The sequence below is a fragment of the Pseudomonas sp. H3_E07 genome (assembly GCF_054668895.1).
This window is the reverse complement of the sequence record NZ_CP162795.1, coordinates 1,744,353-1,799,022: the sequence shown is the minus strand read 5'-3', so window position 1 is coordinate 1,799,022 and position 54,670 is coordinate 1,744,353. Positions and strand designations below refer to the sequence as shown.

Sequence of the window (54,670 nt, the reverse complement as noted above, 5' to 3'; positions counted from 1 at the left end):
ACTGGGCTGCCGGTGATCGTCGCCGAAGACCCGCTGACTTGCGTTGCCCGTGGCGGTGGTCGTGCACTGGAAATGATGGATAAACACACCATGGACCTGCTCTCCAGCGAATAAGTCATTGCTGGTCAGCCCATGTTTCGCCCGCAGGCAGCACTTTGCAGTGCTGCCTGTTGGCGTTTATCTTCTTCAATCTGCATCCAGGCCGGTTAGATGCCGTATGAATAAAGAGAACATTTGCCTGGGAGGAGCGGCTTATTAAACCGCTTTTCGCCAAAGGCCCCTCATTGGGCGTGCGCCTGTTGGTGCTGGTCGTGCTTTCGGTCGCGCTGATGGTGGTCGATGCCCGCTTTGCACTGCTCAAACCCGTGCGCAGCCAGATGTCGCTGGTGTTGATGCAGACTTACTGGATCACCGACCTGCCGCAACGTCTGTACCAGGGCGTGGCCAGCCAATTCGGCAGCCGCACCGAGCTGGTCGCCGAGAACGAAAAACTCAAGACCGAAAACCTGCTGTTGCAGGGGCGCATGCAGAAGCTCGCGGCCCTCACCGAGCAGAACGTTCGGCTGCGCGAGTTGCTCAATTCCTCCGCACTGGTCAACGAAAAGGTCGAAGTGGCTGAGTTGATCGGCATGGACCCCAACCCCTTCACCCATCGCATCATCATCAACAAGGGTGAGCGCGACGGTGTGGTCCTCGGCCAGCCCGTGCTCGACGCCCGTGGCCTGATGGGCCAGGTGGTTGAGCTGATGCCCTACACCTCGCGGGTATTGCTGCTGACGGACACTACCCACAGCATTCCGGTGCAGGTCAACCGCAATGGCCTGCGCGCGATTGCCAGCGGCACCGGTAATCCGGAGCGTCTGGAATTGCGCCATGTGGCTGACACCGCTGACATCAAGGAAGGCGATCTGCTGGTCAGCTCCGGCCTGGGCCAGCGTTTCCCGGCGGGTTACCCGGTGGCGACGGTCAAGGAAGTAATCCACGATTCCGGTCAGCCGTTCGCCATTGTGCGTGCCGTGCCGACTGCCGCCCTGAACCGCAGCCGTTACCTGCTGCTGGTGTTCAGCGATAACCGTACGCCGGAAGAGCGCGCCAACGACGCTGCGCAGGCCCAGGAAGCGGAAGACAAGCAAAACGGTACAGCTGCGATCGTTCCGGCGACGGTGCCCAAGCCGGCATTCGTGGGGCCACCCGCACCGACGGCGGCTCCGGCAGCGCCCGTCGCCACCCCGGTCAAGCCGGCAGCCCATAGCACGCCTCCAGCCAAGCCGGCAGTGACTAAACCCGCAGCCGCGACACCGGCTGCCAAGCCTCCGGCAACTGCCCCGGCAACCACGCGGCAGAGGGAGGAATAATGGCCAATACTCATTCGCGCAACGGCTGGATCGTCTGGCTGACCTTTGCTATCGGTATGCTGCTTAGCGTTTCGCCATTGCCGCAATTCATGGAAATCCTGCGCCCGCTCTGGCTGGCACTGCTGCTGGCCTTCTGGTCGCTGAACCTGCCGCATAAAGTCGGCATGGTCACGGCGATGTTCCTGGGCTTGGCGGAAGATGTGCTCTATGGCACCTTGCTGGGTCAGAACGCGTTGATCCTAACCCTGATCACCTTCCTGGTGTTGTCGTTGCAGCAACGCCTGCGCATGTTCCCGATGTGGCAGCAGTGCCTGGTGATCCTGGTGATCTTCGGCCTGGCGCAGCTGGTTCAGCTGTGGCTGAGCGCCTTGACCGGCAACCGCCAGCCAACCCTGGCGCTGGTATTGCCGGCGCTGGTCAGTGCCTTGCTCTGGCCATGGATCAGCTTCGGTCTGCGTGGGTTGCGTCGTCGCTATAAAATCAATTGAATGGATTGCGAGGCTCTGCCTGGTTATCGAACCCTACAGGGAGAGTCTGCAATGAATTCGCTTTACCTGGCCTCGGGCTCCCCGAGGCGGCGTGAACTGCTGGTCCAGATCGGTGTGCCTTTCACCGTGGTCAGCGCCGCTATCGATGAAACTCCTCTTACAAACGAATCCGCCGTTTCCTACGTCGAGCGCCTTGCGCGCGGCAAGGCGGCGGCGGGTTTTGCTGTGCTCGAAAGCACTGACGACGTGTGTGTGCTGGGTGCCGATACCGCCGTAATCGTCGATGACCAGATACTCGGTAAGCCCGTGGATCAGGCCGATGCCCTGGCAATGCTGATGGCGCTGGCGGGGCGTGAACATGACGTGCTGACCGCTATTGCCCTCACCGATGGCCAGCGTTGCGAGACTGTTTGTGTAAGCAGTCGTGTACGGTTTCGCGGGATTTCCGTCGAGGAAGCGACCACCTACTGGCAGAGTGGCGAACCCCAGGACAAGGCGGGCGGCTATGCTATTCAAGGGTTGGGCTCAGTATTTGTCGCCGGACTCAATGGCAGTTATTCCGCTGTGGTAGGCCTGCCGGTGTGCGAAACCGCACAACTGCTCGCCCAATTCGGCATACCCTGTTGGCAAAACCTTACCGCGCGCTGAACGCCGTATTCCAGCGCCCAGCCTTAAGCGACCGGTCACTATTGTGAAAACGCCTGAACGAGACCCAGCCATGAGTGAAGAGATTCTGATCAATATCACGCCGATGGAATCGCGCGTGGCGGTGGTAGAGAACGGTGTTCTGCAAGAAGTGCACGTTGAGCGCACCCAGAAACGCGGGATCGTCGGCAATATCTACAAAGGCAAGGTCGTGCGGGTATTGCCGGGAATGCAGGCGGCGTTCGTCGACATCGGCCTGGACCGAGCCGCGTTTATCCATGCTTCGGAAATTTCCCTGCGCGAAGGGCCGGCGGTAGAAAGCATCAGCGCCTTGGTGCACGAAGGGCAGAGCCTGGTGGTGCAAGTCACCAAGGACCCCATCGGCTCCAAAGGCGCGCGCCTGACCACTCAGCTGTCGATTCCGTCGCGTTACCTGGTGTACATGCCGCGCACCGCGCATGTCGGTATTTCCCTGAAGATCGAAGACGAAGCCGAGCGCGAGCGTCTCAAAAAGGTGGTCAGCGACTGCGTGGCTGCCGAAGGCATCAAGGAAGCGGGCGGTTTCATCCTGCGCACCGCCGCTGAAGGTGCGGGTGCCGATGAGATCCTCATGGATATCCGTTATCTACGGCGGTTATGGGACCAGATCGGCGCACAGATCAAGACCATCGGCGCACCCAGTGTGATCTACGAAGACCTCGGCCTGGCCCTGCGTACGCTGCGCGACCTGGTCAGCCCGAAGATTGAGAAAATTCGCATCGACTCGCGGGAAACATTCCAGCGCACCACGCAATTTGTGGCCGAGCTGATGCCGGAAATTGCCGACCGCCTGGAACACTACCCCGGCGAGCGACCGATCTTCGACCTGTATGGCGTCGAAGACGAAATCCAGAAAGCCCTGGAACGCAAGGTGCCACTCAAGTCCGGAGGCTACCTGGTGGTGGACCCGGCGGAAGCCATGACCACTATCGACGTCAACACCGGCGCGTTCGTGGGCCATCGCAACCTCGAAGAAACCATCTTCAAGACCAACCTCGAAGCCGCCACCGCGATCGCGCGCCAACTGCGCCTGCGCAACCTCGGCGGCATCATCATCATCGACTTCATCGACATGGAAGATGAAGAGCACCAGCGCCAAGTGCTGCGTACCCTGGAGAAACAGCTGGAGCGCGATCACGCCAAGACCAACATTATCGGCATCACCGAGCTGGGCCTGGTGCAGATGACGCGCAAGCGCACCCGCGAAAGTCTGGAGCAGGTATTGTGCGAGCCGTGCAGCAGTTGCCAGGGGCGCGGTAAATTGAAGACGCCGGAAACCGTTTGCTACGAGATTTTCCGCGAAATCCTGCGAGAAGCGCGAGCCTACCAGGCCGAAGGTTACAGAGTGCTCGCCAACCAGAAAGTGGTCGACCGGTTGCTGGATGAAGAGTCCGGTAACGTTGCTGAGCTGGAAGGGTTTATCGGGCGCACGATACGCTTCCAGGTCGAAACCATGTATTCCCAGGAACAATACGACGTGGTGCTGCTCTGATCCCCATTCGCTTACCTTTTATGAGACAGGCAGGCCTTGATCTGCCGTCCGACTACTGCCTTGAGGGTCGCCTGACATGGAGCGTCTGATACGCTTTTTTGCCGCTTTGACCCGTTGGAGCCTGGGCTTCTGTGCCTTGTTGCTGGTATTGGCGGCGGTGTATGTGAGCCTGGGGCGTGAATTGACGCCGCTGGTGGCCGAGTACCGTGCGGAGATCGAAGCCAAGGCCCAGGCCGCGGTGGACATGCCGCTGCACATTGGCAGCGTTGAAGGCCGCTGGAGCGGGTTCGCACCGGTATTGCGGGCCCACGATGTGATGGTGGGCGAGGGCAGCAGTGCCTTGCGTCTGGATCAGGTCGAAGTGGTGCCGGATATGTGGGCCAGCCTGATGGCCCGCGAGGTGCGCATTGCCCACCTGCAGGTCGGCGGTCTGCAGCTCAGCGCCAAGGAAGACAAGGATGGCAAGTGGGCGCTGCAAGGTCTGCCGGTGCAGGACGATCAGCCCGTGGACCCTGAGCAGCTGCTCAAGAACATGCAAAAGGTCGAGCGCGTGTCGTTGCTCGATAGCCAGGTGACCTTGCAGCCATTTGACCAGGCGCCGGTGACCCTGACGTATGTCGGCCTGAGCCTGCACACTGGCGTCACCCGCCAACGCCTGGATGCACGCCTGACCTTGCCCGACGGCCAGCCATTGGCGGTGAGCCTGCGCACGCGTATTCGCGCCAGTCAATGGAAGGACGGTGAAGTCCAGGCCTACCTGAGCCTGCCGCAAAGCGACTGGGCCAAGTGGATTCCGGCCAAACTGACCCAGCAGTGGAAGCTCACCCAATTCAAGGCCGGTGGTGAATTCTGGCTGACCTGGGCCCAAGGCACCGTGCAGAGCGCGGTGGTGCGCCTCAATTCGCCGCAGGTGAAGGGCAGCTACGCCGACCGCAAACCTGTGCATATCGAGAATCTGGCGCTCACCGCTTACCTGCAACGCAGCGAAACCGGTCTCAAGGTCCTGTTCGACTCACTGGCGATGAACCTGGGGGACACCCGCTGGGAATCGCACCTGCAACTGCAACAGCACCTGGCCACCGACAAGGACCTGGAAGTCTGGAAGCTCCAGGCCGACCGCCTGGACCTGACCCCGATCACGCCGCTGCTCAATGCCCTGGCGCCGCTGCCGGAAGGTTTTGCCAAGACTATCCAGCACCTTAAGGCCACAGGCCTGCTGCGTAATGTGCTGGTGGACTTTCGCCCTGAAGATACGACCGATCAAAAAGTCAGCTTCGCCGCCAACCTCGAACGCATCGGGTTTGATGCCTACATGGGGGCGCCCGCCGCGCGTAACGTATCCGGCAGCATCAGCGGCGATCTGGGCCATGGCGAGTTACGCATGGACAGCAAGGACTTTTCCCTGCACCTCGATCCGATCTTTGCCAAGCCGTGGCAGTACATCCAGGCCAATGCACGCCTGACGTGGAAGCTCGACAAGGAAGGCTTCACCCTGATTGCCCCATACATCAAGGTGCTGGGTGAGGAGGGCAACGTCGCTGCCGATTTCCTGATTCGCCTGCATTTCGACCACAGCCAGGAAGACTACATGGACCTGCGGGTCGGCATGGTCGATGGGGATGGGCGATTCACCCCCAAGTACCTGCCTGCGGTGTTGAGCCCGGCGCTGGATGAGTGGCTGCGCACCGCGATTCTCAAGGGCGCAGTGGACCAGGGCTTCTTCCAGTATCAGGGGTCGCTGAACCACGACGCGCTACCGGCGTCGCGTAATATCAGCCTGTTCTTCAAGGTGCATGACGCCGAATTGGCGTTTCAGCCGGGCTGGCCTCATGTGAGCAAGGTCAGCGGCGAAGTGTTTGTCGAGGAGAGCGGCGTACGCATCCTCGCCAGCAAGGGCCAGTTGCTCGACACCAAGGTCAAGGACGTCTACGTCAATATTCCCCACGCCCCGGAGGGCAAGGACAGTCATCTGTTGTTGACGGGTGGGTTTGCCGGTGGCTTGGGCGACGGTTTGAAAATCCTCCAGGAAGCGCCGATCGGCACCGCTTCGACCTTTGCCGGCTGGAAAGGTGACGGTGACCTGCAAGGCAGCCTTGACCTGGATATACCACTGGCGAAAGGCACCGAGCCGAAGATCGTGGTGGACTTCAAGACGGATAAATCGCGCCTGCAATTGGCAGAGCCGACCCTGGACTTGACCCAGCTCAAGGGCGATTTCCGTTTCGACAGCGCCAAGGGCCTCAGTGGCCAGAACATCACGGCCCAGGCGTTCGACCGGCCGATCACTGCGCAGATTGTTGCCGATGGCAAGCCGGGGAATATCAGCACGCGTGTGACTGCCAAGGGCCAAGTGACGGTCAAGCGGCTGACGGACTGGTTGAATATCAGTCAACCGTTGCCAGTGTCCGGCGATGTGCCTTACCAACTGCAACTGACCCTGGATGGCGCCGATAGCCAGTTGATGGTCAGCTCCAATCTGAAGGGCGTTGCCGTGGACCTACCGGCACCGTTCGGCATGCCCGCCAGCCAAGGACGTGACAGTGTGTTCCGCATGACCTTGCAGGGCGCCGAGCGTCGTTATTGGTTTGATTACGGCGAACTGGCCAACTTCACGTTTGCCGCGCCGCCGGACAAATTCAACGACGGGCGTGGCGAACTTTTCCTCGGCGATGGCGATGCAGTGTTGCCAGGGGCCAAGGGTTTGCGTATTCGCGGCGTGCTGTCTGAACTCGATATCGACCCGTGGAAGAAACTGGTAGACCGCTACGCGGGCAATGATCCGGGCGGTAGCGCGAAGCAGTTGCTCAGTGGCGCCGACTTCAAGGTAGGCAAGCTGACCGGCTTTGGCACTCAGTTTGATCAGGTCAATCTGCAACTGGACCGCAAGCCTGCGGCCTGGGGCCTGCAGCTCGACAGTCAGCAAGCCAAGGGCACGGTCAACCTGCCGGACGCCAAAGGCGCGCCGATTGCGATCAACCTGCAGTATGTGAAGCTGCCGGCAGTGGACCCGACGGTGCAGGCTGACGAAAACGCGCCAGACCCCTTGGCCGATGTCGATCCAAAAAATATCCCTGCACTGGATATCGCCATCGACCAGCTGTTCCAGGGCCCGGACCTGATAGGCACCTGGTCGCTGAAAATCCGCCCGACGGCCAAAGGCATGGCCTTCAATAACCTGGACCTTGGCCTCAAGGGCATGCAGCTCAAGGGCGCCGGTGGTTGGGAAGGGACGGCGGGCGACAGCAGCAGTTGGTACAAAGGCCGTCTGGATGGCAAGAATATCGGTGATGTGCTCAAGGGTTGGGGTTATGCGCCCACTGTCACTAGTCAGGATTTCCATCTGGATGTGGACGGTCGCTGGCCCGGCTCGCCAGCCTACGTCGGGCCCAAGCGTTTCTCCGGTAGTCTGGACGCATCGTTCCGCAACGGCCAGTTCGTAGAAGTGGAAGGCGGCGCCCAGGCGCTGCGGGTGTTTGGCCTGCTGAACTTCAACTCCATTGGACGCCGTCTGCGGCTGGACTTCTCGGACTTGCTCGGCAAGGGTTTGAGCTATGACCGGGTCAAAGGCTTGTTGGCGGCCAGTAATGGCGTGTTCGTGACCCGGGAGCCGATCACCATGACCGGGCCTTCCACTAACCTGGAGCTCAACGGCACCCTGGACCTGGTCGCAGACCGTGTCGACGCCAAGCTGCTGGTCACCCTGCCAGTGACCAATAACCTGCCGATCGCCGCGCTGATCGTGGGCGCGCCCGCCATTGGTGGCGCGTTGTTCCTGATCGACAAACTGATCGGTGACCGTGTTGCGCGCTTCGCCAGCGTGCAATACAAGGTCGAAGGCCCGTGGAAGGACCCGAAAATCACCTTCGATAAGCCATTTGAAAAGCCAAACTGAGAGCCTGTGGAGTAGCATGGCGGCCTATCCATTACGGAGGGTCGGTCCATGTCCTTTGCGGTAATTCAAATGGTCAGCCAGAGCGATGTGCTGGCCAATCTGGCCCAGGCCCGGCGTCTGCTGGAACACGCCGCGGCGGGTGGCGCGAAGCTGGCGGTATTACCGGAAAACTTCGCCGCCATGGGCCGCCGCGACGTGGCCGACATCGGTCGCGCCGAAGCGCTGGGCGAAGGCCCGATCCTGCCGTGGTTGAAACAGACTGCCCGCGACCTCACCTTATGGATAGTGGCCGGTACTTTGCCGCTGCCGCCCAAGGATCGGCCGAACGCCAAGTCCAATGCCTGCTCGCTGCTGGTCGATGATCAGGGCGAAATCGTTGCCCGTTACGACAAGCTGCACCTGTTCGATGTGGATGTCGCCGATGCTCGCGGTCGCTATCGCGAATCCGACGACTATGCTTTCGGAGATCATGTGGTGGTGGCGGACACGCCCGTCGGCCGGTTGGGCCTGACGGTGTGTTATGACCTGCGCTTCCCCGAGCTGTACAGTGAGCTGCGCGCGGCGGGGGCTGAATTGATCACCGCGCCTTCAGCGTTTACGGCGGTGACCGGCGCCGCGCACTGGGATGTGCTGATCCGTGCACGTGCCATCGAGACCCAGTGTTACCTGCTGGCGGCGGCTCAAGGCGGGGTGCATCCGGGGCCACGGGAAACCTATGGCCACGCGGCGATTGTCGACCCTTGGGGCCGTGTGCTGGCACAACAGGATAAAGGCGAAGCGGTGTTGCTGGCCGAACGCGATAGCAGTGAACAGGCGTCGATACGGGCGCGCATGCCGGTGGTCAACCATCGGCGCTTTTTCTCGCAGGGCGCACAGCGACCTGCTTCGGAACGATGAATTTAAGGCCATACCTATGAGCGAGTTGTTGTCCTCAGTCAGTGATCACCTCCTGGCCCCCGGTGGCGTGACCATCGAAAGCTTGCAAACCGTGCTTGGCGATCTGGCCGGGCCGGGCATCGACGCGGCCGACCTGTATTTCCAGGGGCAGATTTCCGAGTCCTGGGCTCTGGAAGACGGCATCGTCAAGGAAGGCAGTTTCAACCTCGATCAGGGTGTGGGTGTGCGTGCGCAGTCCGGTGAGAAAACCGGTTTTGCCTACAGCAACGCGATCACCCTGGAAGCCTTGGGCCTGGCCGCGCGTGCCGCGCGCTCGATCTCCCGTGCGGGCCAAAATGGCACGGTGCAGGCGTTCAGCACCCAGGACGTGGCGCAGTTGTACGCGCCGGATAACCCCCTGGAAGTGATCAGTCGTGCGGAAAAGGTCGAGCTGCTCAAGCGTATCGACGCTGCAACCCGCGCCCTCGACCCGCGTATCCAGCAAGTCACCGTGAGCATGGCCGGTGTGTGGGAGCGCATTCTGGTGGCGTCCACCGACGGCGGCCTGGCGGCGGATGTGCGGCCGCTGGTGCGCTTCAACGTCAGTGTGATCGTCGAACAGAACGGTCGCCGCGAACGCGGTGGCCATGGCGGCGGCGGGCGTACCGACTACCGTTATTTCCTCACCGACGACCGTGCCATGGGGTATGCCCGTGAAGCGTTGCGCCAGGCGCTGGTCAATCTGGAAGCCATCCCGGCGCCGGCTGGTACTTTGCCGGTGGTGTTGGGTTCGGGCTGGTCCGGCGTGCTGCTGCACGAAGCGGTCGGCCATGGCCTGGAAGGTGACTTCAACCGCAAGGGCAGTTCGGCCTATAGCGGGCGCATGGGCGAGATGGTTGCGTCCAAGCTCTGCACCATCGTCGATGATGGCACCCTGGCCGGGCGCCGTGGCTCGCTGAGCGTCGACGACGAAGGCACGCCAACCGAATGCACCACCCTGATCGAAAACGGCGTGCTCAAGGGCTACATGCAAGACAAGCTTAACGCCCGCCTGATGGGCGTGGCGCGCACCGGTAACGGTCGGCGTGAATCCTACGCGCACCTGCCGATGCCGCGGATGACCAACACCTACATGCTCGGTGGCGAAAGCGATCCGGCGGAAATCATTGCTTCGGTGAAACGCGGCATCTACTGCGCCAACCTCGGCGGCGGTCAGGTGGACATCACCAGCGGCAAGTTCGTGTTCTCCACCAGCGAGGCGTACCTGATCGAAGACGGCAAGATCACCGCGCCGGTCAAAGGCGCAACGTTGATTGGTAACGGTCCTGAAGCGATGAGCAAGGTGTCGATGGTCGGTAACGACCTGTCGCTGGACAGCGGCGTGGGTACCTGCGGGAAGGATGGGCAGTCGGTGCCGGTGGGTGTCGGCCAGCCAACGCTGAAGATTGATGCGATCACCGTGGGTGGCACGGGGTCGTAAGGGGTGGAGCTTCGGGTGGCGCAGAACGCCACCCGGGGAAGAGGATCAACGCAGGCCGCGTTGAGTCTCGTCCAGCTCACGGATGTACTTGAAGATTTTACGGCTGGTGGCGGGCGCCTTGTTATGCGCCAGTTCGTGCTGGGCCTGACGGATCAGGGAGCGCAGTTGCTGGCGGTCCGCATCCGGGTAGTCCATCACGAATTTCTCCAGCACCGCGTCATCGCCCGAGATCAGGCGGTCACGCCAACGTTCCAGGTTATGGAAGCGTTCGTTGTACTGGCGAGTCGAGGCATCGGTTTGATCGAGCAAAGTCAAAATGGCGTCGATGTCCTGATCGCGCATGAGCTTGCCGATAAACGAGATGTGCCGTTTACGCGCGATATTCGCGGTGTGCTTGGGCGCATCGGCCAGGGCACGACGCATTTCGTCGGTCAGTGGCAGTTTTGCAATCAAGTCTTTTTTGAGCGTTGTAAGGCGCTCGCCGAGGTCGACCAGAGCATGCAGCTCACGTTTGACCTGGGTTTTGCTTTTCTCCCCATCGAGGGAGTCGTCGTAAGAATCAACCATGGTGGCAGTCCGCAAAGAAACGCCGCCATGATAACCAGTCGGGGGCCGCTTGTCCGGCCCGGTCGCTCGATGGCCTTAACCGAAAGCAGAATTTGAGTGGAGATAACCATGAGTGCAGCCCAAGGCGTCGGTCCGCAAGCGTTACCGGCACTGCAGGAACAAGTCGAGCAGATCCTTGCCGAGGCCAAGCGCCAGGGGGCCAGTGCCTGTGAAGTGGCGGTGTCGCTGGAGCAGGGGCTGTCGACGTCGGTCCGTCAGCGGGAAGTGGAGACTGTTGAGTTCAACCGCGACCAGGGTTTCGGCATCACGCTGTACATGGGGCAGCGCAAAGGTTCGGCCAGCACCTCGGCCAGCGGTCCGGACGCGATCCGCGAGACGGTGGCCGCAGCGTTGGCAATCGCCAAGCACACCTCCGAGGATGAAAGCTCTGGCCTGGCCGATAAAGCGCTGATGGCCAAGGACCTGCAGGATTTCGATCTGTTTCACGCCTGGGATATCACACCCGAACAGGCCATTGAAAAGGCGCTGATCTGCGAAGCGGCCGCGTTCGACGCCGATCCCCGCATCAAGAATGCGGATGGCACCACGTTGAGCACGCACCAGGGGTGCCGCGTGTATGGCAACAGCCATGGCTTTATCGGTGGTTATGCATCCACCCGTCATAGCTTGAGCTGCGTGATGATCGCCGAAGCCGATGGCCAGATGCAGCGTGATTACTGGTATGACGTGAACCGTCAGGGCGAGTTGCTGGCGGACGCGGTCAGCATTGGTCAGCGCGCCGCGCAGCGTGCGGCGAGCCGTCTGGGTGCGCGCCCGGTGCCGACCTGTGAAGTGCCGGTGCTGTTCTCGGCGGAACTGGCCGGTGGGTTGTTTGGCAGCTTCCTGGGGGCGATTTCCGGTGGCAACTTGTACCGCAAATCCTCGTTCCTGGAAGGCTCGATTGGCCAGAAACTGTTCCCGGAGTGGCTGACCATCGATGAACGTCCGCACTTGATGCGCGCCATGGGCAGTACGTCGTTCGACGGTGATGGCTTGGCGACTTATGCCAAGCCGTTCGTCGAGAAGGGCGAGTTGGTGTCTTACGTGCTGGGCACATACGCCGGTCGCAAGCTGGGCCTGCCCAGCACCGCCAACTCCGGCGGCGTGCATAACCTGTTCGTCACCCACGGCGATGAAGACCAGGCGGCGCTGCTGCGGCGAATGGGGCGTGGCCTGCTGGTGACTGAGTTGATGGGCCATGGCCTGAACATGGTCACCGGTGATTACTCCCGGGGGGCGGCGGGTTTCTGGGTGGAAAATGGCGAAATTCAGTTTGCCGTCCAGGAGGTGACCATCGCCGGCAATATGCGCGACATGTTCAAGCAGATCGTTGCTGTGGGTAATGATCTGGAACTGCGCAGCAACATTCGCACAGGTTCGGTGTTGATCGAGCGGATGACTGTCGCTGGCAGCTGATCCTTCCGACGCTTCACCCAATAAAGGCGCGCCCTCCTCAAGACGGCGCGCCTTTTTTTGTGCGTGCATTGCAGGTGGCTAGTTTGTTGCACTTGTTTTGATTCTCAATATCATTTAATAATAAATATCATTACCGAATGAGTGTGGATCATGAGTTCTGTCCTGCATGAGGATCCTTACCTGGAGAGCTGGCGCTGGATGAGTCGCCAGATTCGCTGCGGCCTCGACCCCAACGAACCGCGCCTGATCGAACATTACCTCAATGAGGGGCGATACCTGGCGTGCTGCACGGCGACCCATCCGTGGACGATCGCAGAAACTTCATTCCACCTGCTGCTCGATACCGCCAGCGACATCGCACTGCCCTGGCATTGGCGCTCTCTGTGCCTGGATCAAGCCTGGCGCCCCCTGCGCGACCTGGAAAAACTCTCCCACTGCGCATGCCGCCTCAAGCGCTGGCAGTCCTTTGCGTGGCGATTGGCGACCTGCGAGCTGCTGCCCTCGATTTCTGTTTCTGACCTGGTGCAAGGATCTTCCGATGAGTAACACCCGTATCGAACGCGACAGCATGGGCGAACTGCAAGTGCCGGCCGAGGCCTTGTATGGTGCGCAAACCCAGCGCGCGGTGAACAACTTCCCGATCAGTCATCAACGCATGCCGGCGCAATTCATCCGCGCCCTGATCCTGGCCAAGACCGCCGCCGCCAAGGTCAACGTCGACCTCAAGCAAATCAGCGAAGGCCAGGGCAAGGCCATCGTCGACGCCGCCCAAGGCTTGCTGGAAGGCGACTTCATGCGTCACTTCCCGGTGGATATCTTCCAGACGGGCTCCGGCACTAGCTCCAACATGAACGCCAATGAAGTGATTGCCACCCTCGCTACCCGGTTGCTTGGCGAATCGGTCAACCCCAACGACCACGTGAACTGCGGCCAAAGCAGCAACGACATCATTCCGACCACCATCCATGTCAGTGCCGCACTGGTCCTGCATGAGCAAACGCTGCCGGCCCTGCTGCATTTGGTGCAAGTCATTGAACAGAAAGCCGAGGAGGTTCACCCGTTCATCAAAACCGGCCGAACGCACCTGATGGACGCCATGCCTGTGCGCATGAGCCAGGTGCTCAACGGTTGGTCGCAGCAGCTCAAGGCCAATATCGGCCACTTGCAGGATCTATTGCCGAGCCTGCAAGCGCTGGCCCAGGGCGGTACGGCGGTTGGCACTGGGATCAACGCACACCCGGAATTCGCTGTGCGTTTCAGTCAGCAACTGAGCAGCCTGACCGGCGTGAAATTCACGCCCGGCAAGAACCTGTTCGCGCTGATTGGCTCCCAGGACACCGCCGTCGCGGTCTCCGGCCAGTTAAAAGCCATTGCCGTGTCGCTGATGAAAATCGCTAACGACCTGCGCTGGATGAACTCCGGTCCGCTCGCGGGCCTGGGTGAAATCGAACTGGAAGGCCTGCAGCCTGGCTCGTCAATCATGCCTGGCAAGGTCAATCCGGTGATCCCGGAAGCGACGGCGATGGTTGCCGCCCAGGTTATCGGTAATGACGCGGTGATCACCGTCGCAGGCCAGTCCGGCAACTTCGAGTTGAACGTGATGCTGCCGATCGTCGCGCAGAACCTGCTCAGCAGCCTCGAATTGCTGGCCAATGCCAGCCGTTTGCTGGCCGATAAAGCCATCGCCAGTTTCAAGGTCAACGAAGCCAAGCTCAAGGAAGCGCTGTCGCGCAACCCGATCCTGGTGACCGCGCTCAACCCGATCATCGGTTACCAAAAGGCCGCTGAAATTGCCAAGAAGGCCTATCAGCAAGGCCGTCCGGTGATTGACGTCGCCCTTGAACACACCGACTTACCGCGCAGCCAACTGGAAGTTCTGCTGGATCCGGAAAAACTCACGGCCGGCGGCGTGTAATCACCGACCCTGCTTTGGAGGCTCACCATGGAGCACTGGAAACGCACGATCGAACGGGCCAATCGCTGCTTTATGGCAGGCGAGTTGGTGGACGCTCGCGAGGCCTATTTGCAAGCCCTCGCCTTGGCCCAAGTGTTGTTCGAACGCTGGGCGGACGCCGACGAAGCAGTGGCGGCTTGCGTCATTTCCCATCACAACCTGGCGGACCTGCACCTGCGCCTGAATCAGCCGGAGGAAAGCGCGGAATACCTTTGCGCCATCCACCAGCGCCTGCTGCAGACCCTGCAGGATCCGCGGCTGAACCCGCAATTGCGGGAAGCGGCGCTGCGCCAGAGCAGCAAGACCTACGTCGAGCTCTTGAATTTCATCAGCGATCACGGCGAGTACCCTCGCACTCATCGCCTGTTGGGTGGCGCAGCGGCGCAACCCACCCCTCCTCAATACGGAGCACATTGATATGACTTATACCTTGCCTGCATTGCCTTACGCCTACGATGCCCTGGAACCGCATATCGATGCGCAAACCATGGAAATCCACTACACCAAGCACCATCAGACCTACATCAACAACCTCAACGCTGCCGTCGACGGCACCGAGTTCGCCGGCTGGCCGGTGGAGAAGCTGGTCTCCAGCGTGCAGCAACTGCCGGAAAAACTGCGCGCAGCCGTGATCAATCAGGGCGGCGGCCATGCCAACCACTCGCTGTTCTGGGCAGTGATGTCGCCCAAAGGTGGCGGTAAACCCGACGGCGCATTGGGAAAAGCCATCGAGGAGCAGTTGGGCGGTTTCGACAGCTTCAAGGAGGCTTTCACCAAGGCTGCGTTGACCCGTTTTGGCAGCGGCTGGGCCTGGCTGAGCGTCAATCCACAAAAGACCCTGGTGGTGGAAAGCAGCGGTAACCAAGACAGTCCGCTGATGAGCGGCAACACGCCGATCCTAGGTCTAGACGTCTGGGAACACGCCTACTATTTGCTGTACCAGAACCGCCGCCCGGAATACATCAATGCCTTCTACAGTGTTATCAACTGGCCAGAAGTCGCCGCACGCTATCAGGCCGCCGTGGCCTGACATTCACCTTCATAACAAGATCTAAGGCCGACTATGGGCACTGAAACACTGGCGATCAGCAGCGGGCGAATGTTTCGTTATGCGTTTGGCTCGCTGCTGCTATTGGCAGGTACTGCATTGCTGGTGGCCCACGGGCTGGCGTGGCTGAACCTGGAGCCGCGCATTCTGCGCGCCCTGCAGGGCGGATCCATCTGTGCGCTCGGGACGGCGCTCGGCGCGGTGCCGGTGCTGGTTATCCGGCGCATGCCGGTGGCATTGAGCGATACGCTGCTGGGCTTTGGGGCTGGGGTGATGTTGGCGGCGACCGCGTTTTCGCTGATCGTGCCGGGCATCGCTGCGGCTGAAGGCCTGGGGCTCTCGCCCTGGGGGGCCAGTGGATTGATCAGTTTTGGCATTATGTTGGGCGCCTTCGGGCTGTATCTGGTTGACCGCAAAGTCTCCGGCGCCAGCCCGGAAATGCTGGTGGGCACGCCGGACAAACCGGTGATCCCGCCGCGTATCTGGCTGTTTGTGTTTGCCATCATTGCCCACAATATCCCGGAAGGCATGGCTGTGGGTGTCTCGGCGGGCGGCGGCATGCCGGATGCTGACAGCCTGGCCATGGGCATCGCCTTGCAGGACGTGCCGGAAGGGCTGGTGATTGCGTTGGTGTTGGCCGGGGCGGGGATGTCGCGGGGCAAGGCGTTCTTGATCGGTGCGGCGTCAGGTCTGGTGGAGCCGGTGTTTGCGGTGCTTTGTGCCTGGTTGGTCAGCCTTGCCGAAGTAGTGTTGCCACTGGGTTTGGCGCTTGCCGCTGGCGCGATGCTGCTGGTGGTGACTCACGAGGTCATCCCCGAGTCGCGACGCAATGGTCATGAAAAGCTCGCCAGCCTTGGGTTGTGCATCGGATTTTGCTTGATGATGGTGATGGACACGGCTTTGGGATAATACCCGCTCCCTTGTAGGCGCCGGCTCGCCGGCGATCAGTCGCGAGTCGTGGATGCTATCGCCGGTCAGCCAGACTTCTACAGGAGGGTTATTCGCCTTCGTCGAAGTAGTTATTGATCAGTGCCACCAGTGCGGCCATCGCTTCGTCTTCCTGCTCGCCCTCTGTCTTCAAGTGAATCTTGGTGCCCTTGCCGGCAGCCAGCATCATCATGGCCATGATGCTTTTGCCATCGACCATGGATTCCGGCGTACGTCCGGCGCGGATCTGACAGGGAAACTGCCCGGCGACACCGACAAATTTGGCCGAGGCACGGGCGTGCAGGCCCAGTTTGTTGATGATTTCAATTTCCAGAGCGGGCATCGCGAAGGTGTTCCTTTCAGCTAAGGTCGCGGTGGCGGACCTGGACATTCTTGAGGGTTTGTTGCAACACCTGGCCCAGGCGCTCGGTCAGGTAGACGGAGCGGTGGTGCCCGCCGGTGCAGCCGATGGCAATGGTGACATAGGCGCGATTGCTGGCGGCAAAACGCGGCAGCCATTTGAGCAGGTAACTGGAAATGTCCTGGAACATTTCCTCCACATCCGGTTGCGCGGCCAGGTAATCGGCCACGGCCTGGTCCAGCCCGGATTGCTCACGCAGCTCCGGCTTCCAGTAGGGGTTGGGCAGGCAGCGCACGTCGAACACCAGGTCGGCGTCCACCGGCATGCCACGCTTGAACCCAAACGACTCGACCAGAAAGGCGGTGCCTGGCTCCGGCTGGTTCAGCAGGCGCAGCTTGATGGCGTCGCGCAACTGGTACAGGTTGAGGCTGGTGGTGTTGATCTTGAGGTCGGCGAGGTCAATGATCGGCCCCAGCAGCTTGGTTTCGTCTTCAATGGCTTCCGCCAGGGAACGGTGAGGGCTGCTGAGGGGGTGGCGCCGACGGGTTTCGGAGAAACGCTTGAGCAGAGTCTCTTCGTCGGCATCCAGGTAGAGCACATCGCAATGGATATGCTTGGCCCGCACTTCCTCGAGCAATTGCGGGAATCGCTCAAGGTGGCTGGGCAGGTTGCGTGCATCAATCGAAACGGCAACCAGAGGCTGAGCCAGTTCGGTGTGGATCAACGCGCGCTCCGCCAATTCCGGCAGCAGGCCGGCGGGCAGGTTGTCGATGCAATAGAAACCGCTGTCCTCAAGAACGTTGAGGGCGGTGCTTTTACCCGAGCCGGAGCGGCCGCTGACGATGATCAAGCGCATGATTACTGCCCGTTCTGTTCATCCAGGACAACCTGGTAAAGCGCCTCGTTGCTTTTGGCGCTGCGCAGTTTGTCGCGTACGTCCTTGCGGTCGAGCATGCTGGCGATCTGCCGAAGCAGTTCCAGGTGCGCATCGGTGGCAGCCTGCGGGACCAGCAGTACAAACAGCAGGTCGACCGGGGCACCGTCGATAGCGTCGAAATCGATGGGAGCGTCCAGGTGAAGCAGGGCGCTGACTGGGGTCTCGCAGCCTTTGAGGCGGCAGTGCGGAATGGCGATGCCGTTGCCAAAACCGGTGGAACCGAGTTTCTCACGGGCAATCAGAGCCTCGTAGACATCTTGCATTTCCAGTTCAGGCACTTCGCGGCTGATCAGGTTGGCAATTTGCTCAAGGGCTTTCTTCTTGCTGCCGCCCGGCGCGTTCACAAGGGAACGGCCGGGGGTCAGGATGGTTTCAAGTCGGATCATGGGGGGAGAGTTAACGACCTGTGCCCTGAAGCAGGCTCAGATTCTTTTCCTTATGCTTTTTAAGTTGGCGGTCAAGCTTGTCTGTGAGCAAGTCGATTGATGCATACATGTCTTCATGCTCGGCATTGGCGACTACTTCGCCACCGGGTATCTGGAGAGTCGCTTCAATTTTCTGCTGAAGCTTGTCGACCTTCATGATGACTTGCACATTGGTGATCTTGTCGAAATGACCCTCAAGCCGTTTCAGCTTCTGCTCGACGTATTCGCGCAATGGAGGGGTGACTTCTACATGGTGTCCACTGATGTTGACTTGCATACAGCTTCTCCTTCGTTGCCAGTGCATAAAGCGGCAGGTAGGACTACCTGCCACTGGAACGCTGTGGCCCGCCCGTCACATCAAACGCTTACGCTCGCTGGAAGGCGCGATCCCAAGGGATTCGCGGTACTTGGCGACGGTTCGACGGGCGACCTGAATGCCTTGTGCCTCCAGTAAACCAGCGATCTTACTGTCACTCAATGGCTTTTTCTGATTTTCCGCAGCAACCAGTTTTTTGATGATCGCGCGAATCGCCGTGGACGAGCATTCACCGCCTTCGGAGGTGCTGACATGGCTGGAGAAAAAGTATTTCAGTTCATAAATACCCCGTGGGGTATGCATGAATTTCTGGGTGGTCACCCGGGAAATCGTCGATTCATGCATGCCAACCGCTTCGGCGATGTCATGCAGTACCAGCGGTTTCATCGCCTCGTCGCCGTATTCCAGGAATCCGCGCTGGTGCTCGACGATCTGAGTGGCCACTTTCATCAGGGTTTCGTTGCGGCTTTGCAGGCTCTTGATGAACCAGCGCGCTTCCTGCAACTGGTTGCGCATGAAGGTGTTGTCGGCGCTGGTATCGGCGCGACGTACGAAACCGGCGTATTGCGGGTTGACGCGCAGGCGCGGCACCGACTCCTGGTTCAGCTCCACCAGCCAGCGCTCGTTGTCCTTGCGCACGATGACGTCGGGGACTACGTATTCGGCTTCGCTCGACTCGATTTGCGAGCCTGGGCGCGGGTTGAGGCTCTGTACCAGCTCGATGACCTGGCGCAGGTCGTCTTCCTTGAGCTTCATGCGGCGCATCAACTGGCTGTAGTCGCGGCTGCCGAGCAAGTCGATGTAGTCGGTGACCAGGCGCTGGGCCTCGGCGAGCCAGGCGGTCTTGGCCGGCAGTTGGCGCAATTGCAGCAACAGGCATTCGCTGAGGCTGCGTGCGCCGATGCCGGCGGGCTCGAACTGCTGGATGCGGTGCAGGACGGCTTCAATCTCGTCCAGCTCGATATCCAGTTCCGGGTCGAAGGCTTCAAGAATTTCTTCAAGCGTCTCGTCCAGATAACCCTGGTTGTTGATGCAGTCGATCAGGGTCACGGCGATCAAGCGATCGGTGTCCGACATCGGCGCCAGGTTCAGTTGCCAGAGCAGATGGCTCTGCAGGCTCTCGCCAACGGAGGTGCGGGTGGTGAAGTCCCACTCGTCATCGTCATTGCTGGGCAGGCTGCTGGCGCTGGTCTGGTAGACGTCTTCCCAGGCCGTGTCGACGGGAAGCTCGTTGGGGATGCGTTCGTTCCAATCGCCTTCCTCAAGGTTATCCACCGTAGGGGCGGTTTCCTGATAGGAGGGTTCCTGCACGTCGGAATTGGGTTTTTGCTCGATGTTATCGGCCAGCGGGTCTGCATTATCGAAGTCGTCGCCTTCTTCCTGGCGTTCGAGCATCGGGTTGGACTCCAAGGCCTCCTGGATTTCCTGTTGCAGGTCCAGGGTCGACAATTGGAGCAGGCGGATGGCCTGTTGCAGCTGCGGTGTCATCGTCAGCTGCTGGCCCATTCTCAGGACTAGCGATGGTTTCATGGCAGGGGCTTAACACCTTATTCGCCGGCGCAATGCGCCATCCACGACAGGGCGCGTGAGCGCCAAACATAAGCAAATTATATGCCTGATGTCGGGGGCTTTGCCTAGAGCGCGGTAACAATAAAAATCCGGAGGTTTTCATTGACTCCCGCGCACCTCGGCAAACGGCCGTGACACCACGATGTTTACAGGCGGAACTCGTGACCCAGGTACACTTCCTTGACCAGATCGTTGGCCAGGATGGTGGCCGAGTCACCTTCGGCGATCAGTTGGCCATCGTTGACGATATACGCGGTTTCGCAGATATCGAGGGTCTCACGGACGTTGTGGTCAGTGATCAGCACGCCAATGCCCTTGGCCTTGAGGTGATGGATGATCTGCTTGATGTCGCCGACCGAGATCGGGTCGACGCCGGCAAACGGTTCGTCCAGCAGAATGAACTTGGGGGCAGTGGCCAGGGCGCGGGCGATTTCCACACGACGACGCTCACCACCGGACAGGCTCATGCCGAGGTTGTCGCGAATGTGGTTGATGTGGAATTCCTGCAGCAGGCTTTCCAGTTCCTTGCGGCGGCCGTCACGGTCGAGTTCCTTGCGGGTCTCGAGGATCGCCATGATGTTATCGGCGACCGACAGTTTGCGGAAGATCGACGCTTCCTGCGGGAGATAGCCGATACCGGCGCGTGCACGGCCGTGCATCGGCTGGTGGCTCACGTCCAGGTCGTCGATCAGCACGCGACCCTGGTCCGCCTGGACCAGGCCGACGATCATGTAGAAGCAGGTGGTCTTGCCGGCACCGTTGGGGCCGAGCAAGCCGACGATCTGGCCGCTGTCGATCGACAGGCTGACGTCGCGCACGACCTGACGGCTTTTATAGGCCTTGGCCAGATGCTGGGCTTTCAGGGTTGCCATTACTCGGCCTTCTTCTTCGGCTGGATAACCATGTCGATGCGTGGGCGTGGTGCAGTGACCTTGCTGCCATTGGCACGACCGGCGTTAGCGATCTGTTTCACGGTGTCGTAGGTGATTTTCTCGCCTTCCGTGGAGTTGCCATCGGGGCTGAGCACCTTGGCCTGATCGATCAGCACGATGCGGTTCTGCTGGGCGTGGTACTGGATGGTCTTGCCGTAGCCTTTCATCGGGCCGGTGTCGGTAGGCGACTGCTTCTGTTCGAAGTAAGCCAGGTTGCCCACGGAAGTCACCACGTCGATGTCGCCGGCAGCGGTGCGAGTCAGGGTCACCGTATTACCGGTGATCTTCATCGAACCCTGGGTAATGATCACGCCACCGGTGTAGGTGGCGACACCTTGCTTGTCATCCAGCTGCGCATCGTCAGCCGAGATGTGGATCGGCTGCTGGCTATCGTTCGGCAGAGCCCAGGCGCTCACGCTTCCCAGTGCTGCGCCCAGACCGAGCAAAATAGGGAGAGTTTTAACGAGCCTCATACTGTCCTCTTACGTTCGATAGCAGGTGTATCCTGCTTTCTTTCAAATACGCTTTCATTCCCTTGCCAGTCGATACACCGCCAGCGCCGTCGATTCTAACGTCTTGCTCGGTCTGCGCATATTGCTTCTGCGGGAATACGGTCATGCGACTGCTGGTAATCACGGTATCGCGGTTCTGCGCGTCAGTGCGGGCGACGCGTACCGAGTCGATCAATTCAACTTCGGTACCGTCCGGGTTGACCTCGCCACGCTTGCTGGTGACGTGCCAGGGGAATTCGGTGCCGCGGTACAGATTCAGGTCGGGGTTGGTCAGCAGGGTGACTTCGGATGCCTTCAAGTGTTCGACTTTGTCCGATGCCATTTCGTACTGCACTTTGCCGTCAGGTAGGAACTGTACGCTGTAGGCATTGGTGGCGTAATAGTCGATAGCGCCTTGGTCAGCCTGCGCAACAGGCTGGTCGAGAAAGCGCTCCGGGCTGATATTCCAGTAGCCCACCGCCAGGAGCAGCGCGGCGATGACCCCGAATAACAGGAAGTTGCGAATCTTTTTGCTCAGCATAAAACGCTCTATAAGTAGGCGGCGTGGGCCGCTTCAAGGCTGCCCTGGGCACGCAGGATCAGCTCGCAGAACTCGCGGGCGGCACCTTCGCCGCCACGGGCGGTGGTGATGCCGTGGGCATGCTCGCGAACAAATGCCGCCGCATTGGCGACCGCCATGCCCAAGCCCACCCGGCGGATCACCGGCAGGTCTGGCAGGTCATCGCCCAAGTAGGCGACCTGCTCATAGCTTAGGTTGAGTTGGCCAAGAAGCTCGTCCAGAACCACCAGTTTATCCTCGCGGCCCTGATACAGGTGAGGAATCCCCAGATTTTGTGCGCGGCGTTCCACAACCGGAGTTTTCCGGCCACTGATAATTGCCGTTTGCACGCCTGACGCCATCAGCATCTTGATGCCCTGGCCGTCGAGGGTGTTGAACGTCTTGAATTCACTGCCGTCTTCGAGGAAGTACAGGCGGCCATCGGTCAGCACGCCATCAACGTCGAAAATCGCCAACTTGATGTTTTTACCGCGTTGCAACAGGTCGCTGGTCATTTACATCACTCCCGCACGCAGCAAGTCGTGCATGTTCAGGGCGCCGATCGGGTGGTCATTGGCATCGACCACCACCAGCGCACCGATCTTGTGGTCTTCCATGATCTTCAAGGCTTCGGCGGCCAGCATTTCAGGGCGGGCGGTCTTGCCATGGGGGGTCATCACCGCATCGATGGTGGCGGTATGGATATCAATGGTGCGGTCCAGGGTGCGGCGCAGGTCGCCGTCGGTGAAGACCCCGGCCAGGCGGCCGTTGTCTTCCAGGATCACGGTCATGCCCAGGCCTTTGCGGGTCATTTCCATCAGCGCGTCCTTCAACAAGGTGCCGCGCTGGACGTGGGGCAGTTCATCACCGGAATGCATGACGTTTTCCACTTTCAACAGCAGGCGGCGGCCCAGGGCGCCACCGGGATGGGAAAAAGCGAAGTCTTCAGCGGTAAACCCACGGGCTTCCAGCAGCGCCACAGCCAGGGCGTCACCCATGACCAGCGCCGCGGTGGTGGAGGAGGTGGGCGCGAGGTTCAGCGGGCAGGCCTCGTGGGCCACGTGAACATTCAGGTTTACGTCGGCGGCCTTGGCCAGGGTCGATTCCGGGTTGCCGGTGAGGCTGATCATCTGTATGCCCAGGCGCTTGATCAGTGGCAGCAGGGTCACGATTTCGTTGGTGGTGCCGGAGTTGGACAGCGCCAGGATGATGTCATCCTTGGTGATCATGCCCATATCGCCGTGGCTGGCCTCGGCCGGGTGCACGAAAAACGCAGTGGTCCCGGTGCTGGCCAGGGTGGCGGCGATCTTGTTGCCGACGTGACCCGACTTGCCCATGCCGACCACGACAACCCGGCCCTTGCTGGCCAGAATCATCTCGCACGCGCGTACGAAATCTGCGTCGATATGCGCCAGCAAGCCTTCTACGGCTTCAAGCTCGAGGCGAATGGTGCGTTGTGCGGATTGAATAAGGTCGCTGGATTGGCTCATGTCTGAAATCGTATAGCCTGACGAAAAGTCGGCGATTATAGCGGTAATGATCAATTCCCTCACGCTAGTTCGTCAGGGTTTGTTCGCAATGCGCTTGAGATTCATCCCAAGCAACGATTTTTCCCTGTCCCCAATCTGAACAAGCGCTGTTCCGGCCTTGGGCGCCCTGTACCAGCAGTGATATAGTTCGCCGCCAGTTCGGTCCGCCCAGCCCACGTGGCCAACTATTGCACAACGGTTGCAAACGTTTGTCGCAAGCGTGGTGTCTGAGTGAGAGGCTGCATCCCAAGGAGTTTAGATGAGTGCCGATAACGCCTACGCGGTCGAGCTGAAGGGACTGACCTTCAAGCGCGGGACGCGCAGCATCTTCAATAACGTCGATATCCGCATTCCGCGCGGCAAGGTCACGGGCATCATGGGGCCTTCCGGTTGCGGCAAGACCACCCTGTTGCGCCTGATGGGCATGCAATTGCGGCCCAGTGCCGGCGAAGTGTGGGTCAATGGCCAGAACCTGCCGACGCTGTCGCGCAGTGATCTGTTCGATGCGCGCAAGCATATGGGTGTGCTGTTCCAGAGCGGTGCGCTGTTCACCGACCTCGATGTTTTCGAGAACGTGGCCTTTCCGCTGCGGGTGCATACCCAGCTGTCCGATGAAATGATTCGTGACATTGTGTTGCTGAAACTGCAGGCCGTAGGCCTTCGCGGTGCCATCGACCTGATGCCTGACGAGCTGTCCGGCGGCATGAAGCGCCGTGTGGCCCTGGCGCGTGCCATTGCCCTCGACCCGCAGATCCTCATGTATGACGAGCCTTTTGTCGGTCAGGACCCCATCGCCATGGGCGTGCTGGTGCGTTTGATCCGCTTGCTCAACGATGCGTTGGGCATCACCAGCATTGTGGTCTCCCACGATCTGGCAGAAACCGCGAGCATTGCCGATTACCTCTATGTCGTCGGCGATGGCCAGGTGCTGGGGCAGGGCACGCCCGAAGAACTGATGAACGCCGACAACCCGCGCATTCGCCAATTCATGACCGGCGATCCTGATGGCCCGGTGCCTTTTCACTTTCCGGCAGCGGATTACCGCTCAGATCTTCTGGGGAAGCGCTGATGCGCAAGACATCTCTCATCGAGAAGGTTCGCCTTTTCGGTCGTTCGGGTATCGACATTGTCGAAGTGCTCGGTCGTTCGACGATTTTCCTGTTCCACGCCCTGCTCGGTCGCGGCGGCATTGGCGGCGGCTTCGGCCTGCTGATCAAGCAGCTGCATTCGGTAGGCGTGATGTCCCTGGTGATCATCGTGGTCTCTGGGGTATTCATCGGCATGGTGCTGGCGTTGCAGGGCTTCAATATTCTTTCCAGCTACGGTTCGGAGCAGGCGGTGGGGCAGATGGTCGCCCTGACGCTGTTGCGTGAACTGGGGCCGGTGGTGACTGCCTTGTTGTTCGCCGGGCGTGCGGGTTCCGCGCTGACCGCCGAAATCGGCAACATGAAGTCCACCGAACAGCTGTCCAGCCTGGAAATGATCGGCGTGGATCCGCTCAAGTACATTGTTGCCCCGCGCCTGTGGGCCGGCTTCATTTCCCTGCCACTGCTGGCGATGATCTTCAGCGTGGTCGGTATCTGGGGCGGTTCGTGGGTGGCGGTGGACTGGCTGGGCGTCTACGACGGCTCCTACTGGGCCAACATGCAAAACAGCGTGACCTTCAGCGGTGACGTGCTCAACGGCATCATAAAGAGCATTGTCTTCGCCTTTGTCGTCACCTGGATCGCCGTATTCCAAGGCTACGACTGTGAGCCCACTTCAGAAGGGATCAGTCGCGCCACCACCAAGACCGTTGTGTACGCCTCGCTGGCGGTACTGGGCCTTGACTTCATTTTGACCGCCTTGATGTTTGGAGATTTCTGATGCAAAACCGCACTGTGGAAATCGGTGTCGGCCTTTTCTTGCTGGCTGGCATCCTGGCTTTACTCTTGTTGGCCCTGCGAGTCAGTGGCCTGTCGGCCAGCCCCACCGCCGATACATATAAACTTTACGCGTACTTCGATAATCTCGCCGGTTTGACTGTCAGAGCTAAAGTGACCATGGCCGGTGTGACCATCGGCAAGGTCACGGCAATCGATCTGGACCGCGACAGCTTCACCGGGCGAGTGACCCTGCAACTGGACAAGAAGGTAGATAATCTGCCGACCGACTCCACTGCATCTATCCTCACTGCGGGTCTGCTGGGCGAAAAATACATCGGTATCAGCGTGGGTGGGGAAACAGCCCTGCTCAAGGATGGCTCGACAATCCACGACACACAGTCGTCGCTGGTGCTTGAAGACCTGATCGGTAAATTCCTGCTTAATACGGTCAATAAAGACGCCAAATGAGGAATCTGTTCATGATCTCTACCTTGCGACGTGGCCTGCTGGTGTTGTTGGCAGCGCTGCCGCTGATGGCTAACGCTGCAGGTTCTGCGCACGAGCTGGTGCAGGACACGACCAGCAAGATGCTGGCTGACCTGACTGCCAATAAAGAGCAGTACAAGCAAGACCCGAGTAAGTTCTACGACGCGCTCAACACCATTGTCGGCCCGGTGGTCGATGCCGAAGGCATTTCCCGCAGCATCATGACGGTCAAGTATTCGCGCAAGGCAACTCCCGCGCAGATGCAGACTTTCCAGGAAAACTTCAAGAAAGGCCTGTTCCAGTTCTACGGCAACGCTTTGCTTGAGTACAACAACCAGGGGATTACCGTCGCTCCAGCCGGTGACGAGTCCGGTGATCGCACCAGCGTCAACATGAGCGTCAAGGGCAATAACGGCGCCGTCTACCCGGTGCAGTACACCCTGGAAAAGATCAACGGCGAGTGGAAGCTGCGTAATGTGATCATCAACGGGATCAACATCGGCAAGCTGTTCCGTGACCAGTTCGCCGACGCCATGCAACGCAATGGCAATGACCTGGACAAGACCATCAATGGTTGGGCCGGCGAAGTCGCCAAGGCCAAGGAAGAAACCGACAAACAAGCTTCCGGGAAGCCTGCGCAATGACTGAAGCGGCTGTTCGTCTAGGCGATGCCGGCGAGCTGTTCATCAGCGGCGTGCTGGATTACCTCACCGGGCCTGACCTGCGCAAGCAGGGCCAGGCACTGATCAAGACCAGTTCCGCGCCCGCGTTGGTGCTGGATTGTTCGGCGGTGACCAAGTCCAGCAGCGTCGGTTTATCGTTGTTGCTGTGCTTCATGCGTGATGCCCAAGCGGCGAAAAAGCCCGTCAGCATCCGCGCAATGCCCGAAGACATGCGTGAAATTGCCGAAGTTTCCGGTCTGACCGAACTGCTGGCCCATCCTTAATACACATTATTAAAGAGGCCCCCCGTCAGAGTCCTGCTATGCGGGGTTCGCAGGCGCGGGGCTTTTTTGTATGATGTGCGACCCGCGCGCACTGGGCGCCGATAGAGGTTGAGCATGCAGGCCCTAGAAGTTAAGAGCTTTCTTGAAGGAAAGCTGCCGGAAACGACCGTAGAAGTTGAAGGCGAAGGCTGCAACTTCCAGCTGAACGTGATTAGCGATGAACTGGCGGCACTCAGCCCGGTCAAGCGTCAGCAGCAGATCTATGCCCATTTGAACCCGTGGATCACCGATGGCAGCATCCATGCGGTCACTATGAAATTTTTCAGCCGCGCGGCCTGGGCCGAGCGCACCTGAGCCCCCAAGGCGTCGAGATTCTTATGGATAAATTGATTATTACCGGCGGTGCCCGCCTTGATGGCGAAATTCGCATCTCCGGTGCAAAAAACTCCGCCTTGCCGATCCTGGCAGCGACCCTGCTGTGCGATGGCCCGGTTACCGTGGCCAACCTGCCGCACCTGCACGACATCACCACCATGATCGAGTTGTTCGGTCGTATGGGGATCGAGCCGGTGATCGACGAGAAACTGGCCGTCGAAATCGATCCGCGCACCATCAAGACCTTGATCGCCCCGTACGAATTGGTGAAAACCATGCGTGCGTCGATCCTGGTGCTGGGCCCGATGGTTGCCCGTTTTGGTGAGGCCGAAGTCGCCCTGCCTGGCGGTTGCGCCATCGGTTCGCGTCCGGTGGACCTGCACATCCGTGGCCTCGAAGCCATGGGTGCAGTCATCGACGTCGAAGGCGGCTACATCAAGGCCAAGGCGCCGGAAGGCGGCCTGCGTGGCGCGAACTTCTTCTTTGATACCGTCAGCGTGACCGGTACCGAGAACATCATGATGGCTGCTGCCCTGGCCAAAGGCCGCAGCGTGCTGCAGAACGCCGCGCGCGAGCCGGAAGTGGTCGATCTGGCCAACTTCCTGAACGCAATGGGTGCCAAGGTTTCCGGTGCCGGCACCGACACCATCACCATCGATGGTGTAGAGCGCCTGCACACTGCAACCTACAAGGTCATGCCCGACCGTATCGAGACCGGCACCTACCTGGTTGCTGCTGCCGTGACCGGTGGCCGCGTCAAGGTCAAGGACACCGATCCGACCATCCTGGAAGCGGTCCTGGAAAAACTGCGCGAAGCCGGTGCCGAAATCACCACCGGTGAAGACTGGATCGAGCTGAACATGCACGGCAAGCGTCCTAAAGCCGTCAACGTGCGTACCGCGCCGTACCCGGCGTTTCCGACCGACATGCAGGCGCAGTTCATCTCCTTGAACGCCATTGCCGAAGGCACCGGCGCCGTGATCGAGACCATCTTCGAAAACCGCTTCATGCACGTGTATGAACTGCACCGCATGGGCGCGAAGATCCAGGTCGAAGGCAATACCGCCATCGTGACGGGCACCGAGAAACTCAAGGGTGCGCCAGTGATGGCTACCGACCTGCGGGCTTCGGCCAGCCTGGTGATCTCGGCACTGATCGCCGAAGGCGACACGTTGATCGACCGCATCTACCACATAGATCGTGGCTACGAGTGCATCGAAGAGAAACTGCAGATGCTCGGCGCGAAAATCCGCCGCGTACCGGGCTAGTCCCTGCTGCACTGTAGGAGCAAGCTTGCTCGCGAAAGACCTCAACGATAACGTGTTTATCCAGAATCAACGCGGTGTCCATGAGTTCTTCGCGAGCAAGCTCGCTGCTACAAACACTGATTTGTTTCAAATCGAGGCTGTAATGGCCTCGATCTGTGTCCGGCGCCGTTTGCGATCGGACAGCAATAGCCTGATGAAGGACTGACGTTTCCCATGTTGACCATCGCACTGTCAAAGGGCCGCATCCTTGACGACACGTTGCCGCTTCTGGCTGAAGCGGGCATCGTGCCGACCGAGAATCCGGACAAGAGCCGCAAGCTGATCATCCCCACGACCCAGGACGACGTTCGCCTGTTGATCGTGCGGGCCACCGACGTGCCGACCTACGTTGAGCATGGCGCGGCTGACCTCGGTGTCGCCGGTAAGGACGTGCTGATGGAATACGGCGGCCAGGGCCTGTACGAGCCATTGGACCTGCGTATCGCCCTGTGCAAGCTGATGACCGCCGGCCGCGTCGGCGACGTCGAGCCTAAGGGCCGTTTGCGCGTGGCGACCAAGTTCGTCAACGTTGCCAAGCGCTACTACGCCGAACAAGGCCGTCAGGTCGATATCATCAAGCTCTACGGTTCGATGGAGCTGGCACCGTTGATCGGCCTGGCCGACAAGATCATCGACGTGGTCGACACCGGCAACACCCTGCGTGCCAACGGTCTTGAGCCGCAAGAATTCATTGCCGACATCAGCTCCCGCCTGATCGTCAACAAAGCATCGATGAAGATGCAGCACGCCCGTATCCAGGCGTTGATCGACACCCTGCGCAAGGCAGTGGAGTCGCGACACCGCGGTTGACTTACCCGCGTAGCCGGAAGGCTGCGCCCGTCTATCCGCCTCATAGCCAGAATTCTCAGGTGCCCAAGCGGAAACGACTGCTAATTTAGGGCGCCTGAGTTTTTGCCAATTCTATTGAGGCCCTCGCTATGACCACGTCCACTGCAATTGCCCGACTCAACGCTGCCGACCCGGATTTCGCCCATCATCTGGATCATCTGCTGAGCTGGGAAAGCGTGTCCGACGATTCGGTCAACGGGCGAGTACTCGACATCATCAAGGCCGTGCGCGAGCGCGGTGATGCGGCGTTGGTGGACTTTACCCGCCAGTTCGATGGCCTGGACGTCGCGTCGATGTCCGACCTGATCCTGCCGCGCGAACGCCTGGAGCTGGCCCTGACGCGCATCACTGCACCTCAGCGCGAAGCTCTGGAAGTCGCGGCGGCGCGGGTGCGCAGCTACCACGAAAAGCAGAAGCAGGATTCCTGGAGCTACACCGAGGCCGACGGCACCGTGCTGGGCCAGAAGGTCACGCCGCTGGACCGTGCCGGCCTGTACGTGCCGGGTGGCAAGGCGTCTTACCCGTCGTCGGTGCTGATGAACGCGATCCCGGCCAAAGTGGCAGGCGTGACCGAAGTGGTCATGGTGGTGCCGACCCCGCGCGGTGAGATCAACGAGCTGGTGCTGGCGGCCGCCTGCATCGCCGGCGTCGACCGTGTGTTCACCATCGGCGGCGCCCAAGCCGTCGCGGCCCTGGCGTATGGCACCGAAAGCGTGCCGAAGGTCGACAAGGTGGTGGGGCCCGGCAACATCTACGTCGCCACCGCCAAGCGTCATGTGTTTGGGCAGGTCGGTATCGACATGATCGCCGGCCCTTCGGAAATTCTCGTGGTGTGCGATGGCCAGACCGATCCGGACTGGATCGCCATGGACCTGTTTTCCCAGGCCGAACACGACGAAGACGCCCAGGCGATTCTGGTCAGCCCGGACGCCGAGTTCCTCGACAAGGTTGCGGCCAGCATCAATAAGTTGCTGCCGACCATGGACCGCGCCGAAATCATCGAGAAGTCGATCAATGGTCGGGGCGCGTTGATCCTGGTGCGCGACATGCAGCAGGCCATCGAAGTGGCCAACCGCATCGCGCCAGAGCACTTGGAACTGTCCGTTGCCGATCCACAAGCCTGGCTGCCGTCGATTCGCCACGCCGGCGCGATCTTCATGGGCCGTCACACCAGTGAAGCCCTGGGCGACTACTGCGCAGGCCCGAACCACGTGCTGCCGACGTCCGGCACCGCGCGTTTCTCGTCGCCGCTGGGGGTGTATGACTTCCAGAAGCGTTCATCGATCATCTTCTGTTCGCCGCAGGGCGCCTCCGAGCTGGGCAAGACTGCCTCGGTGCTGGCCCGTGGTGAATCCCTGAGCGCCCACGCCCGTAGCGCCGAATACCGCATCCTTGATGAGAAGGGGAACTGAGACATGAGTAAATTCTGGAGCCCATTCGTCAAGGACCTGGTGCCTTACGTGCCCGGCGAACAACCCAAGCTGACCAAGCTGGTCAAGCTCAACACCAATGAAAACCCCTACGGCCCATCGCCCAAGGCGTTGGCAGCGATGCAGGCGGAGTTGAACGATAACCTGCGCCTGTACCCGGACCCGAACAGCGACCTGCTCAAGCAGGCGGTCGCCAAATATTACGGGATCGACGCCGGCAAAGTGTTCCTCGGCAACGGTTCCGACGAAGTCCTGGCGCACATCTTTCACGGGCTGTTCCAGCACGACCTGCCGCTGCTGTTCCCGGATATCAGCTACAGCTTCTACCCGGTGTACTGCGGCCTTTATGGCATCCAGTCGGATCCGGTGCCGCTGGATGAACAGTTCCAGATTCGTGTGGCGGATTACGCCAAGCCCAACGGTGGGATCATCTTCCCCAACCCGAACGCGCCGACTGGCACAGTACTGGCGCTGGACGCGGTGGAGCAGATCCTCAAGGCCAGCCCGGATTCGGTGGTGGTGGTCGACGAAGCCTATATCGACTTCGGTGGTGAAACCGCTATCAGCCTGGTGGACCGTTACCCGAACCTGCTGGTGACCCAGACCCTGTCCAAATCGCGCTCACTGGCCGGTTTGCGTGTAGGCCTGGCCGTGGGCCATCCGGACCTGATCGAGGCGCTGGAGCGGGTCAAGAACAGCTTCAACTCCTATCCGCTGGATCGCCTGGCGATTGTCGGCGCGGCGGCGGCGTTCGAGGACCGTGAGTACTTCGAGCAGACCTGCCAATGGGTCATCGATAGCCGTAACACGCTCGTCGCTCAATTGGAGGAGAAGGGTTTTGAGGTGTTGCCGTCGGCGGCCAACTTCATCTTTGCTCGCCATCCTGAGTATGACGCTGCTGGCCTGGCGGCCAAGTTGCGTGAGCAAGGGGTGATCGTGCGGCACTTCAAGCAGGAGCGGATTGCCCAGTTCCTGCGGATCAGCATCGGTACGCCTGAGCAGAACCAGGCGCTGATTGATGGCCTTGGCGAGCTCTAGCAGCCGCTGAAACACAGGTGGGAGCGGGCTTGCTCGCGAAAGCGGAGTATCAGTCGAAAGGTATGCGACTGATACACTGCCTTCGCGAGCAAGCCCGCTCCCACATTCGGTTTTGCGGTGTTAATTAAAGCAGCGGCTCATCCGGCTTCTTGTTCTTCCAGCCATCATTGCCCGGCAGCAGCAGGTTCAAACCAATCGCTACCACCGCACACAGGGCGATGCCCTTGAGGCCGAAATCATCCGGGCCGGTGCCGGTACCCACCAGCACACCGCCAATCCCGAACACCAACGTCACCGAGACGATCACCAGGTTGCGCGCTTCGCCCAGGTCGATCCTGTGGCGGATCAGCGTGTTCATGCCCACGGCGGCGATAGAGCCGAACAGCAGACACAGAATCCCGCCCATCACTGGCACCGGGATACTTTGCAGCAGCGCGCCGAACTTACCGATAAACGCCAGGCTGATGGCGAACACCGCCGCCCAGGTCATGATTTTCGGGTTGTAGTTCTTGGTCAGCATCACCGCGCCAGTCACCTCGGCGTAGGTGGTGTTGGGCGGGCCGCCAAACAGGCCGGCTGCCGTGGTGGCAATGCCGTCGCCCAGCAGGGTGCGGTGCAGGCCGGGCTTCTTCAAGTAGTCGCGACCGGTCACGCTACCCACCGCAATCACTCCGCCGATATGCTCGATCGCCGGGGCCAGGGCCACCGGCACGATGAACAGAATCGCCTGCCAGTTGAATTCCGGCGCGGTGAAGTGGGGCAGGGCGAACCATGGCGCGGCGGCGATCTTCGCTGTGTCGACCACGCCAAAGTAGAACGACATGGCAAACCCCACCAGCACGCCGGAGATGATCGGCACCAGGCGGAAAATGCCTTTGCCGAACACCGCCACGATCAGCGTGGTCAGCAGCGCCGGCATCGAGATCATCATCGCCGTCTGGTAATGGATCAGCTCGGCGCCATCGCCTGACTTGCCCATCGCCATATTGGCGGCGATCGGCGCCATGGCCAGGCCAATGGAAATAATCACCGGCCCGATAACCACCGGCGGTAACAGCCGATCGATGAACCCGGTGCCTTTGATCTTCACCGCCAGACCGAGGAAGGTATACACGAACCCGGCCGCCATCACCCCGCCCATGGTCGCCGCGAGGCCGAACTGGCCCTTGGCGAGAATGATCGGGGTGATAAAGGCAAAGCTCGACGCCAGGAAAACCGGCACCTGCCGCCCTGTCACCAGCTGGAACAACAGCGTGCCCAGGCCTGCGGTGAACAGGGCAACGTTTGGATCAAGACCTGTGATCAGCGGCATCAACACCAGCGCGCCAAATGCTACGAAGAGCATCTGTGCGCCAGACAGGATCTGGCGCCAAAGCGGGTCGTTGAATTCATCCTGCATGCTCACGCGTCCTTCTGCTTGGTGCCGAAGATCTTGTCACCGGCATCGCCCAGGCCTGGGATGATGTAGCCGTGTTCGTTCAGGCGCTCATCGATGGACGCGGTGTAGATCTGCACGTCCGGATGGGCCTTCTCGACGGCCGCGATGCCTTCGGGGGCAGCGACGAGGACCATGGCGCGGATGTCCCGGCAACCGGCCTTTTTCAGCAGGTCGATGGTGGCAACCATGGAGCTGCCGGTGGCCAGCATCGGGTCGATGATCATCGCCAGGCGTTCGTTGATTTCCGGAACGAGTTTTTCCAGGTAGGTGTGGGCTTCCAGCGTCTCTTCGTTGCGGGCTACGCCCACAGCGCTGACCTTGGCGCCCGGGATCAGGCTGAGTACGCCTTCGAGCATGCCGATACCGGCGCGCAGGATCGGGACCACAGTGATTTTCTTACCAGCGATTTTCTCCACCTGGACGGGACCGGCCCAACCGGGGATCTCGTAGGTTTCCAGGGGCAAATCCTTGGTGGCTTCGTAAGTGAGCAACGCTCCGACTTCCTGAGCAAGCTCACGGAAGTTCTTCGTGCTAATGTCGGCGCGGCGCATAAGGCCGAGCTTGTGTCGGATCAGCGGGTGGCGGATCTCGCGAGTGGGCATGGGAAAGGCTCCGGCGGCGGGCAAAAAAACCGGCCTAGATTAATCTATCCGAGGGTGTTGTCCTATAGACATCTAGTACGTTAGTCCATTAAGGCTTGCTCGGAGCGCACGAGAAGCGTACCTTCGCCCGCTTTTCTTGCCACAGCACCCCCTTGGAGAGCGCCATGTCCGCTGATCTCGAGCATATCCGTCAAATCATGCGCGAGGCTGACTGCCTGTACACCGAAGCGCAAGTCGAAGAGGCGATCGCCAAGGTTGGCGCGCACATCACCCGCGAAATGGCCGACACCAACCCGGTGGTCTTCTGCGTGATGAACGGTGGCCTGATCTTCGCCGGAAAATTGCTGACTCATCTGCAATTCCCGCTGGAAGCGTCCTACCTGCACGCCACCCGCTATCGCAACGAAACCAGCGGCGGCGATCTGTTCTGGAAAGCCAAGCCGGAAGTCTCGTTCATCGATCGCGACGTGCTGATCATCGACGACATCCTTGATGAAGGTCACACCCTGGGCGCGATCATCGACTTCTGCAAACACGCCGGCGCGCGCAAAGTGCACACCGCTGTGCTGATCGACAAAGACCATGATCGCAAGGCCCGCCCAGATCTGAAGGCCGATTACGTCGGCCTGCCGTGCATCGACCGCTACATCTTCGGTTACGGCATGGATTACAAAGGCTACTGGCGCAATGCCAATGGCATTTACGCCGTCAAAGGGATGTAAGCCATGGCCCGTTTTCTTGATCAGACGCTGTTTGCCGAACTGGCCGAGAAAGCGGGCGCCAGCCCTCGTGGCCGGCACCATCATAATTTCCATCAAATGGAAGAGCCGTGTCACCGTCTCGCTGTGGGGTTGCAGCCTGACACTTATGTGCCGCCTCATCGGCACCTGAGCGCGGACAAGGCGGAAACCTTGCTCGTGCTGCAGGGCCGCCTGGGTGTGCTGGTGTTCAGCGAAACCGGCGAAGTGCTCGCCAGACGCGTGATGCAGGCGGGTGGCGAATGCGCTGGCGTTGATCTTCCTCCCGGCGTGTTCCACGGTTTGGTGGTGCTGGAGCCCAACACGGTGATGTTCGAGTGCAAGGCCGGCCCGTATCGTCCGGTGGGCGAAGGCGAGCTGGCCGATTGGGCGCCCCGCGAAGGCGATGCCGGCGTGGCCGAGTATCAACGCTGGATGCTTGCCCAGTTCGATTGAGCTACAGTGCTGGGCCCATCTTGCCGGAGCGGCCCATGAGCCTGTTGATACGCACCTGCGCCGTCCTGGCGCTGACCCTCAGCCTGCCGCTGGCCGCGGCGCCTGCACCGATGCACAGCCAGTTCCTGCCCTCGGACGACCTGACCCTGCGCGCGGAAACCCCGGACCAGCAGCAACTGCTGCAAGTTAATGAGTACGCTGTGGTGGTGGGTAATCAACGCCAATCCAGCCAGCAACCGATTCCGGTGACCTCGCCGCTGATGATCCGCCTCAAGGGCAAATCCCTGAACAAAGGCGCGACCATCAGCCAGGTGGTGCTCAACTTCGATGCCGAAAGCAAAAGCCTGAAAAAGCCGGTGTACGACGATAAGAGCAAGACCCTCACCTTGTCCTACCCGGTGGCTCAGTACAGAGTGATCGTCGACTTGCTGCGCAATGACACGGTGTATGTACAGTTTCTCAGTTATGCCAATGGGCATATCTGGGCCGACTTACACACCGGTGCTGTTCGCGCACGGTAGTGAGAACCCAGCATTACCACATGTGGGAGCGGGCTTGCTCGTGAAAGCGGAGTATCAGTTAAAGGTAAGTTGACTGACCCACCGCATTCGCGGGCAAGCCCGCTCCCACATTGGTTCTGCGTCGCTTCCGAAGCTGGCGTGCCGCAGGTAAACTGCTTTTCCCGTGTAATGTCTGCAGGCTGGAGTCGGTAATGCGTAAAGATAAGAAACAGGTGATTGGCGACGAGATCGGCGACGATCAGATCAAGTTGTTCCTGGACTTCGAGCCGGTCGATGCGACTTCACCGTCCCTGCACAAACTGATCAAGGCCTACCGTGGCCTGCGTATCGACGACTTCGAACGGTTCCTGGGCTTTTTCAAGGAAGCTGGCCTGGACCTCGACGGCAAGGATGAGCATGGGCAGACCTTCGTGGACCTGATCAAGGACCAGCGTAATGCCGCCGAGTATATCGAGCTGATCGATAACGCCCGCGGCTGATTATTCGAGGCACACAAAAACGCCCCGTTCTCATCACGAGAGCGGGGCGTTTTTTATGGCGTCACGACTTCAAGCGTAGCTTTCAGTCTCGGCGGCAGGTGCAACCAGTTCCAGGCTGATGTTGTTCTGCGTGTTGATCTTGCGATACAGCTCCGCGTCCGTTTCCAGAACCTTTTCCCGCGCCGGGAAAATTTCCTGCAACTTGGCGGCCCATTCACCTGCGGCTTTGCTTGGGAAGCACTTCTCGATCAGCTCCAGCATGATCGAAACGGTCACCGAAGCACCCGGAGACGCGCCCAGCAGGGCGGCCAGCGAGCCGTCTTTGGCCGCGACCAGTTCGGTACCGAATTGCAGCACGCCGCCTTTCTTCGGGTCTTTCTTGATGATCTGCACCCGTTGACCGGCCACTTCCAGGCGCCAGTCCTCGGCTTTCGCCTCCGGATAGAAGCGACGCAGGGACTCCAGGCGCTGCTCCATGGATTGGCGCACTTCGCTGACCAGGTACTTGGTCAGGTCCATGTTGTCGCGGGCCACAGCCAGCATCGGGCCGATGTTGCCGGCGCGAATCGACATCGGCAGGTCGAGGAACGAGCCGTGCTTGAGGAACTTGGTGGTGAAGCCGGCGTATGGCCCGAACAGCAGGGATTTCTTGCCATCCACCACACGGGTGTCCAGGTGCGGCACGGACATCGGCGGCGAACCTACGGCAGCCTGGCTGTAGACCTTGGCCTGGTGGTGCTTGACCACTTCCGGGTTGTCGCAACGCAGCCATTGGCCGCTGACCGGGAAGCCGCCAAAGCCTTTGCTTTCTTCGATGCCCGAGGCTTGCAGCAGCGGCAGGGCTGCGCCACCGGCGCCGAGGAACACGAACTTGGCGTCCACGTCACGGCTGTTGCCGCTGTTCACATCCTTGATGCTCACGGTCCAGCCTGTGCCGTTGCGCTTGAGGCCGGTCACACGCTTGCTGTACTTGACCTGGGCGTCTGGCGAACTGGTCAGGTGGCTGAGCAGTTGGTTGGTCAGTGCGCCGAAGTTGACGTCGGTACCGTTCATGACGCGGGTGGCTGCGATTTTTTCGTCGAGCGAGCGGCCCGGCATCATCAGCGGCATCCACTCGGCCATTTCGCTACGGTCTTCGGTGTAGTGCATGTCCGAAAACGCGTGGTGCTGGCTGAGAGTTTCAAAGCGCTTCTTGAGGAAGTCCACGCCTTTTTCGCCCTGCACGAAGCTCAGGTGCGGCACCGGGCTGATGAAGGACTTGGACGAGCCAAAGGTGCCCTTTTTGGTCAGGTACGCCCAGAACTGCTTCGACACCTCGAACTGGGTGTTGATGTGCACGGCTTTCTTGATGTCGATGGAGCCATCGGCGGCCTGGGGCGTGTAGTTCAGCTCACACAGCCCGGCGTGGCCGGTCCCGGCGTTGTTCCACGGGTTGGAACTTTCCGCGGCACCCGAATCCATCAGCTCAACGACTTCCAGCTTGAGGCCGGGGTCGAGCTCTTTGAGCAGTACGGCCAGGGTGGCACTCATGATGCCGGCCCCTACCAGTACTACGTCGACTGCTTCGTTATGCGCCATTTAACGCGTCTCCAAAATCTGCAGCACCAAATTGACGGCATGGCTGCCAGGAGTGACGGGGCGATTCACGTGTTGCCCCAGATTACCCATGGCCAGGATCGCCATGTCCGATTCGCAATTCTTTGCATATTCAGCGCGCGCTTCCTGCCGGGCTAATCTGCCTATGAACGCATTCATGGGCGCCTGTGGCAATTCGACTTATGGTCAAAGCGTGCGATTCATGCAATCAATCCGTAGCGGACAGGCTCAAGCTCCGGTTTTTAAAACGTGCTCGGTCCTGTGTGGTTGGGCTGTTCCAGACGCTGATGGTGCTTGTACAAACGCCAAACTATTCATTTGCTCGCCACACTCTTGTGAAGTTGTGAAAACCCGTTTTTTCACGCTCTTTTGAAGACGTGAACCTCAAAAAAGGGCTGCCCCAGCCTGGCACCTGGCCCCTAGCCGACACGCGGCAAAACGGGCAAACAACTCAAGTGGCCGAGCGCAATGGCAGCTCTGGCAGATTCGGTAAAGGCGGAGGGTTTGCAGGGAAAACAGCAAGCACGCCAGCTTCACTCGATCTGTGTGGGCGGCTCTCTGTGGGCGATTTGGGGGTTAGTGCCGTGGCAATAACGATGCTGCGAGGCCCGATCAGGAGACGTCCTTATAATCGGGGGGAGATTGTAGCGAAGAACGCCAGGGAAATGGGCGTGTTTTATGACTTTTATTAGGCGTTCGGTCAGGCGGCCAACGGCTGGTGCCGGGGCGACCGCGCAGGACGCGGGCTGACGCGTGCGCGGGCCGGTAGCGGGTGGTGCATCCAGCTCAGGCGGATTTCATCGATTTCCACCCATCCGTCCCCTACCGGCGGCTGGCTGCATTCTTTGAAGGCCTGGCAACGACCTTGCGCATCGAGCAGGGCGAACTGACGAAGGGCGGGCTTGCGCGTAAACAATGACCAGAGAAAATGCATGGTGTCTGACCTCCTGAGATTGGGGCCTAGCATGTCGGTCGGGCATGACGAGCTTGTGTATCGGCCATGACATATCAGTGACACCGAACCGCGACAGGCCGCGCAGGTCTCAGGTTGTAACTGGCGCTAGTTCCTGGCACAGGCGCACCGCTATACTGCCCGCCTGTCGGTACCTGATTTCTGGAGAGAAGAGCATGTTGCAACGCCTGTTGTTCGGTTTGATCACTGTGACCAGTTTGACCCTGGTTGGCTGCGCCAACAGCCCGCAACAACTGACCCCGGAACCGAAAATCACCACGCAGCTGGCGCCTGTGGGCCACGGCCAGCCGGTGTCGGTGCGTGTGGTGGATGGTCGTCCGTCGCCGACCCTCGGCTCTCGCGGTGGCCTGTACCCGGAAACCGCCCTGGTCTCGGTGAATGCCCAGGACGTACTGCCCAAGCTGCAGGCCCAGGCTGAAGCCGCCGTGCGTCTGCTGGGGTTCACCCCAAGCGCCAACGCACCGGGTGCGCCGCAGTTGACCATCACCCTGGCCGAACTGAAGTATCAGTCGCCTAAAGATGGCCTGTACGTGACCGAAGCGTCCATCGGCGCGACCTTCAAGTCCGATGTCAACGCCGGCACCCGTCGCTACAGCGGTCGTTACGGTGCGTCCCTGAACCAGCGCTTCGGCATGTCACCTAACCAGGAAACCAACACCAAGCTGGTCAGCGACGTCCTCAGCGACGCCTTGACCCGCCTGTTCAAGGACCCAAGCATCGGTTCGTTGCTCAGCTCGCAATAACCGATTCAGCAAAAAGCCGGGCCCAGTGATGAGCCCGGCTTTTTTTCGCCTCCAGTTTCACGCGGCGGTGTCGATACAGAAATCCAGCATGCTCACCCCCGTCAGCAGATCGGTCTCCGGCAGGTCTGCATGCTGGTGTCCGCCGAGGGCGCAATACACCAGCCAGTGGCGATCCTGGACGTTGAAGGCCAGGCTGCCAACCAGTGCTTCTTGCTCATCACTTTGGGTGATCAGGTACAGCCGATCCTGGTTTTGTGCGTGCAGCATGACAAGCTCCTAAGCGTCGAAGGGCAACAGAGTGGCTTGTTAAGGTGACGTTCAGGTGACGGCGTAAATTACTGGATACATTAGCCGTTAACGGGGGAGGGAGCATTTACGGCGCGGGAGGCCACTATCGTTCAGGTTTGTATCTGAACCGATACCAAGACACTGTCTTACTGAGGTTTGCGATGGCGCTGCCCGCACTACTGATCAATGTTCTGGCTTTACTAGTGGCCTGCACGGGGGCGGCGCTGCTGTTCATTACCCGCCTGCGCGAACAGCGCGCGATGGCCGACCTGACCGCGCAAGGCGAAGATCGCGCGATCGACCAGCCGATGTTGTTTCTGGATGTACGCACCGAACGGGCGCATCGTCTGGCTTACCGCATTGGGTTTGCCTGCCTGGGGTTGGCGTTGGTCACTTCCTGGCTCAGCACCCACCTCTGAAAACATCGCGAAACGAATGTGTGCGGGCTAGTGTGGGAGCTGGCTTGCCTGCGATAGCATCACCTCGGTGCGATTGATATACCGAGGTGCCTGCATCGCGGGCAAGCCCGGCTCCCCACACAAGCCAGATCCCACATGTTTGATCGGCGTTTAAAGAGGGATTCCAGCTTTTACGCGATACTGGTTGCGCACCGGCGTCGCATATTGCACCACCAGGAACGGTCGGTGTTCGGCCGGGCATTCGTTCAAGCGCCGCTCCCATTCCGTCTTCGCCTTGGCCAGCTCATCGGCCGGGAACACCTCGGCCGCTGTCGGCACCTGCAATTGCGGGTCCGCCTCGCTCCATTGAGCATAAGCCAGGTAATGCACCGGGAATAACCGATAACCACCGAGAATCTGCCGGTCCATTTCTGCGGCCAACACCTTGGTATCTTCGAAACGCTCAGTGATCGGCGGCGCGAAGTTGATGTGGACCCGGCCCTTGTAGCCTGTAATGCCAAGGGCAATGCTCACGTCATCCTCGCCCGGCGCCTTGCTGTAGGTGCCGGTGGTGGCGCGGATGTACAGCTCGCGGGCCTTGGCTGAGTCGCACGGGTCGTATTCGTAGCTGATGGACACCGGCGTCAGGTTCAACGACTGGATCACCTCGGCAAACGGCTCATCCTTGCGGCTGACATGGAACATCTTGAGGATCGCCGACTCGGTGCGATCATCCCCATCCTTGGCGCGCCCTTCGGCCTGGGCAATCCAGATCGACGCACCGTCGTTGCGGATCGAATGGTTGATATACGCCGACAGCAGCTGATACGCCGCCATCTTCTCCTTTCGCCCGGTGATCGAGCGGTGCACGATGAAGCTCTTGTTCAGGCGCATCAGGTCGCTGACGAACGGCTTTTGCAGCAGGTTGTCACCGATGGCGATGCGTGGCGTCGGCAGGCCGGCGTGGTACACGGCGTAATTGACGAAGGCCGGGTCCATCACGATATCGCGGTGGTTGGCCAGGAACAGGTAGGCCGTGCCGGACTTGAGCTGCTCGACGCCGGTGTAGGTCACGCCGTCGGTCGCCCGGTCGATGGTGTGGTCGACGTAGTACTCGACTTTGTCCTGCAGCGTAGCCACGGTGGTGACGCCGGCGAACTCACGGCGTAGTTTGCGGGCGATCATTGGCTTGAGCAGCCAGCCCAGGGCGCCGGCGAAGCGCGGGAAGCGGAAGTGGGTCAGGATGTCCAGAAAGGCCTTGTCACTGAACAGACGCGCCAGCACTGCCGGGACTTCGCTGTCGTTGTAAGGTCGGATGGTATCGAATTCGCCCATCATGCTCTCTTGTTAGAAACGGCTAGGGTAAGTAAAGGAAATACCAGGGTGCGGCCTGAGTAATGGGCTCAGCCGAAATATAACCCTGTAAATAGACCGGCGATTATACGCACAAGTCACCTTGGAGGCTGCGATGCTGGAAAACGCGACGTACGATTGTCCTTATTGTGGTGAAGTGGTTGAGACAACGGTGGACTTGTCCGGTGGTGACCAGACCTATATAGAAGACTGCCAGGTGTGTTGCCGGCCGATCATTTTCGATCTGCAGGTGCATGGGGAAGAGTGGATGCTCGAAACCCGAAGCGAAAACGAATAACGGATACATCCATGCAGCGAATCTACGAACCGGAAAACCTGATGGAAGGCGAGCTGCTGCAACAGATGCTCGCCAGTGAGGGTATCGAGTCGCATCTGGTGGGCCGTCATTTGCTCGGCGGCACTGGCGAATTGCCCATTTTCGGCCTGTTGGGGCTGGAGGTGGACAATGACCGGGCCATGGAGGCCCGCGAGCTGATTACCGCCTATATCGGTGCTCAGCCGGTGCCGGGTGACGAACCCGACAGCTTCCCCGACGTGCTGGTCTGTTAGGCTGTCGGTCGGTTTATCCAAGAGTCGTGTTGCCCCATGTGTGGACGTTATGCCCTGTTTCGCTGGAATTCCGCCTTTGCTGCCTTACCGGGCTTCCCGGCCGATCAGCAGGCGCAGTGGAACATCTCCCCGAATGATTCGGTGCTGATCCAGCGCGCCACCGCCGGCCAGCGCACCCTGGCCCGCGCCCGCTGGGGCCTTACGCCGCCGTGGTTGACCGATCTTTCGCGCACACCCGCCCATGCCCGCGCCGAAACCCTGGCCGAACAGCCTATGTTTCGCGAAGCGTTCCGCCAGCGCCGCTGCCTGCTGCCCGCGAATGGGTTCTACGAGTGGCGCGGTACGCAGCGCAAACGCCCGTACTGGCTGACGCCGGGGGAGGGTTCCACATTGTTTTTCGCCGCGATCTGGGAAGCGTATCCGGTGCAGGAGCAAGTGTGGCTGAGTACGGCGGTGGTGACCCAGGCTGCCCAGGCTCAGCGTCGCCCGCTGATTCTGGATGAGGCCGGGCAGGAGGCCTGGCTCAACCCCGAGACACCGTTGCATGTGTTGCAAGGTCTATTGGCCAGTGAACCCACCGCGTTGCGCGAGCGGGTCCTGGCCAACATGGTCAATGATCCCAAGCTCAATGGGCCGGAGTGCCTGACCCCGGCTTGAGCCTATTGGCTGTCTGTGGTCTTCACTGGCCTCTTCGCGAGCAAGCCCGCTCCCACATTTGGAATAGTGAATACAGTTAAATGTGGGAGCGGGCATGCTCGCGAAGGCGGCCTCAATACCGCCGCAAATCCCTAAACCTTGAACTGATTGATCAACCGCCGCTGCTGCTCCGCCAGCTTGGTCAAATCCGCACTGGCCGCGCTGGATTCATCCGCGCCGCCTGCCACTTCATTGGCCACCTGGCCGATATTGATCACATTGCGATTGATGTCCTCGGCCACCGCGCTCTGTTCCTCGGCGGCACTGGCGATCTGGGTGTTCATGTCGTTGATCACCGACACTGCCTGGGTGATCGTTTCCAGCGCTTCAGCCGCCTTGGCCGCGTGTTGCACGCTTTCATCGGTGCGGCTCTGGCTGTCCTCCATCACCCGCACCACGTCCCGGGTGCCTTGCTGCAACTGCTGGATCATGGTCTGGATTTCTTCGGTGGCCTTCTGGGTCTTCTGCGCCAGGTTGCGCACTTCGTCGGCGACCACGGCAAACCCACGGCCTTGCTCGCCGGCCCGCGCCGCCTCGATGGCGGCGTTGAGCGCCAGCAGGTTGGTCTGTTCGGCAATCCCGCGAATCGCGGTGAGGATGGCGTTGATGTTCTCGCTGTCCTTGGCCAGGGTTTGCACCACGCTCACCGCTTTGCCGATTTCTTCAGCCAGTGCGCCGATGGACGTGGAGGTGTCGCGCACAATGCGCATGCCTTGGCTCGCGGCTTGGTCGGCATGGCTGGCGGCTTGGGCGGCCTGGGTGGCGTTGCGTGCAACGTCTTGCGCAGTGGCGGTCATCTCATGCACGGCGGTGGCCACCTGATCGATTTCAACCATCTGCTTATGCACGCCCTGGTTGGTGCGGATCGCAATGTCGGCGGTGTGTTCCGATGAGTCGCTGACCTTCTGCACCGAACTCACCACCTGGGTGATCATGCCTTGCAGCTTGATCAAGAAGGTGTTGAAGCCGTTGGCGATCGCGCCCAGTTCATCGGCGCGGTCACTGGTCAGGCGCCGCGTCAGGTCGCCTTCGCCTTGGGCGATGTCATTGAGCATCGCGACCATTTGCTTGAGCGGGCGGGCGATGCCGTGGCCGACCAGCCAGATCACCAGCAAGCCGATACCGGCGATCAGCAGACCGGCGATGGTCATGCCGAAAATGTCGGTCTTGCGCTGGGCCTCCAGGTCGCTTTGCAGCTTCTGGGAATCGGCCATCACTGCGCTGAGCGGCAGTTGCAGCATCAGCGTCCAGCGTGCGTCGGCCTGGCCAATAGTGAACGGCAGGAACAGTTCGATATGCCCGTGTTCCTTGTCGATGTCGTAACGTACTTCACCGGCTTTCAACTGGTTGAGGTTGGTCAATTCGTTGCTGTCGAGCAGGTCACTGGCTTTTTCGCCGAGTTTGCTGGCGTCCTTGGTATAGGCCACCAGGCGGCCATTGCTGGAGATCAGCGCCATTTCACCGGCACCGTTGTAGAGCTTTTGATCGGCGCTGGTGAGCATGTCCTGGATGAAGTTCACCGACAGGTCGGCGCCGACGATGCCCTGGAACGCGCCGTCGATCATGATCGGCTCAATGAACGAAGCCAGCATCACCATTGCATTGCCCACCTTGTAAGGGGCGGGATCGATGGCGCAGGCTTTTTTGTTTTCCTTCGAGCACAGGTAGTACTCGCTGGCGCGCACGCCGGTGGAGAGGATGTTCTGGTCGTTGACGTCGGCGAGCTTGTCCAGGCCCAGGCTGCCATCGGCGTTGCGGTACCACCAAGGTAGGAAGCGTCCGTCGGCGGCCATGCCGACAATGGGGCTGTTCACGTAGGCCGCGTCGTTGTGGTCGATCGCGTTGGGCTCCCAGCCGATGTAGGCGCCGAGGATCTTCGGGTTGCGCACCACGGTTTCATGCAGCAGGTTGATCAGTTGCTCGCGGCTGACTTGCAGGGCCGGCTCGCCCTTGGCGTCTTTCATGCCGAGCAGGGCGTTGGCGGTGGCCAGGCTCTTGGCGGTCACCAGTGGTGCTTCCAGTTCGCGCTGGATCAAGGTGGCCTGGGTCTGCGCCAGGGCGGTCAGGCGCTGTTCGATAATCTGTTCGAATTGCACCTGGGTGCGATCCTGCACCATCTCTTGGGTCCGCGCTCCCGCAAACAAGGCGTACAGCACCAGCACCGCGACCACGCTCAGGACAATGGCCCCGGCCAATGCCGCGACAGAAAATTGGATCGACTTGAATTTCATGAAGGCTCCGGGCGCAGGGGAGATAGTCCGCCTTTTTGTATCGGCCACGGGCGTGCAGGGCATTAGGGGGTGTCCTGCAAAAATCTTCGGGGTGTCGCAAATGGAATGCCCGCCGCCGTTGTTGGGGCAGGTAGGGTGTATCCGAAATTCTTCGGTTACACGTCTGGTGTATCTGGCGCGGATACAAATGTGCGCCTACGATACGCGCCATGTTTTAAGGGCGTCTTTCAGGGAGAGTGTTGATGAAGAAATCATTGGTGGTAAGTGGGTTGGTGGCAGCGATGCTGCTGGCTGGGTGTCAGTCGGTCAACACCACCAGCGGCGGCGCCGTTGGGGTAGAGCGCAAGCAGTACATGTTCAGCATGCTGTCGAGCCAGGAAGTCGACCAGATGTATGCCCAGTCCTACCAACAGACGTTGGGCGAAGCCAGTAGCAAGGGCCAATTGGATAAGACCAGCGCCAACGCCAAGCGCGTGCAGGCCATCGCCAACCGCTTGATTGCCCAGGCGCCGACCTTTCGTGCGGATGCCGCACAGTGGAAGTGGGAAGTGAACCTGATCAAGAGCGACGAGATGAACGCCAACTGCGGGCCTGGCGGCAAGATCTTCGTGTACAGCGCGTTGATCGACAACCTCAAGCTCACCGATGACGAACTGGCTGCCGTGATGGGCCATGAAATCGCCCACGCCTTGCGTGAACACGGCCGTGAAGCCATGTCCAAGGCCTACGGGATCGAGATGGCGAAGCAGGGCGCCGGTGCATTGTTCGGCCTCGGCCAGGACAGTCTGGCACTGGCCGATACCGTGGCAAACTACGGCATGACCTTGCCCAACAGCCGCAGCAACGAAAACGAGGCAGACCTGATCGGCCTGGAACTGTCGGCCCGCGCCGGCTATAACCCGAACGCCGCCATTACGTTGTGGAACAAGATGGCTAAAGCCTCGGAAGGTGCACCGCCGGAGTTCATGAGTACTCACCCGGCCTCCGACAGCCGAATCGCCTCGTTGCAGGCGGCGATTCCGAAGGTGATGCCGCTGTACCAACAGGCCAAGAAATCCTGAGCCTAAAGATCTGGTGAAGGTCTAAATGGGGGAGCGGGCTTGCTCGCGAAGGCGTTGGATCAGTCAAATAATCAGTGACTGACACTCCGTATTCGCGAGCAAGCCCGCTCCCGCATTTGATTGGGTTTACAGATTTAGATCCAGCCACTGCTCTGCATGGCCTTGTACACCGCCACGATCGCCAGGATGAAGAACGCTGTTGCCGCCAGTCGACGAATCAAGGTCAACGGTAGTTTTTCCGCCGCAAAATTCCCCGCCAAGACCACCGGCACGTTGGCAATCAGCATGCCCAGGGTGGTGCCGATAATCACCAGCCACAACTCCGGATACTGCGCCGCCAGCATCACCGTGGCGATCTGCGTCTTGTCACCGATTTCCGCAAGGAAGAACGCGATCAGCGTGGTCAGGAACGGGCCGAATTTGCGCGTGGTGCTGGCTTCGTCATCGTCGAGTTTGTCCGGCACCAGGGTCCACAGCGCCGTGGCGCAGAAGCTCGCCGCGAGGATCCAGTGCAACACCGCATCCGAGAAGAAACTCCCAAACCAGGCCCCCACGGCACCGGCGGCCGCGTGGTTGGCCAGGGTCGCGGCAACGATGCCGGCGATGATCGGCCAGGGTTTGCGAAAGCGTGCGGCAAGGATGAGCGCGAGCAGTTGCGTCTTGTCGCCGATTTCGGCCAAGGCAACGATTGCGGTAGGAACGAGCAATGAATCCAGCATCAGGTAGGTTTCCAGGGGCGGGTCGACACGGCTATGACACGTACAGCCTTCCCGCCCCGGGTAAGGTGTGCGTGTCATAGGTCTTGTCAAACCCCGGTCCGTCTGTGCGGACTCCTGGGTCGCATACGCCATGGTCTGCTGACCAAGTATGTTGACGTATGCCGGACGAGCGTGGCGCTCGTGGGAGACTACTCCCCTAGGACGGAGCGGATTCTGCCTAGGCAAAATCCATTCGGCAAGCCTTCTTTTTCAAACGCCCGTCAGCCGCGCTTTGCACGGTAGATGCGGAAACCGTTGCCCTCGGCCTTGATCGCGCACACGCCCAAGTGCTCTTCGATCAGCGGTTGGTACTTCAGGAAACTGTTAGCGACCAAGCGCAGTTCGCCGCCTTTTGCCAGGTGTTTCGCCGCTTTTCGCAGCAAGTTTTCGGTGGCGAAATAGTCGGTGTGCACCCCGACATGGAACGGCGGGTTGCTTAAAATCGCGTTCAACCCCATCGGGGCCGCATCGATGCCATCACCGGTCAGCACCTCGGCTTCCAAGCCGTTAGCGGCCAGGGTCAGGCGGCTGCTGGCAGCGGCAAAGGCGTCCACATCTAGCATCGTCACTGTGTTGTGCGGGTAGCGACGTTTGACCGCCGCCCCCAGCACGCCAGCGCCGCAACCGAAATCCAACAGATGGCCGCTTGGCAGCTTGTCCAGGTGCTCCAGCAACAACTCGGTGCCGCGATCCAGTCGACCGTGGCTGAACACGCCCGGCAGGCTCAACACCTTCAGCGGACCTTCAGCCAGCGGCACCTCGAAGACCTGTGCCAGGCTTTCCAGCTCGACGGCTTGGGGCGCGTTGGCCACGGTGACCTGCCACAGCTGGCAATGCCGCGCGTTGTCGAGCTTGCGCGGTTTGCCGAAAGGGATCATCTGCTTGGCGGCGCTTTCGATGCCGGCTTTTTTCTCGCCGACCAGAAACAATTCGGCGCCGGGCAAGCGTGCAGCCACGGCGTTGAGCAGGTAGTCGGTGAGGTCCTTGGACTTGGGCAGGAAGATCACCGCCGCATCAAATGCGCGCTCCGGCACGTTCACACCAAAGTGGCTGCGCTCGGCGAAGCGTGCATCTAGCGCCGCCTGGTCGCCGGCATGCCAGCTCCAGCCGTGGGCGTTGGGCAGTCGGCCGAGCAGGTCGTCGGCAGGCAAGCCCACCAACAGCAGGTTGCCTTGAAAAAGTTCGGCCTGACGAAGCAGTACTTCACTGCGCGGATCCATGGTCTGCTCCTTGAAAAGGGGCGCAGTTTATCAACTGACGACGCGCAGCGGGGCCCCGTTGAAAAAGCCACGGGCGTTTTCCGCCAGTTGGCCGACGATGCGTTGGCGCGCTTCGCGGCTGCCCCAGGCGTTGTGCGGGGTGACGATCAGCCGCGGGATATCGCCGGCCAGCAGTGGGTTGCCATGCACCGGCGGTTCTACGCTCAGTACATCGGTCGCCGCGCCACCCAGGTGACCGCTGCGCAATGCATCGGCCAGGGCCTGTTCGTTGATCAAACCACCGCGTGCGGTGTTGACCACAAACGCGCCGGGCTTGAGCAGCGCCAGTTCACGGGCGCCGATAAAGTCGCGGGTGTGTTCGTTGAGTGGGCAGTGCAGGGTCAGCGCGTCCACCTGCGCCAGCAGTTCATCCAGCGGCACGCGGTCAGCGCGGGCCGGGCGTCCCGGAATAGCGCCGAGCAGGACACGCATGCCGAAGGCTTCAGCCAGTCGCGCGACTGCGCCGCCCAATTCACCGTGGCCGAGCAGGCCGAGGGTCTTGCCTTCCAGCTCGACAATCGGGTGGTCCAACAGGCAGAACTGTTTGGCCTCCTGCCACTTGCCGGCGCTGACATCCCGTTGATAATCCTTCAAGCGCGTCGCCAGGTTGAGCAACAGCATGATCGTGTGCTGCGCCACCGAAGGCGTGCCATAGCCCTGGCAGTTGCTCACGGTGATGCCATGGGCGCGGGCGGCTTCGAGGTCGACGTTATTGGTGCCGGTGGCTGACACCAGGATCAGCTTGAGCTCCGGGCAGGCCGCCAAGGTTGCTGTGTTGAGGGCGATTTTGTTGCTGATCACGACGTGGGCGCCTTGCACGCGTTCGATCACGTTCTGCGGCGTGGTGTCTGCAAACAATTGCAACTCGCTGAAGCTGTCTCGCAGCTCGCTGAGGTCGAGGTCCCCCAGGTCCAGGGAAGGGTGATCAAGAAAGACGGCGCGGCGATTGTTCGTCATCAACTGTACCTTTTGCGACAGGGTTCGAAGGCGTAATCTCCCGAGCCTATCAGATGAAATAATCAGTTACTTAATGGGAGTGAGCATGTACGCCGCCGAGTTTTTGACCGTAGCCCTGATTCACTTACTGGCGGTGGCCAGCCCCGGCCCGGATTTCGCGGTGGTGGTGCGTGAAAGTGTGACCCACGGCCGTCGCGCCGGGACCTGGACTGCACTGGGCGTCGGTTCGGCGATTTTCCTGCACGTGGGTTATTCGTTGCTCGGTATCGGCTTGATCGTGTCCCAGTCCATCGTGTTGTTCAACGCCCTGAAATGGGCCGCGGCCGCCTACCTGCTGTACATCGGCTTCAAGGCCCTGCGCGCGCAGCCGGCCAAGCCTGCCGCCGAGGGCGAGTTGCACCGCGAAGCGGGCGAACGCACCCCGCGAGGTGCCTTCACTGCCGGTTTCGTGACCAACGGCTTGAACCCCAAGGCCACGCTGTTCTTCCTGTCGTTGTTCACCGTGGTGATCAACCCGCACACACCGCTGGCGATCCAGGCTGGTTACGGCGTGTACCTGGCAGTGGCGACGGCGCTGTGGTTCTGTCTGGTGGCGATGCTGTTCAGCCAGCAGCGCGTGCGCGCTGGGTTTGCGCGGATGGGCCACTGGTTCGACCGCACCATGGGCGCTGTGCTGATTGCGATTGGCGTAAAACTGGCCTTCACCAGCATGAAGTAAACTCGAGTGAGCACCGCACAAATGTGGGAGCGGGCTTGCTCGCGAATGCGCTGTGACAGTCAACACATGCGTGACTGATCCACCGCATTCGCGAGCAAGCCCGCTCCCAAATTGGAGCTCGGTAAGGCTTCAATGCTGGCGCAAAGCTAGCATTCATTGGGGGCTGCAAATCATTCCTTTGGCTGATTTGGTTGAAACATAAGGTCTCTACAGTGCAGATCTTGAAGCCAAGACCGTGCAGTCATAAAAGGGATTCGTATGTTGCAGACCCGTGTTATCCCGCCCGCCGAAGGTGCGTACCAATATCCGCTGTTGATCAAACGCCTGTTGATGTCCGGCGCCCGTTACGAGAAGACCCGGGAAATCGTCTACCGCGACAAGCTGCGCTACACCTACCCGACCCTGATCGAACGCGTTGCCCGCCTGGCTAATGTGCTGACCGAGGCCGGCGTCAAGGCCGGTGATACCGTCGCGGTGATGGACTGGGACAGCCATCGCTACCTGGAATGCATGTTCGCCATCCCGATGATCGGCGCGGTGATCCACACCATCAACGTGCGCCTGTCGCCGGAACAGATCCTGTACACCATGAACCATGCCGAGGACCGCTTCGTGCTGGTCAACAGTGAGTTCGTGGGGCTTTACCAGGCGATTGCCGGGCACCTGACGACGGTCGACAAGACCCTGCTGCTCACCGACGGCGATTCCAAGACTGCCGAGCTGCCCAACCTGGTGGGCGAGTACGAAAGCCTGCTCGCCGCCGCCAGCCCGAAGTATGACTTCCAGGATTTCGACGAAAACTCCGTCGCCACCACCTTCTACACCACCGGCACCACCGGTAACCCCAAGGGTGTGTATTTCACCCACCGCCAGTTGGTGCTGCACACCATAGGTGTGGCGACCATCATGGGCAGCGTCGACAGCGTGCGATTGCTCGGCACCAACGACGTGTACATGCCGATCACGCCGATGTTCCACGTGCACGCCTGGGGCTTGCCGTATGTGGCGACCATGCTCGGCCTGAAGCAGGTCTACCCCGGTCGCTACGACCCGGAATACCTGGTGGAGCTATGGCGTAAGGAAAAGGTCACTTTCTCCCACTGCGTACCGACCATCCTGCAGATGGTGCTCAACGCCAAGGCCGCCCAAGGCGTGGATTTTGGCGGTTGGAAAATCGTCATCGGTGGCAGTGCCCTCAACCGTACGCTGTATGAGGCGGCAAAGGCCCGTGGGATTCAACTGACCGCCGCGTACGGCATGTCCGAGACCGGCCCGCTGGTGTCCTGCGCCCACCTCAACGAAGAACTGATGGCCGGCACCGAGGACGAGCGCATCACCTACCGCATCAAGGCCGGTGTGCCTGGGCCATTGGTGGAAGCGGCGATCATGGACGCTGAGGGTAACTTCCTGCCCGCCGACGGCGAGTCCCAGGGCGAGTTGGTCCTGCGCGCGCCGTGGCTGACCGAGGGTTATTACAACGAGCCGCAGAAGGGCGCCGAGCTGTGGGCGGGCGGCTGGATGCACACGGGCGACGTGGCCACCCTCGATGCATTTGGCGTGATCGATATTCGCGACCGCATCAAGGATGTGATCAAGACCGGCGGCGAGTGGATCTCCTCCCTGGCCCTCGAAGACCTGGTCAGCCGTCACCCGGCGGTACGCGAAGTAGCGGTGGTGGGCATTGCCGATCCGCAGTGGGGCGAGCGCCCGTTTGCCTTGCTGGTGGTGCGTGATGGCCATGTGATAGGAGCCCGCGAGCTCAAGGAACACCTCAAGCCGTTCGTGGAATTGGGCCATTTGAGCAAATGGGCGATTCCTAGCCAAATCGCCGTTGTTACGGAAATTCCCAAGACGAGTGTAGGAAAACTCGACAAAAAACGTATCCGTATCGACATCATTGAATGGCAGGCGAACAACAGCACCTTCCTGTCCACCCTCTGACCCTCCTCGCCGTGCCCGCTCGGGCACGGCAATGCTCTATCTGGCACCTTTACTTGTGATTTGCCGATTTTCAGCCATCCTTGCCGCGTCGGCCCTCGCCGACATGGCGAAAGGACTGTGGCAGACGGGTTGGTGATGCAAATCACACTTTAGAGGGATCAAGCAGTACCCCCTGCTGGCTATAGTCCCACTCAGAGTTTTTCAAGGATGTTCCGCTTCGGGCCATGAGGGCTCGGCTGCCGAGCGGCATTGGAATCGTTGTATTCCGGCTGTTACACGCATCAACAGAAAGAACTCACTGCCATAACAATAATGCACATGGAGTAGCGTCGATGACCTCAGTAAACCAGTTCTGGCGCCGGGCAAGACTGCCCCTGGCCGTCAGTCTCGCTTCTACGCTCGCCGGGCCCGCATTCGGCGTCAGTTTCAATATCGGTGAAATCGAAGGGAGTTTTGACTCGTCGCTTTCCGTGGGGGCGAGCTGGTCGACAGCCAAGCCCAACAAGGATCTGATTGGCGTCAACAACGGTGGTCGTGGCTTATCCCAAACTTCCGACGACGGTCACCTCAACTTTAAGCGCGGTGAAACGTTCTCGAAGATCTTCAAGGGTATTCATGACCTGGAACTGAAGTACGGCGATACCGGTGTGTTTGTGCGTGGCAAGTACTGGTATGACTTTGAGCTCAAGGACGAAAGCCGTCCGTTCAAGGACATCAGCGACAACAACCGTAAAGAGGGCGCCAAGTCCTCTGGCGGGCAGATTCTCGATGCGTTCATCTACCACAACTACAACATTGCCGATTTGCCGGGGTCGGTACGTTTTGGCAAGCAGGTGGTGAGCTGGGGTGAAAGTACCTTCATTGGCGGCGGCATCAACTCGATCAACCCGATCGACGTGTCCGCGTTCCGTCGTCCGGGGGCTGAGATCAAGGAAGGCTTGATTCCGGTCAATATGTTCTATGTGTCGCAGACACTGACCGATAACCTGTCGGCGGAAGCGTTCTATCAGTTGGAATGGGACCAGACCGTTACCGATAACTGCGGCACTTTCTTCTCTCAGCCTGATGTTATTTCCGACGGCTGCAGTGACAATTTGCGCGTGTTGAACAGTCGTCGCTTCCTGCCTGCCGCAGTACTGCCAGGGCTTGCCGCCAATGGCGTCGACGTCAATAACGAAGGCGTATTGGTGCGTCGTGGTCCAGATCGTGATGCGCGCGACAGTGGTCAGTTCGGTGTCGCGTTCCATTACAACTTCGAGCCGCTGGATACAGAGTTCGGCGCTTACTTCATGAACTACCACAGTCGTGCGCCGATCTTCAGTGCCCAGGGCGCACCGCAATCGAAATACACCGGTGCAACGCCTGGTGTGCCAGCCCAGCTGCGTCCGTTGGTGGTTGCGGGTAACTCCAATTATTTCGTTGAATACCCGGAAGATATTCGTCTGTATGGCTTGAGTTTCTCCACTACCCTGCCTACGGGGACTGCATGGAGCGGCGAGTTGAGCTATCGCCCAAATGCACCGGTACAACTGAGCACCACAGACATTCTTTTCGCCGGCGTAACGCCACTTCCGCCCTTCAACAATGCGTCTGTGTTGAAAGGGACGCCGGGTCAGGACCTGCATGGTTATAACCGCAAGGAAGTCACCCAGTTCCAAACCACCTTCACGCACTTCTTCGATCAAGTCATGGGCGCCAGCCGCTTGACCACTGTCGGTGAAATCGGCGTGACCCATGTCGGTGGGCTGGAAAGCAAATCCGAGGCACGTTATGGCCGTGACCCAGTCTTTGGTCCGGGTTCGCTACCAGGGGGGTTCTGCAACGCGCTCAACAACTCCACAGCACAAGGCGGTGGTTTGCCTAATGCCGCCAGCCTGAATACCAACTGCAACAACGACGGTTACACCACCGCCACCTCCTGGGGCTACCGCGCTCGCGCCATCTGGGAATACCCGGACGTGTTCGCCGGCGTCAACCTCAAGCCAAACGTGGCGTGGTCCCATGACGTCAAAGGTTATTCGCCAGGCCCTGGCGGTAACTTCGAAGAAGGTCGCAAGGCAGTCAGCCTGGGCCTGGATGCCGAGTATCAGAACACCTACACCGCCAGCCTGGCCTACACCAACTTCTTTGGTGGCAAGTTCAGCACGGTGGATGACCGCGACTTCGTCGCTTTGAGCTTCGGCGCCAACTTCTAAGCACACGCATTTCAGGAAGACCAGAACATGAAAATAACCAAAAGTCTGTTGCACGTGGGTGTGCTTGGGCTGTCGATCCTGGCGAGCAACGTCATGGCGGCGGTGTCGGCGGATGAAGCTGCCAAGCTGGGCACGACCCTGACGCCGATGGGCGCCGAAATGGCCGGTAACGCGGCGGGCACCATTCCTAAGTGGTCGCCGCTGCCGACCAACGCGGGTGCCGTCGACGCCCGTGGGTTCCTGGCCAACCCTTACGCCAATGAACAACCGCAATTCACCATCACCGCAGCGAACGTGGAGCAATACAAGGACAAGCTGGCGCCGGGGCAGTACGCGATGTTCAAGCGCTATCCGGAAACCTTCAAGATGCCGGTCTATCCGACCCATCGCGGTGCCACAGTGCCGGCTGATGTGTTTGCCTCCATCAAGAAGAACGCCACCACGACCAACCTGGTGTCTGGCGGTAACGGCCTGGAAAACTTCGAAACCGCCGTACCGTTCCCGATTCCGAAAAGCGGCGTAGAGGTGATCTGGAACCACATCACCCGTTATCGCGGTGGCAGCGTGACCCGTCTGGTGACCCAGGCCACGCCGCAAACCAACGGTTCCTACAGCCTGGTGTACTTCCGTGACCAGTTTGTATTCCGCGACAAGATGAAGGACTACGACCCGAAAAACCCAGGCAACGTGCTGTTTTACTTCAAGCAGCAAGTGACCGCGCCGGCACGTCTGGCCGGTGGTGTGCTGCTGGTGCACGAAACCCTGGACCAGGTGAAGGAACCGCGTTCGGCCTGGGTCTACAACGCCGGCCAGCGCCGTGTGCGCCGGGCGCCGCAAGTGTCCTATGACGGGCCAGGTACCGCAGCCGACGGCCTGCGTACCTCCGACAACCTCGACATGTATAACGGCGCACCGGATCGCTACGACTGGAAGCTGGAGGGCAAGAAAGAAATCTACATCGCCTCCAACAGCTACAAGATCGACGATCCGAAGCTCAAATACGCCGACATCATCAAGGCCGGCCACATCAACCAGGACCTGGCCCGCTACGAGCTACGCCGCGTCTG

At 60.2% G+C, this 54,670-nt stretch carries 59 protein-coding genes, 1 pseudogene and 1 riboswitch (2 of these 61 only partly in view); of the genes and pseudogenes, 38 read left to right on the top strand and 22 right to left on the bottom strand.

Annotated features, from left to right (window positions below):
* The 8 genes from mreB to tldD form a co-directional block, all read left to right on the top strand.
* Window positions 1-114, top strand: partial view of a rod shape-determining protein MreB gene (gene mreB, locus AB4O08_RS08200; RefSeq protein WP_002555108.1) — the 3' end only. 924 nt of this gene lie to the left of the window's left edge; 114 of the gene's 1,038 nt are visible here — the last part of the coding sequence; its start codon lies off the left edge, out of view; the stop codon is at window positions 112-114.
* Window positions 115-302: 188 nt separating this feature from the next.
* Window positions 303-1,355, top strand: coding sequence for a rod shape-determining protein MreC (mreC, locus tag AB4O08_RS08195; RefSeq protein WP_370737436.1), 1,053 nt, complete (start codon window positions 303-305; stop codon window positions 1,353-1,355).
* Window positions 1,355-1,843 (top strand): rod shape-determining protein MreD, encoded by a 489-nt coding sequence (mreD, locus tag AB4O08_RS08190; protein ID WP_010213138.1) that lies wholly within the window; start codon window positions 1,355-1,357, stop codon window positions 1,841-1,843. The genes mreC and mreD overlap by 1 nt, the downstream gene beginning before the upstream one ends.
* Window positions 1,844-1,894: 51 nt before the next feature.
* Window positions 1,895-2,491 carry a Maf family protein gene (locus AB4O08_RS08185; protein ID WP_042571664.1) on the top strand — a complete coding sequence of 199 codons (597 nt, stop codon included), beginning with the start codon at window positions 1,895-1,897 and terminating at the stop codon, window positions 2,489-2,491.
* A 70-nt stretch (window positions 2,492-2,561) separates the two neighbouring features.
* Window positions 2,562-4,019: a ribonuclease G gene (rng, locus tag AB4O08_RS08180; protein WP_010213134.1), complete on the top strand. Its 1,458-nt coding sequence runs from the start codon at window positions 2,562-2,564 to the stop codon at window positions 4,017-4,019.
* 76 nt (window positions 4,020-4,095) lie between these two features.
* Window positions 4,096-7,911 (top strand): YhdP family protein, encoded by a 3,816-nt coding sequence (locus tag AB4O08_RS08175; RefSeq protein WP_460114795.1) that lies wholly within the window; start codon window positions 4,096-4,098, stop codon window positions 7,909-7,911.
* 48 nt (window positions 7,912-7,959) lie between these two features.
* A complete protein-coding gene (locus tag AB4O08_RS08170; RefSeq protein WP_010213131.1) occupies window positions 7,960-8,808 on the top strand; it encodes a carbon-nitrogen hydrolase family protein in 849 nt (282 codons plus the stop codon).
* Between the two features lie 16 nt (window positions 8,809-8,824).
* Window positions 8,825-10,267, top strand: coding sequence for a metalloprotease TldD (tldD, locus tag AB4O08_RS08165; RefSeq protein ID WP_010213129.1), 1,443 nt, complete (start codon window positions 8,825-8,827; stop codon window positions 10,265-10,267).
* A gap of 45 nt (window positions 10,268-10,312) precedes the next feature.
* Here the strand turns inward: tldD and yjgA are convergent, their stop codons facing one another.
* Entirely contained in the window at window positions 10,313-10,834 is a 522-nt protein-coding gene (yjgA, locus tag AB4O08_RS08160) for a ribosome biogenesis factor YjgA (protein WP_010213128.1), read from the bottom strand.
* 108 nt (window positions 10,835-10,942) lie between these two features.
* Between yjgA and pmbA the strand changes: the two genes are divergently transcribed.
* The 6 genes from pmbA to AB4O08_RS08130 all read left to right on the top strand — a co-directional run bounded on the left by pmbA (window position 10,943) and on the right by AB4O08_RS08130 (window position 16,200).
* On the top strand, window positions 10,943-12,289 hold the full coding sequence (gene pmbA, locus AB4O08_RS08155) for a metalloprotease PmbA (RefSeq protein WP_460114794.1): 1,347 nt from the start codon (window positions 10,943-10,945) through the stop codon (window positions 12,287-12,289).
* A 150-nt stretch (window positions 12,290-12,439) separates the two neighbouring features.
* A complete protein-coding gene (locus AB4O08_RS08150; protein ID WP_021491886.1) occupies window positions 12,440-12,835 on the top strand; it encodes a hypothetical protein in 396 nt (131 codons plus the stop codon).
* Window positions 12,828-14,204 carry a class II fumarate hydratase gene (locus AB4O08_RS08145; protein ID WP_021491885.1) on the top strand — a complete coding sequence of 459 codons (1,377 nt, stop codon included), beginning with the start codon at window positions 12,828-12,830 and terminating at the stop codon, window positions 14,202-14,204. Before AB4O08_RS08150 ends, AB4O08_RS08145 begins: the two co-directional genes overlap by 8 nt.
* Window positions 14,205-14,231: 27 nt before the next feature.
* A complete protein-coding gene (locus AB4O08_RS08140; RefSeq protein ID WP_021491884.1) occupies window positions 14,232-14,660 on the top strand; it encodes a hypothetical protein in 429 nt (142 codons plus the stop codon).
* A gap of 1 nt (window position 14,661) precedes the next feature.
* Entirely contained in the window at window positions 14,662-15,273 is a 612-nt protein-coding gene (locus AB4O08_RS08135; protein WP_010213122.1) for a superoxide dismutase, read from the top strand.
* A 33-nt stretch (window positions 15,274-15,306) separates the two neighbouring features.
* Complete coding sequence (locus AB4O08_RS08130) at window positions 15,307-16,200, top strand: ZIP family metal transporter (RefSeq protein WP_010213121.1); 894 nt, start codon at window positions 15,307-15,309, stop codon at window positions 16,198-16,200.
* Between the two features lie 88 nt (window positions 16,201-16,288).
* Here the strand turns inward: AB4O08_RS08130 and AB4O08_RS08125 are convergent, their stop codons facing one another.
* The 10 genes from AB4O08_RS08125 to AB4O08_RS08080 all read right to left on the bottom strand — a co-directional run bounded on the left by AB4O08_RS08125 (window position 16,289) and on the right by AB4O08_RS08080 (window position 23,298).
* Entirely contained in the window at window positions 16,289-16,561 is a 273-nt protein-coding gene (locus tag AB4O08_RS08125; protein ID WP_010213120.1) for an HPr family phosphocarrier protein, read from the bottom strand.
* Window positions 16,562-16,577: 16 nt separating this feature from the next.
* Window positions 16,578-17,435, bottom strand: coding sequence for an RNase adapter RapZ (gene rapZ, locus AB4O08_RS08120; RefSeq protein ID WP_010213119.1), 858 nt, complete (start codon window positions 17,433-17,435; stop codon window positions 16,578-16,580).
* Window positions 17,436-17,437: 2 nt separating this feature from the next.
* Window positions 17,438-17,902: a PTS IIA-like nitrogen regulatory protein PtsN gene (ptsN, locus tag AB4O08_RS08115; protein WP_010213118.1), complete on the bottom strand. Its 465-nt coding sequence runs from the start codon at window positions 17,900-17,902 to the stop codon at window positions 17,438-17,440.
* 10 nt (window positions 17,903-17,912) lie between these two features.
* Window positions 17,913-18,218: a ribosome hibernation-promoting factor, HPF/YfiA family gene (gene hpf / locus AB4O08_RS08110; RefSeq protein WP_010213116.1), complete on the bottom strand. Its 306-nt coding sequence runs from the start codon at window positions 18,216-18,218 to the stop codon at window positions 17,913-17,915.
* Window positions 18,219-18,293: 75 nt separating this feature from the next.
* On the bottom strand, window positions 18,294-19,787 hold the full coding sequence (locus AB4O08_RS08105) for an RNA polymerase factor sigma-54 (protein WP_045791312.1): 1,494 nt from the start codon (window positions 19,785-19,787) through the stop codon (window positions 18,294-18,296).
* A gap of 185 nt (window positions 19,788-19,972) precedes the next feature.
* Window positions 19,973-20,698 (bottom strand): LPS export ABC transporter ATP-binding protein, encoded by a 726-nt coding sequence (gene lptB / locus AB4O08_RS08100; protein WP_010213114.1) that lies wholly within the window; start codon window positions 20,696-20,698, stop codon window positions 19,973-19,975.
* Window positions 20,698-21,231: a lipopolysaccharide transport periplasmic protein LptA gene (lptA, locus tag AB4O08_RS08095; protein WP_021491882.1), complete on the bottom strand. Its 534-nt coding sequence runs from the start codon at window positions 21,229-21,231 to the stop codon at window positions 20,698-20,700. Before lptA ends, lptB begins: the two co-directional genes overlap by 1 nt.
* Window positions 21,218-21,790 (bottom strand): LPS export ABC transporter periplasmic protein LptC, encoded by a 573-nt coding sequence (lptC, locus tag AB4O08_RS08090; protein ID WP_460114793.1) that lies wholly within the window; start codon window positions 21,788-21,790, stop codon window positions 21,218-21,220. The genes lptA and lptC overlap by 14 nt, the downstream gene beginning before the upstream one ends.
* 8 nt (window positions 21,791-21,798) lie before the next feature.
* Window positions 21,799-22,323, bottom strand: a complete 525-nt coding sequence (locus AB4O08_RS08085; protein ID WP_010213109.1) for a KdsC family phosphatase — start codon at window positions 22,321-22,323, stop codon at window positions 21,799-21,801.
* A complete protein-coding gene (locus AB4O08_RS08080; protein ID WP_010213108.1) occupies window positions 22,324-23,298 on the bottom strand; it encodes a KpsF/GutQ family sugar-phosphate isomerase in 975 nt (324 codons plus the stop codon). It lies immediately after the preceding gene.
* 298 nt (window positions 23,299-23,596) lie between these two features.
* On the opposite strand from AB4O08_RS08080, the gene AB4O08_RS08075 reads away from it, so the two are divergent.
* From AB4O08_RS08075 to hisC, 10 genes are all read left to right on the top strand, one after another.
* Window positions 23,597-24,406: an ATP-binding cassette domain-containing protein gene (locus AB4O08_RS08075; RefSeq protein WP_003171811.1), complete on the top strand. Its 810-nt coding sequence runs from the start codon at window positions 23,597-23,599 to the stop codon at window positions 24,404-24,406.
* Window positions 24,406-25,203, top strand: a complete 798-nt coding sequence (mlaE, locus tag AB4O08_RS08070; RefSeq protein ID WP_010213107.1) for a lipid asymmetry maintenance ABC transporter permease subunit MlaE — start codon at window positions 24,406-24,408, stop codon at window positions 25,201-25,203. The genes AB4O08_RS08075 and mlaE overlap by 1 nt, the downstream gene beginning before the upstream one ends.
* Window positions 25,203-25,670 carry an outer membrane lipid asymmetry maintenance protein MlaD gene (gene mlaD / locus AB4O08_RS08065; protein ID WP_010213106.1) on the top strand — a complete coding sequence of 156 codons (468 nt, stop codon included), beginning with the start codon at window positions 25,203-25,205 and terminating at the stop codon, window positions 25,668-25,670. Before mlaE ends, mlaD begins: the two co-directional genes overlap by 1 nt.
* Before the next feature lie 11 nt (window positions 25,671-25,681).
* Complete coding sequence (locus tag AB4O08_RS08060; protein ID WP_010213105.1) at window positions 25,682-26,332, top strand: MlaC/ttg2D family ABC transporter substrate-binding protein; 651 nt, start codon at window positions 25,682-25,684, stop codon at window positions 26,330-26,332.
* Window positions 26,329-26,634, top strand: coding sequence for an STAS domain-containing protein (locus tag AB4O08_RS08055; protein WP_010213104.1), 306 nt, complete (start codon window positions 26,329-26,331; stop codon window positions 26,632-26,634). Before AB4O08_RS08060 ends, AB4O08_RS08055 begins: the two co-directional genes overlap by 4 nt.
* Before the next feature lie 114 nt (window positions 26,635-26,748).
* Window positions 26,749-26,988, top strand: coding sequence for a BolA family protein (locus tag AB4O08_RS08050; RefSeq protein ID WP_003188597.1), 240 nt, complete (start codon window positions 26,749-26,751; stop codon window positions 26,986-26,988).
* Between the two features lie 23 nt (window positions 26,989-27,011).
* Window positions 27,012-28,277, top strand: a complete 1,266-nt coding sequence (gene murA / locus AB4O08_RS08045) for a UDP-N-acetylglucosamine 1-carboxyvinyltransferase (protein WP_010213103.1) — start codon at window positions 27,012-27,014, stop codon at window positions 28,275-28,277.
* A 213-nt stretch (window positions 28,278-28,490) separates the two neighbouring features.
* A complete protein-coding gene (hisG, locus tag AB4O08_RS08040) occupies window positions 28,491-29,126 on the top strand; it encodes an ATP phosphoribosyltransferase (protein WP_010213102.1) in 636 nt (211 codons plus the stop codon).
* A gap of 128 nt (window positions 29,127-29,254) precedes the next feature.
* Complete coding sequence (gene hisD, locus AB4O08_RS08035) at window positions 29,255-30,577, top strand: histidinol dehydrogenase (protein WP_460114792.1); 1,323 nt, start codon at window positions 29,255-29,257, stop codon at window positions 30,575-30,577.
* Between the two features lie 3 nt (window positions 30,578-30,580).
* Window positions 30,581-31,633, top strand: coding sequence for a histidinol-phosphate transaminase (hisC, locus tag AB4O08_RS08030; RefSeq protein WP_044286647.1), 1,053 nt, complete (start codon window positions 30,581-30,583; stop codon window positions 31,631-31,633).
* A gap of 124 nt (window positions 31,634-31,757) precedes the next feature.
* Here hisC and AB4O08_RS08025 read toward each other — a convergent pair whose 3' ends face one another.
* Both AB4O08_RS08025 and upp read right to left on the bottom strand, forming a co-directional pair.
* The gene (locus AB4O08_RS08025) at window positions 31,758-33,032 is read right to left on the bottom strand and encodes a uracil-xanthine permease family protein (protein WP_010213095.1); all 1,275 of its coding nucleotides are present in this window, start codon (window positions 33,030-33,032) and stop codon (window positions 31,758-31,760) included.
* Between the two features lie 2 nt (window positions 33,033-33,034).
* Window positions 33,035-33,673, bottom strand: coding sequence for a uracil phosphoribosyltransferase (upp, locus tag AB4O08_RS08020; RefSeq protein ID WP_010213094.1), 639 nt, complete (start codon window positions 33,671-33,673; stop codon window positions 33,035-33,037).
* A 164-nt stretch (window positions 33,674-33,837) separates the two neighbouring features.
* Here upp and AB4O08_RS08015 point away from each other — a divergent pair, with 164 nt between their 5' ends.
* The 4 genes from AB4O08_RS08015 to AB4O08_RS08000 all read left to right on the top strand — a co-directional run bounded on the left by AB4O08_RS08015 (window position 33,838) and on the right by AB4O08_RS08000 (window position 35,866).
* Window positions 33,838-34,395 carry a hypoxanthine-guanine phosphoribosyltransferase gene (locus AB4O08_RS08015; protein WP_010213093.1) on the top strand — a complete coding sequence of 186 codons (558 nt, stop codon included), beginning with the start codon at window positions 33,838-33,840 and terminating at the stop codon, window positions 34,393-34,395.
* Between the two features lie 3 nt (window positions 34,396-34,398).
* On the top strand, window positions 34,399-34,866 hold the full coding sequence (locus AB4O08_RS08010) for a WbuC family cupin fold metalloprotein (RefSeq protein WP_021491878.1): 468 nt from the start codon (window positions 34,399-34,401) through the stop codon (window positions 34,864-34,866).
* A gap of 35 nt (window positions 34,867-34,901) precedes the next feature.
* Window positions 34,902-35,387 carry a hypothetical protein gene (locus tag AB4O08_RS08005; protein WP_010213090.1) on the top strand — a complete coding sequence of 162 codons (486 nt, stop codon included), beginning with the start codon at window positions 34,902-34,904 and terminating at the stop codon, window positions 35,385-35,387.
* Between the two features lie 191 nt (window positions 35,388-35,578).
* Window positions 35,579-35,866, top strand: a complete 288-nt coding sequence (locus AB4O08_RS08000) for a PA4642 family protein (RefSeq protein ID WP_003188614.1) — start codon at window positions 35,579-35,581, stop codon at window positions 35,864-35,866.
* Between the two features lie 69 nt (window positions 35,867-35,935).
* Here AB4O08_RS08000 and mqo read toward each other — a convergent pair whose 3' ends face one another.
* Complete coding sequence (mqo, locus tag AB4O08_RS07995) at window positions 35,936-37,444, bottom strand: malate dehydrogenase (quinone) (protein WP_021491877.1); 1,509 nt, start codon at window positions 37,442-37,444, stop codon at window positions 35,936-35,938.
* Between the two features lie 718 nt (window positions 37,445-38,162).
* Window positions 38,163-38,396 carry a hypothetical protein gene (locus AB4O08_RS07990; protein ID WP_010213085.1) on the bottom strand — a complete coding sequence of 78 codons (234 nt, stop codon included), beginning with the start codon at window positions 38,394-38,396 and terminating at the stop codon, window positions 38,163-38,165.
* Window positions 38,397-38,590: 194 nt separating this feature from the next.
* Between AB4O08_RS07990 and AB4O08_RS07985 the strand changes: the two genes are divergently transcribed.
* On the top strand, window positions 38,591-39,178 hold the full coding sequence (locus tag AB4O08_RS07985) for a YajG family lipoprotein (protein WP_010213084.1): 588 nt from the start codon (window positions 38,591-38,593) through the stop codon (window positions 39,176-39,178).
* A 57-nt stretch (window positions 39,179-39,235) separates the two neighbouring features.
* Here AB4O08_RS07985 and AB4O08_RS07980 read toward each other — a convergent pair whose 3' ends face one another.
* Window positions 39,236-39,445 (bottom strand): hypothetical protein, encoded by a 210-nt coding sequence (locus AB4O08_RS07980; RefSeq protein WP_010213082.1) that lies wholly within the window; start codon window positions 39,443-39,445, stop codon window positions 39,236-39,238.
* A gap of 182 nt (window positions 39,446-39,627) precedes the next feature.
* Between AB4O08_RS07980 and AB4O08_RS07975 the strand changes: the two genes are divergently transcribed.
* Entirely contained in the window at window positions 39,628-39,885 is a 258-nt protein-coding gene (locus AB4O08_RS07975) for a hypothetical protein (RefSeq protein ID WP_010213081.1), read from the top strand.
* Between the two features lie 150 nt (window positions 39,886-40,035).
* On the opposite strand, the gene AB4O08_RS07970 is transcribed toward AB4O08_RS07975, so the two are convergent.
* Window positions 40,036-41,199 carry a 1-acyl-sn-glycerol-3-phosphate acyltransferase gene (locus AB4O08_RS07970; RefSeq protein ID WP_029529243.1) on the bottom strand — a complete coding sequence of 388 codons (1,164 nt, stop codon included), beginning with the start codon at window positions 41,197-41,199 and terminating at the stop codon, window positions 40,036-40,038.
* A 133-nt stretch (window positions 41,200-41,332) separates the two neighbouring features.
* Between AB4O08_RS07970 and AB4O08_RS07965 the strand changes: the two genes are divergently transcribed.
* Genes AB4O08_RS07965 through AB4O08_RS07955 form a run of 3 tightly spaced genes read left to right on the top strand, consistent with a single transcriptional unit; the run spans window position 41,333 to window position 42,444 of the window.
* A complete protein-coding gene (locus AB4O08_RS07965; RefSeq protein WP_010213079.1) occupies window positions 41,333-41,515 on the top strand; it encodes a CPXCG motif-containing cysteine-rich protein in 183 nt (60 codons plus the stop codon).
* Between the two features lie 11 nt (window positions 41,516-41,526).
* Window positions 41,527-41,787 (top strand): putative signal transducing protein, encoded by a 261-nt coding sequence (locus AB4O08_RS07960; protein WP_010213078.1) that lies wholly within the window; start codon window positions 41,527-41,529, stop codon window positions 41,785-41,787.
* A gap of 36 nt (window positions 41,788-41,823) precedes the next feature.
* Window positions 41,824-42,444, top strand: coding sequence for an SOS response-associated peptidase (locus AB4O08_RS07955; RefSeq protein ID WP_045791309.1), 621 nt, complete (start codon window positions 41,824-41,826; stop codon window positions 42,442-42,444).
* Between the two features lie 131 nt (window positions 42,445-42,575).
* Here AB4O08_RS07955 and AB4O08_RS07950 read toward each other — a convergent pair whose 3' ends face one another.
* Together AB4O08_RS07950 and AB4O08_RS07945 are read right to left on the bottom strand one after the other, a co-directional pair.
* Window positions 42,576-43,280, bottom strand: coding sequence for a methyl-accepting chemotaxis protein (locus AB4O08_RS07950; RefSeq protein ID WP_420865025.1), 705 nt, complete (start codon window positions 43,278-43,280; stop codon window positions 42,576-42,578).
* Between the two features lie 201 nt (window positions 43,281-43,481).
* Window positions 43,482-43,538, bottom strand: a pseudogene (locus AB4O08_RS07945) (hypothetical protein); the annotation flags it as partial.
* A 1,418-nt stretch (window positions 43,539-44,956) separates the two neighbouring features.
* Between AB4O08_RS07945 and AB4O08_RS07940 the strand changes: the two are divergent.
* On the top strand, window positions 44,957-45,775 hold the full coding sequence (locus AB4O08_RS07940; RefSeq protein ID WP_010213075.1) for a M48 family metallopeptidase: 819 nt from the start codon (window positions 44,957-44,959) through the stop codon (window positions 45,773-45,775).
* Between the two features lie 134 nt (window positions 45,776-45,909).
* Here AB4O08_RS07940 and AB4O08_RS07935 read toward each other — a convergent pair whose 3' ends face one another.
* The 3 genes from AB4O08_RS07935 to AB4O08_RS07925 form a co-directional block, all read right to left on the bottom strand.
* Complete coding sequence (locus AB4O08_RS07935) at window positions 45,910-46,494, bottom strand: TMEM165/GDT1 family protein (RefSeq protein WP_004372026.1); 585 nt, start codon at window positions 46,492-46,494, stop codon at window positions 45,910-45,912.
* Between the two features lie 88 nt (window positions 46,495-46,582).
* A riboswitch (yybP-ykoY riboswitch) is annotated at window positions 46,583-46,704 on the bottom strand.
* A 50-nt stretch (window positions 46,705-46,754) separates the two neighbouring features.
* Window positions 46,755-47,753 carry a class I SAM-dependent methyltransferase gene (locus tag AB4O08_RS07930; protein WP_106118884.1) on the bottom strand — a complete coding sequence of 333 codons (999 nt, stop codon included), beginning with the start codon at window positions 47,751-47,753 and terminating at the stop codon, window positions 46,755-46,757.
* Window positions 47,754-47,783: 30 nt separating this feature from the next.
* Window positions 47,784-48,749 (bottom strand): 2-hydroxyacid dehydrogenase, encoded by a 966-nt coding sequence (locus AB4O08_RS07925; RefSeq protein WP_010213068.1) that lies wholly within the window; start codon window positions 48,747-48,749, stop codon window positions 47,784-47,786.
* An 85-nt stretch (window positions 48,750-48,834) separates the two neighbouring features.
* On the opposite strand from AB4O08_RS07925, the gene AB4O08_RS07920 reads away from it, so the two are divergent.
* The 4 genes from AB4O08_RS07920 to AB4O08_RS07905 form a co-directional block, all read left to right on the top strand.
* Window positions 48,835-49,467, top strand: a complete 633-nt coding sequence (locus AB4O08_RS07920) for a LysE family translocator (RefSeq protein ID WP_010213066.1) — start codon at window positions 48,835-48,837, stop codon at window positions 49,465-49,467.
* A 258-nt stretch (window positions 49,468-49,725) separates the two neighbouring features.
* Entirely contained in the window at window positions 49,726-51,408 is a 1,683-nt protein-coding gene (locus AB4O08_RS07915; RefSeq protein ID WP_010213065.1) for a fatty acid--CoA ligase, read from the top strand.
* 332 nt (window positions 51,409-51,740) lie between these two features.
* On the top strand, window positions 51,741-53,603 hold the full coding sequence (locus AB4O08_RS07910; protein ID WP_010213063.1) for a DUF1302 domain-containing protein: 1,863 nt from the start codon (window positions 51,741-51,743) through the stop codon (window positions 53,601-53,603).
* Between the two features lie 27 nt (window positions 53,604-53,630).
* Window positions 53,631-54,670, top strand: partial view of a DUF1329 domain-containing protein gene (locus tag AB4O08_RS07905; RefSeq protein ID WP_010213061.1) — the 5' portion only. 325 nt of this gene lie beyond the right edge of the window; 1,040 of the gene's 1,365 nt are visible here — the first part of the coding sequence; it begins with the start codon at window positions 53,631-53,633; its stop codon lies off the right edge, out of view.

Bases quoted from the DNA above. Each gene is read 5' to 3' on its own strand.
- AB4O08_RS08055 (WP_010213104.1), top strand. From the start codon at position 26,329: ATGACTGAAGCGGCTGTTCGTCTAGGCGATGCCGGCGAGCTGTTCATC.
- AB4O08_RS08060 (WP_010213105.1), top strand. From the start codon at position 25,682: ATGATCTCTACCTTGCGACGTGGCCTGCTGGTGTTGTTGGCAGCGCTG.
- AB4O08_RS07950 (WP_420865025.1), bottom strand. From the start codon at position 43,280: ATGACCGCCACTGCGCAAGACGTTGCACGCAACGCCACCCAGGCCGCC.
- mqo (WP_021491877.1), bottom strand. From the start codon at position 37,444: ATGGCGCATAACGAAGCAGTCGACGTAGTACTGGTAGGGGCCGGCATC.
- lptA (WP_021491882.1), bottom strand. From the start codon at position 21,231: ATGAGGCTCGTTAAAACTCTCCCTATTTTGCTCGGTCTGGGCGCAGCA.
- AB4O08_RS07975 (WP_010213081.1), top strand. From the start codon at position 39,628: ATGGCGCTGCCCGCACTACTGATCAATGTTCTGGCTTTACTAGTGGCC.
- hisC (WP_044286647.1), top strand. From the start codon at position 30,581: ATGAGTAAATTCTGGAGCCCATTCGTCAAGGACCTGGTGCCTTACGTG.
- hisG (WP_010213102.1), top strand. From the start codon at position 28,491: ATGTTGACCATCGCACTGTCAAAGGGCCGCATCCTTGACGACACGTTG.
- AB4O08_RS08000 (WP_003188614.1), top strand. From the start codon at position 35,579: ATGCGTAAAGATAAGAAACAGGTGATTGGCGACGAGATCGGCGACGAT.
- AB4O08_RS08170 (WP_010213131.1), top strand. From the start codon at position 7,960: ATGTCCTTTGCGGTAATTCAAATGGTCAGCCAGAGCGATGTGCTGGCC.
- AB4O08_RS08010 (WP_021491878.1), top strand. From the start codon at position 34,399: ATGGCCCGTTTTCTTGATCAGACGCTGTTTGCCGAACTGGCCGAGAAA.
- AB4O08_RS07925 (WP_010213068.1), bottom strand. From the start codon at position 48,749: ATGACGAACAATCGCCGCGCCGTCTTTCTTGATCACCCTTCCCTGGAC.
- AB4O08_RS08015 (WP_010213093.1), top strand. From the start codon at position 33,838: ATGTCCGCTGATCTCGAGCATATCCGTCAAATCATGCGCGAGGCTGAC.
- AB4O08_RS07935 (WP_004372026.1), bottom strand. From the start codon at position 46,494: ATGCTGGATTCATTGCTCGTTCCTACCGCAATCGTTGCCTTGGCCGAA.
- rng (WP_010213134.1), top strand. From the start codon at position 2,562: ATGAGTGAAGAGATTCTGATCAATATCACGCCGATGGAATCGCGCGTG.
- AB4O08_RS07930 (WP_106118884.1), bottom strand. From the start codon at position 47,753: ATGGATCCGCGCAGTGAAGTACTGCTTCGTCAGGCCGAACTTTTTCAA.
- tldD (WP_010213129.1), top strand. From the start codon at position 8,825: ATGAGCGAGTTGTTGTCCTCAGTCAGTGATCACCTCCTGGCCCCCGGT.
- lptB (WP_010213114.1), bottom strand. From the start codon at position 20,698: ATGGCAACCCTGAAAGCCCAGCATCTGGCCAAGGCCTATAAAAGCCGT.
- AB4O08_RS08050 (WP_003188597.1), top strand. From the start codon at position 26,749: ATGCAGGCCCTAGAAGTTAAGAGCTTTCTTGAAGGAAAGCTGCCGGAA.
- AB4O08_RS08105 (WP_045791312.1), bottom strand. From the start codon at position 19,787: ATGAAACCATCGCTAGTCCTGAGAATGGGCCAGCAGCTGACGATGACA.
- AB4O08_RS08130 (WP_010213121.1), top strand. From the start codon at position 15,307: ATGGGCACTGAAACACTGGCGATCAGCAGCGGGCGAATGTTTCGTTAT.
- AB4O08_RS07985 (WP_010213084.1), top strand. From the start codon at position 38,591: ATGTTGCAACGCCTGTTGTTCGGTTTGATCACTGTGACCAGTTTGACC.
- AB4O08_RS07960 (WP_010213078.1), top strand. From the start codon at position 41,527: ATGCAGCGAATCTACGAACCGGAAAACCTGATGGAAGGCGAGCTGCTG.
- AB4O08_RS08185 (WP_042571664.1), top strand. From the start codon at position 1,895: ATGAATTCGCTTTACCTGGCCTCGGGCTCCCCGAGGCGGCGTGAACTG.
- AB4O08_RS08005 (WP_010213090.1), top strand. From the start codon at position 34,902: ATGAGCCTGTTGATACGCACCTGCGCCGTCCTGGCGCTGACCCTCAGC.
- hisD (WP_460114792.1), top strand. From the start codon at position 29,255: ATGACCACGTCCACTGCAATTGCCCGACTCAACGCTGCCGACCCGGAT.
- mlaE (WP_010213107.1), top strand. From the start codon at position 24,406: ATGCGCAAGACATCTCTCATCGAGAAGGTTCGCCTTTTCGGTCGTTCG.
- ptsN (WP_010213118.1), bottom strand. From the start codon at position 17,902: ATGATCCGACTTGAAACCATCCTGACCCCCGGCCGTTCCCTTGTGAAC.
- AB4O08_RS07955 (WP_045791309.1), top strand. From the start codon at position 41,824: ATGTGTGGACGTTATGCCCTGTTTCGCTGGAATTCCGCCTTTGCTGCC.
- hpf (WP_010213116.1), bottom strand. From the start codon at position 18,218: ATGCAAGTCAACATCAGTGGACACCATGTAGAAGTCACCCCTCCATTG.
- AB4O08_RS07990 (WP_010213085.1), bottom strand. From the start codon at position 38,396: ATGCATTTTCTCTGGTCATTGTTTACGCGCAAGCCCGCCCTTCGTCAG.
- AB4O08_RS07920 (WP_010213066.1), top strand. From the start codon at position 48,835: ATGTACGCCGCCGAGTTTTTGACCGTAGCCCTGATTCACTTACTGGCG.
- AB4O08_RS08175 (WP_460114795.1), top strand. From the start codon at position 4,096: ATGGAGCGTCTGATACGCTTTTTTGCCGCTTTGACCCGTTGGAGCCTG.
- rapZ (WP_010213119.1), bottom strand. From the start codon at position 17,435: ATGCGCTTGATCATCGTCAGCGGCCGCTCCGGCTCGGGTAAAAGCACC.
- mreD (WP_010213138.1), top strand. From the start codon at position 1,355: ATGGCCAATACTCATTCGCGCAACGGCTGGATCGTCTGGCTGACCTTT.
- lptC (WP_460114793.1), bottom strand. From the start codon at position 21,790: ATGCTGAGCAAAAAGATTCGCAACTTCCTGTTATTCGGGGTCATCGCC.
- mlaD (WP_010213106.1), top strand. From the start codon at position 25,203: ATGCAAAACCGCACTGTGGAAATCGGTGTCGGCCTTTTCTTGCTGGCT.
- AB4O08_RS07980 (WP_010213082.1), bottom strand. From the start codon at position 39,445: ATGCTGCACGCACAAAACCAGGATCGGCTGTACCTGATCACCCAAAGT.
- pmbA (WP_460114794.1), top strand. From the start codon at position 10,943: ATGAGTGCAGCCCAAGGCGTCGGTCCGCAAGCGTTACCGGCACTGCAG.
- AB4O08_RS08085 (WP_010213109.1), bottom strand. From the start codon at position 22,323: ATGACCAGCGACCTGTTGCAACGCGGTAAAAACATCAAGTTGGCGATT.
- AB4O08_RS08140 (WP_021491884.1), top strand. From the start codon at position 14,232: ATGGAGCACTGGAAACGCACGATCGAACGGGCCAATCGCTGCTTTATG.
- AB4O08_RS07910 (WP_010213063.1), top strand. From the start codon at position 51,741: ATGACCTCAGTAAACCAGTTCTGGCGCCGGGCAAGACTGCCCCTGGCC.
- AB4O08_RS08075 (WP_003171811.1), top strand. From the start codon at position 23,597: ATGAGTGCCGATAACGCCTACGCGGTCGAGCTGAAGGGACTGACCTTC.
- AB4O08_RS08080 (WP_010213108.1), bottom strand. From the start codon at position 23,298: ATGAGCCAATCCAGCGACCTTATTCAATCCGCACAACGCACCATTCGC.
- AB4O08_RS08125 (WP_010213120.1), bottom strand. From the start codon at position 16,561: ATGCCCGCTCTGGAAATTGAAATCATCAACAAACTGGGCCTGCACGCC.
- AB4O08_RS07915 (WP_010213065.1), top strand. From the start codon at position 49,726: ATGTTGCAGACCCGTGTTATCCCGCCCGCCGAAGGTGCGTACCAATAT.
- AB4O08_RS08025 (WP_010213095.1), bottom strand. From the start codon at position 33,032: ATGCAGGATGAATTCAACGACCCGCTTTGGCGCCAGATCCTGTCTGGC.
- AB4O08_RS08145 (WP_021491885.1), top strand. From the start codon at position 12,828: ATGAGTAACACCCGTATCGAACGCGACAGCATGGGCGAACTGCAAGTG.
- AB4O08_RS07940 (WP_010213075.1), top strand. From the start codon at position 44,957: ATGAAGAAATCATTGGTGGTAAGTGGGTTGGTGGCAGCGATGCTGCTG.
- AB4O08_RS07970 (WP_029529243.1), bottom strand. From the start codon at position 41,199: ATGGGCGAATTCGATACCATCCGACCTTACAACGACAGCGAAGTCCCG.
- upp (WP_010213094.1), bottom strand. From the start codon at position 33,673: ATGCCCACTCGCGAGATCCGCCACCCGCTGATCCGACACAAGCTCGGC.
- AB4O08_RS07965 (WP_010213079.1), top strand. From the start codon at position 41,333: ATGCTGGAAAACGCGACGTACGATTGTCCTTATTGTGGTGAAGTGGTT.
- murA (WP_010213103.1), top strand. From the start codon at position 27,012: ATGGATAAATTGATTATTACCGGCGGTGCCCGCCTTGATGGCGAAATT.
- AB4O08_RS08135 (WP_010213122.1), top strand. From the start codon at position 14,662: ATGACTTATACCTTGCCTGCATTGCCTTACGCCTACGATGCCCTGGAA.
- AB4O08_RS08150 (WP_021491886.1), top strand. From the start codon at position 12,440: ATGAGTTCTGTCCTGCATGAGGATCCTTACCTGGAGAGCTGGCGCTGG.
- yjgA (WP_010213128.1), bottom strand. From the start codon at position 10,834: ATGGTTGATTCTTACGACGACTCCCTCGATGGGGAGAAAAGCAAAACC.